General features: G+C 69.5%; 63 protein-coding genes and 2 pseudogenes (1 of these 65 cut by a window edge). 36 read left to right on the top strand and 29 right to left on the bottom strand.

Going from position 1 to position 53,206, the window contains the following annotated elements; translation table 11 throughout:
• Together SPR02S_RS49830 and SPR02S_RS66395 are read right to left on the bottom strand one after the other, a co-directional pair.
• Positions 1-357, bottom strand: partial view of an amidohydrolase family protein gene (locus SPR02S_RS49830; RefSeq protein WP_158698001.1) — the start only. Its footprint begins 1,320 nt before the window's first position; only the first 357 of its 1,677 coding nucleotides appear in the window; the start codon lies at positions 355-357; the stop codon falls past the left edge of the window.
• Positions 358-508: 151 nt separating this feature from the next.
• Complete coding sequence (locus SPR02S_RS66395) at positions 509-847, bottom strand: TetR-like C-terminal domain-containing protein (protein WP_373283446.1); 339 nt, start codon at positions 845-847, stop codon at positions 509-511.
• Between the two features lie 288 nt (positions 848-1,135).
• Here SPR02S_RS66395 and SPR02S_RS49820 point away from each other — a divergent pair, with 288 nt between their 5' ends.
• From SPR02S_RS49820 to SPR02S_RS63650, 4 genes are all read left to right on the top strand, one after another.
• Positions 1,136-1,426, top strand: a complete 291-nt coding sequence (locus SPR02S_RS49820) for a DUF6087 family protein (protein WP_019064565.1) — start codon at positions 1,136-1,138, stop codon at positions 1,424-1,426.
• Between the two features lie 135 nt (positions 1,427-1,561).
• Positions 1,562-2,257, top strand: a complete 696-nt coding sequence (locus SPR02S_RS49815; RefSeq protein ID WP_026151623.1) for a haloacid dehalogenase type II — start codon at positions 1,562-1,564, stop codon at positions 2,255-2,257.
• Positions 2,258-2,306: 49 nt separating this feature from the next.
• Positions 2,307-2,783: a hypothetical protein gene (locus SPR02S_RS63655; protein WP_019064563.1), complete on the top strand. Its 477-nt coding sequence runs from the start codon at positions 2,307-2,309 to the stop codon at positions 2,781-2,783.
• A 22-nt stretch (positions 2,784-2,805) separates the two neighbouring features.
• Positions 2,806-2,973, top strand: coding sequence for a hypothetical protein (locus tag SPR02S_RS63650; RefSeq protein ID WP_019064562.1), 168 nt, complete (start codon positions 2,806-2,808; stop codon positions 2,971-2,973).
• A gap of 28 nt (positions 2,974-3,001) precedes the next feature.
• Here the strand turns inward: SPR02S_RS63650 and SPR02S_RS61305 are convergent, their stop codons facing one another.
• From SPR02S_RS61305 to SPR02S_RS49760, 10 genes are all read right to left on the bottom strand, one after another.
• Positions 3,002-3,979 (bottom strand): ribosome-inactivating family protein, encoded by a 978-nt coding sequence (locus SPR02S_RS61305; RefSeq protein WP_078623244.1) that lies wholly within the window; start codon positions 3,977-3,979, stop codon positions 3,002-3,004.
• A complete protein-coding gene (locus SPR02S_RS49795; protein ID WP_026151622.1) occupies positions 3,909-4,295 on the bottom strand; it encodes a VOC family protein in 387 nt (128 codons plus the stop codon). Before SPR02S_RS49795 ends, SPR02S_RS61305 begins: the two co-directional genes overlap by 71 nt.
• A 55-nt stretch (positions 4,296-4,350) precedes the next feature.
• On the bottom strand, positions 4,351-4,653 hold the full coding sequence (locus SPR02S_RS49790; protein WP_373283444.1) for a DUF3099 domain-containing protein: 303 nt from the start codon (positions 4,651-4,653) through the stop codon (positions 4,351-4,353).
• A gap of 57 nt (positions 4,654-4,710) precedes the next feature.
• Positions 4,711-4,998, bottom strand: a complete 288-nt coding sequence (locus SPR02S_RS49785; RefSeq protein ID WP_019064558.1) for a DUF1416 domain-containing protein — start codon at positions 4,996-4,998, stop codon at positions 4,711-4,713.
• Positions 4,999-5,037: 39 nt separating this feature from the next.
• A complete protein-coding gene (locus SPR02S_RS49780) occupies positions 5,038-5,877 on the bottom strand; it encodes a sulfurtransferase (protein WP_019064557.1) in 840 nt (279 codons plus the stop codon).
• 118 nt (positions 5,878-5,995) lie between these two features.
• Positions 5,996-6,076 (bottom strand): putative leader peptide, encoded by an 81-nt coding sequence (locus SPR02S_RS66390; RefSeq protein WP_353963781.1) that lies wholly within the window; start codon positions 6,074-6,076, stop codon positions 5,996-5,998.
• A gap of 222 nt (positions 6,077-6,298) precedes the next feature.
• Positions 6,299-7,048, bottom strand: a complete 750-nt coding sequence (locus SPR02S_RS49775; protein WP_019064556.1) for an LmeA family phospholipid-binding protein — start codon at positions 7,046-7,048, stop codon at positions 6,299-6,301.
• 195 nt (positions 7,049-7,243) lie between these two features.
• Complete coding sequence (locus SPR02S_RS49770; protein ID WP_019064555.1) at positions 7,244-8,389, bottom strand: hypothetical protein; 1,146 nt, start codon at positions 8,387-8,389, stop codon at positions 7,244-7,246.
• A gap of 8 nt (positions 8,390-8,397) precedes the next feature.
• The gene (locus SPR02S_RS49765) at positions 8,398-8,652 is read right to left on the bottom strand and encodes a MoaD/ThiS family protein (RefSeq protein ID WP_019064554.1); all 255 of its coding nucleotides are present in this window, start codon (positions 8,650-8,652) and stop codon (positions 8,398-8,400) included.
• 56 nt (positions 8,653-8,708) lie between these two features.
• A complete protein-coding gene (locus tag SPR02S_RS49760) occupies positions 8,709-9,593 on the bottom strand; it encodes an alpha/beta hydrolase (RefSeq protein WP_026151621.1) in 885 nt (294 codons plus the stop codon).
• A gap of 203 nt (positions 9,594-9,796) precedes the next feature.
• Here SPR02S_RS49760 and SPR02S_RS49755 point away from each other — a divergent pair, with 203 nt between their 5' ends.
• Together SPR02S_RS49755 and SPR02S_RS49750 are read left to right on the top strand one after the other, a co-directional pair.
• Entirely contained in the window at positions 9,797-10,597 is an 801-nt protein-coding gene (locus tag SPR02S_RS49755) for a winged helix-turn-helix transcriptional regulator (RefSeq protein WP_019064552.1), read from the top strand.
• A gap of 106 nt (positions 10,598-10,703) precedes the next feature.
• Positions 10,704-11,729, top strand: coding sequence for a LacI family DNA-binding transcriptional regulator (locus tag SPR02S_RS49750; protein ID WP_026151620.1), 1,026 nt, complete (start codon positions 10,704-10,706; stop codon positions 11,727-11,729).
• A 79-nt stretch (positions 11,730-11,808) separates the two neighbouring features.
• Here SPR02S_RS49750 and SPR02S_RS49745 read toward each other — a convergent pair whose 3' ends face one another.
• Positions 11,809-13,605: a trypsin-like serine protease gene (locus tag SPR02S_RS49745; RefSeq protein WP_019064550.1), complete on the bottom strand. Its 1,797-nt coding sequence runs from the start codon at positions 13,603-13,605 to the stop codon at positions 11,809-11,811.
• 356 nt (positions 13,606-13,961) lie between these two features.
• Between SPR02S_RS49745 and SPR02S_RS49740 the strand changes: the two genes are divergently transcribed.
• From SPR02S_RS49740 to SPR02S_RS49720, 5 genes are all read left to right on the top strand, one after another.
• Positions 13,962-15,236 carry a S1C family serine protease gene (locus SPR02S_RS49740; RefSeq protein WP_019064549.1) on the top strand — a complete coding sequence of 425 codons (1,275 nt, stop codon included), beginning with the start codon at positions 13,962-13,964 and terminating at the stop codon, positions 15,234-15,236.
• 65 nt (positions 15,237-15,301) lie between these two features.
• Positions 15,302-15,502, top strand: a complete 201-nt coding sequence (locus tag SPR02S_RS49735) for a hypothetical protein (RefSeq protein ID WP_019064548.1) — start codon at positions 15,302-15,304, stop codon at positions 15,500-15,502.
• Between the two features lie 183 nt (positions 15,503-15,685).
• Positions 15,686-16,423, top strand: a complete 738-nt coding sequence (locus SPR02S_RS49730; RefSeq protein WP_019064547.1) for a response regulator transcription factor — start codon at positions 15,686-15,688, stop codon at positions 16,421-16,423.
• A 62-nt stretch (positions 16,424-16,485) separates the two neighbouring features.
• A complete protein-coding gene (locus SPR02S_RS49725) occupies positions 16,486-17,889 on the top strand; it encodes a sensor histidine kinase (protein WP_052347196.1) in 1,404 nt (467 codons plus the stop codon).
• Between the two features lie 113 nt (positions 17,890-18,002).
• Positions 18,003-18,587 (top strand): hypothetical protein, encoded by a 585-nt coding sequence (locus SPR02S_RS49720; protein WP_019064545.1) that lies wholly within the window; start codon positions 18,003-18,005, stop codon positions 18,585-18,587.
• A gap of 54 nt (positions 18,588-18,641) precedes the next feature.
• Here SPR02S_RS49720 and SPR02S_RS49715 read toward each other — a convergent pair whose 3' ends face one another.
• The 7 genes from SPR02S_RS49715 to SPR02S_RS66015 form a co-directional block, all read right to left on the bottom strand.
• Positions 18,642-19,241 (bottom strand): DinB family protein, encoded by a 600-nt coding sequence (locus SPR02S_RS49715; protein WP_019064544.1) that lies wholly within the window; start codon positions 19,239-19,241, stop codon positions 18,642-18,644.
• Positions 19,242-19,418: 177 nt separating this feature from the next.
• A complete protein-coding gene (locus SPR02S_RS49710; RefSeq protein ID WP_019064543.1) occupies positions 19,419-19,778 on the bottom strand; it encodes a hypothetical protein in 360 nt (119 codons plus the stop codon).
• The gene (locus SPR02S_RS49705; RefSeq protein WP_019064542.1) at positions 19,775-20,125 is read right to left on the bottom strand and encodes a hypothetical protein; all 351 of its coding nucleotides are present in this window, start codon (positions 20,123-20,125) and stop codon (positions 19,775-19,777) included. The genes SPR02S_RS49710 and SPR02S_RS49705 overlap by 4 nt, the downstream gene beginning before the upstream one ends.
• A 148-nt stretch (positions 20,126-20,273) precedes the next feature.
• Positions 20,274-20,495: a DUF397 domain-containing protein gene (locus tag SPR02S_RS49700; protein WP_019064541.1), complete on the bottom strand. Its 222-nt coding sequence runs from the start codon at positions 20,493-20,495 to the stop codon at positions 20,274-20,276.
• Positions 20,492-20,701: a DUF397 domain-containing protein gene (locus SPR02S_RS49695; RefSeq protein ID WP_019064540.1), complete on the bottom strand. Its 210-nt coding sequence runs from the start codon at positions 20,699-20,701 to the stop codon at positions 20,492-20,494. The genes SPR02S_RS49700 and SPR02S_RS49695 overlap by 4 nt, the downstream gene beginning before the upstream one ends.
• A complete protein-coding gene (locus tag SPR02S_RS58205) occupies positions 20,685-21,248 on the bottom strand; it encodes a DUF5753 domain-containing protein (RefSeq protein ID WP_306305771.1) in 564 nt (187 codons plus the stop codon). The genes SPR02S_RS49695 and SPR02S_RS58205 overlap by 17 nt, the downstream gene beginning before the upstream one ends.
• A gap of 33 nt (positions 21,249-21,281) precedes the next feature.
• A complete protein-coding gene (locus SPR02S_RS66015; RefSeq protein WP_019064538.1) occupies positions 21,282-21,524 on the bottom strand; it encodes a helix-turn-helix domain-containing protein in 243 nt (80 codons plus the stop codon).
• Positions 21,525-21,660: 136 nt separating this feature from the next.
• On the opposite strand from SPR02S_RS66015, the gene SPR02S_RS61295 reads away from it, so the two are divergent.
• The 4 genes from SPR02S_RS61295 (at position 21,661) to SPR02S_RS49675 (ending at position 23,844) form a co-directional block, all read left to right on the top strand.
• Positions 21,661-21,849, top strand: a complete 189-nt coding sequence (locus SPR02S_RS61295) for a hypothetical protein (protein ID WP_078623243.1) — start codon at positions 21,661-21,663, stop codon at positions 21,847-21,849.
• Positions 21,846-22,238, top strand: a complete 393-nt coding sequence (locus SPR02S_RS58200; protein WP_019064537.1) for a hypothetical protein — start codon at positions 21,846-21,848, stop codon at positions 22,236-22,238. The genes SPR02S_RS61295 and SPR02S_RS58200 overlap by 4 nt, the downstream gene beginning before the upstream one ends.
• 92 nt (positions 22,239-22,330) lie before the next feature.
• Complete coding sequence (locus SPR02S_RS59380) at positions 22,331-23,068, top strand: PH domain-containing protein (protein WP_019064536.1); 738 nt, start codon at positions 22,331-22,333, stop codon at positions 23,066-23,068.
• 44 nt (positions 23,069-23,112) lie between these two features.
• On the top strand, positions 23,113-23,844 hold the full coding sequence (locus SPR02S_RS49675; RefSeq protein ID WP_019064535.1) for a response regulator transcription factor: 732 nt from the start codon (positions 23,113-23,115) through the stop codon (positions 23,842-23,844).
• Positions 23,845-23,847: 3 nt separating this feature from the next.
• Here the strand turns inward: SPR02S_RS49675 and SPR02S_RS58190 are convergent, their stop codons facing one another.
• The gene (locus tag SPR02S_RS58190) at positions 23,848-25,707 is read right to left on the bottom strand and encodes an ABC transporter ATP-binding protein (RefSeq protein WP_019064534.1); all 1,860 of its coding nucleotides are present in this window, start codon (positions 25,705-25,707) and stop codon (positions 23,848-23,850) included.
• A gap of 1,398 nt (positions 25,708-27,105) precedes the next feature.
• Positions 27,106-28,911: a bifunctional metallophosphatase/5'-nucleotidase gene (locus SPR02S_RS49640; RefSeq protein ID WP_019064529.1), complete on the bottom strand. Its 1,806-nt coding sequence runs from the start codon at positions 28,909-28,911 to the stop codon at positions 27,106-27,108.
• A gap of 146 nt (positions 28,912-29,057) precedes the next feature.
• On the opposite strand from SPR02S_RS49640, the gene mshD reads away from it, so the two are divergent.
• The 6 genes and pseudogenes from mshD (at position 29,058) to SPR02S_RS49610 (ending at position 33,032) form a co-directional block, all read left to right on the top strand.
• The gene (gene mshD / locus SPR02S_RS49635; protein ID WP_019064528.1) at positions 29,058-29,987 is read left to right on the top strand and encodes a mycothiol synthase; all 930 of its coding nucleotides are present in this window, start codon (positions 29,058-29,060) and stop codon (positions 29,985-29,987) included.
• Positions 29,988-30,185: 198 nt separating this feature from the next.
• On the top strand, positions 30,186-30,377 hold the full coding sequence (locus SPR02S_RS49630) for a hypothetical protein (protein ID WP_019064527.1): 192 nt from the start codon (positions 30,186-30,188) through the stop codon (positions 30,375-30,377).
• Positions 30,361-30,885, top strand: a complete 525-nt coding sequence (locus SPR02S_RS49625; protein WP_019064526.1) for a DUF6879 family protein — start codon at positions 30,361-30,363, stop codon at positions 30,883-30,885. Before SPR02S_RS49630 ends, SPR02S_RS49625 begins: the two co-directional genes overlap by 17 nt.
• A 38-nt stretch (positions 30,886-30,923) precedes the next feature.
• Positions 30,924-31,711: pseudogene (locus SPR02S_RS58185) on the top strand (helix-turn-helix domain-containing protein).
• 539 nt (positions 31,712-32,250) lie between these two features.
• Complete coding sequence (locus SPR02S_RS49615; RefSeq protein WP_019064524.1) at positions 32,251-32,475, top strand: hypothetical protein; 225 nt, start codon at positions 32,251-32,253, stop codon at positions 32,473-32,475.
• Positions 32,476-32,564: 89 nt separating this feature from the next.
• Positions 32,565-33,032 carry a hypothetical protein gene (locus SPR02S_RS49610; protein ID WP_019064523.1) on the top strand — a complete coding sequence of 156 codons (468 nt, stop codon included), beginning with the start codon at positions 32,565-32,567 and terminating at the stop codon, positions 33,030-33,032.
• Between the two features lie 179 nt (positions 33,033-33,211).
• On the opposite strand, the gene SPR02S_RS49605 is transcribed toward SPR02S_RS49610, so the two are convergent.
• On the bottom strand, positions 33,212-33,625 hold the full coding sequence (locus SPR02S_RS49605; protein WP_019064522.1) for an ATP-binding protein: 414 nt from the start codon (positions 33,623-33,625) through the stop codon (positions 33,212-33,214).
• A gap of 266 nt (positions 33,626-33,891) precedes the next feature.
• Here SPR02S_RS49605 and SPR02S_RS49600 point away from each other — a divergent pair, with 266 nt between their 5' ends.
• The 3 genes from SPR02S_RS49600 to SPR02S_RS49590 are packed head-to-tail and all read left to right on the top strand — an operon-like array spanning position 33,892 to position 35,106.
• Entirely contained in the window at positions 33,892-34,710 is an 819-nt protein-coding gene (locus SPR02S_RS49600; RefSeq protein WP_019064521.1) for a helix-turn-helix domain-containing protein, read from the top strand.
• 4 nt (positions 34,711-34,714) lie between these two features.
• Positions 34,715-34,903 carry a DUF397 domain-containing protein gene (locus tag SPR02S_RS49595; protein WP_019064520.1) on the top strand — a complete coding sequence of 63 codons (189 nt, stop codon included), beginning with the start codon at positions 34,715-34,717 and terminating at the stop codon, positions 34,901-34,903.
• Between the two features lie 8 nt (positions 34,904-34,911).
• Entirely contained in the window at positions 34,912-35,106 is a 195-nt protein-coding gene (locus tag SPR02S_RS49590; protein WP_019064519.1) for a DUF397 domain-containing protein, read from the top strand.
• Between the two features lie 10 nt (positions 35,107-35,116).
• Here SPR02S_RS49590 and SPR02S_RS49585 read toward each other — a convergent pair whose 3' ends face one another.
• The 5 genes from SPR02S_RS49585 to SPR02S_RS49565 form a co-directional block, all read right to left on the bottom strand.
• A complete protein-coding gene (locus tag SPR02S_RS49585) occupies positions 35,117-35,749 on the bottom strand; it encodes a hypothetical protein (RefSeq protein ID WP_019064518.1) in 633 nt (210 codons plus the stop codon).
• Positions 35,750-35,808: 59 nt separating this feature from the next.
• Positions 35,809-37,341, bottom strand: coding sequence for a hypothetical protein (locus tag SPR02S_RS49580; protein ID WP_019064517.1), 1,533 nt, complete (start codon positions 37,339-37,341; stop codon positions 35,809-35,811).
• Entirely contained in the window at positions 37,338-38,198 is an 861-nt protein-coding gene (locus tag SPR02S_RS49575; protein WP_019064516.1) for an ABC transporter ATP-binding protein, read from the bottom strand. The genes SPR02S_RS49580 and SPR02S_RS49575 overlap by 4 nt, the downstream gene beginning before the upstream one ends.
• 73 nt (positions 38,199-38,271) lie before the next feature.
• The gene (locus tag SPR02S_RS49570; protein WP_019064515.1) at positions 38,272-39,111 is read right to left on the bottom strand and encodes a cupin domain-containing protein; all 840 of its coding nucleotides are present in this window, start codon (positions 39,109-39,111) and stop codon (positions 38,272-38,274) included.
• Entirely contained in the window at positions 39,108-39,650 is a 543-nt protein-coding gene (locus SPR02S_RS49565; RefSeq protein WP_019064514.1) for an RNA polymerase sigma factor, read from the bottom strand. The genes SPR02S_RS49570 and SPR02S_RS49565 overlap by 4 nt, the downstream gene beginning before the upstream one ends.
• Positions 39,651-39,804: 154 nt before the next feature.
• Between SPR02S_RS49565 and SPR02S_RS49560 the strand changes: the two genes are divergently transcribed.
• The 8 genes and pseudogenes from SPR02S_RS49560 to SPR02S_RS49525 all read left to right on the top strand — a co-directional run bounded on the left by SPR02S_RS49560 (position 39,805) and on the right by SPR02S_RS49525 (position 47,882).
• Positions 39,805-40,188 (top strand): GntR family transcriptional regulator, encoded by a 384-nt coding sequence (locus tag SPR02S_RS49560; RefSeq protein WP_019064513.1) that lies wholly within the window; start codon positions 39,805-39,807, stop codon positions 40,186-40,188.
• Positions 40,188-40,685: pseudogene (locus SPR02S_RS66520) on the top strand (ATP-binding cassette domain-containing protein); the annotation flags it as partial. The gene SPR02S_RS49560 and the pseudogene SPR02S_RS66520, both read left to right, overlap by 1 nt.
• Positions 40,686-41,074: 389 nt before the next feature.
• On the top strand, positions 41,075-42,100 hold the full coding sequence (locus tag SPR02S_RS49550) for an ABC-2 membrane transporter-related protein (protein WP_019064511.1): 1,026 nt from the start codon (positions 41,075-41,077) through the stop codon (positions 42,098-42,100).
• Positions 42,097-42,852, top strand: a complete 756-nt coding sequence (locus SPR02S_RS49545; RefSeq protein WP_019064510.1) for an ABC-2 membrane transporter-related protein — start codon at positions 42,097-42,099, stop codon at positions 42,850-42,852. Before SPR02S_RS49550 ends, SPR02S_RS49545 begins: the two co-directional genes overlap by 4 nt.
• Positions 42,849-43,808 (top strand): ABC-2 membrane transporter-related protein, encoded by a 960-nt coding sequence (locus tag SPR02S_RS49540; protein WP_019064509.1) that lies wholly within the window; start codon positions 42,849-42,851, stop codon positions 43,806-43,808. Before SPR02S_RS49545 ends, SPR02S_RS49540 begins: the two co-directional genes overlap by 4 nt.
• A 139-nt stretch (positions 43,809-43,947) precedes the next feature.
• A complete protein-coding gene (locus SPR02S_RS49535; RefSeq protein ID WP_086021732.1) occupies positions 43,948-46,308 on the top strand; it encodes an RNA degradosome polyphosphate kinase in 2,361 nt (786 codons plus the stop codon).
• Complete coding sequence (locus SPR02S_RS49530) at positions 46,289-47,401, top strand: CHAD domain-containing protein (protein WP_026151618.1); 1,113 nt, start codon at positions 46,289-46,291, stop codon at positions 47,399-47,401. The genes SPR02S_RS49535 and SPR02S_RS49530 overlap by 20 nt, the downstream gene beginning before the upstream one ends.
• Positions 47,402-47,441: 40 nt before the next feature.
• Positions 47,442-47,882: an NUDIX hydrolase gene (locus SPR02S_RS49525; RefSeq protein ID WP_019064506.1), complete on the top strand. Its 441-nt coding sequence runs from the start codon at positions 47,442-47,444 to the stop codon at positions 47,880-47,882.
• Between the two features lie 12 nt (positions 47,883-47,894).
• Here SPR02S_RS49525 and SPR02S_RS49520 read toward each other — a convergent pair whose 3' ends face one another.
• Positions 47,895-48,524, bottom strand: coding sequence for a hypothetical protein (locus SPR02S_RS49520; RefSeq protein ID WP_019064505.1), 630 nt, complete (start codon positions 48,522-48,524; stop codon positions 47,895-47,897).
• 420 nt (positions 48,525-48,944) lie between these two features.
• Between SPR02S_RS49520 and pstS the strand changes: the two genes are divergently transcribed.
• The 4 genes from pstS (at position 48,945) to pstB (ending at position 53,070) form a co-directional block, all read left to right on the top strand.
• Positions 48,945-50,069: a phosphate ABC transporter substrate-binding protein PstS gene (pstS, locus tag SPR02S_RS49515; protein WP_019064504.1), complete on the top strand. Its 1,125-nt coding sequence runs from the start codon at positions 48,945-48,947 to the stop codon at positions 50,067-50,069.
• Between the two features lie 108 nt (positions 50,070-50,177).
• Positions 50,178-51,188 (top strand): phosphate ABC transporter permease subunit PstC, encoded by a 1,011-nt coding sequence (gene pstC, locus SPR02S_RS49510; RefSeq protein ID WP_019064503.1) that lies wholly within the window; start codon positions 50,178-50,180, stop codon positions 51,186-51,188.
• Positions 51,185-52,246 (top strand): phosphate ABC transporter permease PstA, encoded by a 1,062-nt coding sequence (gene pstA / locus SPR02S_RS49505; RefSeq protein WP_019064502.1) that lies wholly within the window; start codon positions 51,185-51,187, stop codon positions 52,244-52,246. The genes pstC and pstA overlap by 4 nt, the downstream gene beginning before the upstream one ends.
• A gap of 47 nt (positions 52,247-52,293) precedes the next feature.
• On the top strand, positions 52,294-53,070 hold the full coding sequence (gene pstB, locus SPR02S_RS49500) for a phosphate ABC transporter ATP-binding protein PstB (protein ID WP_019064501.1): 777 nt from the start codon (positions 52,294-52,296) through the stop codon (positions 53,068-53,070).
• The last annotated feature ends 136 nt before the right edge of the window (positions 53,071-53,206 follow it).

The following is a 53,206-nucleotide window of genomic DNA, read 5'->3' as shown; positions in this document are numbered from 1 at the left end:
GCGGAGGCGGGTGCGAGCGGTCGGGGCGAGTGCGGTGATGCGGCCGGCTTCTACGACGACTGTCATGCCGGGGGCTGCGGGTGCGCCCGAGCCGTCGATCACGGTGACGTTGGTGAACGCCAGCGGGGCGTTGCTGGCGCCGGTGCCGGTGCTGTTTCCGGCTGCGGTCGCGGTCGTCGTCCCGGTCGCCGTCCCGGCTGTCTTCCCGGCTGTCGTCCCGGTCGCGCGTGCCGTGTCGGCGAGCGCCGTGCCTGTCAGTGCCGTGCTCGTCAGTGCCGTACCCGTCACGGCGGCGGCCCCGGCCAGGAACCCCCGTCGGCCCACGCCCCGCTGTGCCCCAACTGTCGCTTCGGACATGCTGTTTCCCCTCCCGCTCGCGAATCCGTCGGCCGTGTCCGCCGACTCCCACGACTCTGGCGGAGCCGGGGCGGCAGGACAGTGCGGCCAGACCGTGGATGTGGGGGTGTTGCTGGGACCACCGGGGGATCGGGCAAACGGTCAGCTGCGGTCAGCTGGGGGCAGGGCCCTCAAGGAGTGCGAGCCGAGTGATGATCTCGTCCTCCAGCGGGCCGGGGGGCGGCCACGGGAATCGGGGAATGCGGGCGCGGAGCAGGATGATGCCGTGCAGGGCAGCCCAGAGAGCGGTCGCAGCACCGAGAGCATCCTTCGCGCGGGACGTGCCGTCGTGCATCGCGTCGGCGACGTCGCGCAGCAGTATCGAGAACGCCTCGGCGGGAGCGAGCTGACTCGCGATGGGCTCGCCGACGATGGGCGCGAGCTGGCGTACGGCCTGGTCGACGCGTTCTTCCGTGGTGCTGCTGCCCTTGGGGCGCGGCCGGGAGAACAGCAGGGCGTAGAGCTCGGACTGCTCGGCACCGAAGACGAGATAGGCGTGGCAGTCGGCCAGCAGCCGCTCACGCGCGCCTGGGCGAGGCCGAGCGGGGTGCCGCCGCGGCCCACGAGGCGCTCGACGACGCCGCCCGCATCGACTCCACGCTCGTCGCGTCCCGTCTCAACACGCTGCTGGACGCCGCCCGCCCGTACGAGACCACCACGGTCGACGACGTACGGACCCGGGCGAAGGAACTCGCCGCCGCCAGGCCGACGACGATCGCGGCCTGAGACCATCGAGCGCATGGGCAAGCACAGTCGACCCGGACCTCCGAACCAGCCGTCGCGCGCCGTCCCGCGCGTCGATGCCGACGACCCGCTCGCGCCGTACGACAAGCGGCGCCGACCGCCGATGGACGTCTTCCGGCGCCACCGGCCCGTGCAAGGTGGCGCCGGTCACCTCCGGCCCGACGAGCCGCGCGTCCTGGAGGAGTGGGACGGCTTCACCTACCAAGTGGTAGGCACCGCCGACGACTTGGCCGCGGCGCAGGAGTGGGTGAACGAACTCCGGATCGGCGACGACCCGGCCGCGTGACGCCCCTCGGTCACGCCCCCTGCTCCTGTCGCCACAGGCAGAAGGGGTGGCCGGCGGATCATGGACGGAGCCATGATGGTCGGCGACGTCGACGCGATTGCCGCGCGGGCCGTGCGGTTCGGGAGTGAGGGTCACATGTCGGGGACAGGGACAGGGATCGATGCGGTCGTGTTCGACGTGCTCGGCACGCTCGTCGACGAACCCGCAGGCCTCCGCGCCGGTATTCGTGAACTCGCCCCGGCGCTCGACGAGTTCGGGGTCGAGCGGCTGCTGTCGCTGTGGCAGCGGCACATCGAGCGCGAGCAGCGTCGTGTCCTCGACGGGGTCCGGCCCTACCTCGCCAGCGACGTGCTCGACCTGGAGGCCGCCCGGGTCGTCGCCGACGCCGCCGGGGTCGACGACCCGGCCGCCGTAGCGGCACTGGCCCTGTCCGCGCGCAGGCTCCCGCCGTGGCACGACACCGTGGCGGGGCTCGCCCGGATCGCCGAACGGTTCCCGCTGATAGGGCTCTCCAACGCGAGCCGGACCGCGCTGCTGGGCATCAACGCGCACGCCGGGCTGCGCTGGCACCAGGCCCTGTCCGCCGAGGACGCCCGGACCTACAAGCCGGACCCTGCGGTCTACCAACTGGCCGTCACCGTCTCCGGACTGCCACCGGAACGCCTCCTGATGGTCGCCGCGCACGCCTGGGACCTGCGGGGAGCACAGGCCCTCGGGCTGCGCACCGCGTATGTCGCCCGGCCCGTCGGCGACCCGCCCACCGCCTCGGACGGGTTCGACCTGCACGCCAACGACCTGACCGGTCTGGCCGACCAGCTCGACCACGTCTGAAGATCTGAAGACCCGCGGTGTCGATTGTTCGGCCCATGAGTTCACGATCATGAGCTCTTCGCCCCCTCAACTCCTGCCCGGCCTCAAGGACGGGTCCGTAGTAGGAGCAAAGGGGATCCCCGATGAACCCGGCCACGGCCGTCATCGTCTCGACCACCACCTCGCCCGCGCCCGCGACATCGCCCGCGTCCTCGCCCTCGCCCTCGCCCTCGACACCGCCGACGCCCGCGACCTCATCGTCGAAATTCGTACCGCCGAGGTTGGCCGAGCCATCGGCCTGGCACTCCGCCGGGAGCCCCTCGTGCTCGACAAGAACTCGCTGCACACGCTCCTGGACGACTTCACCAGCACCGACCTGACCGGCATCGACCTCAGCGGCGTCCGCTGGTCCGAACACACCACGCAGTGGCCATCAGCCATCGACATCGAAGACCTCAAAGCCCGCTCGGACGAAACCCCGCCCGGCACCGGCACCTGGATCGTCCGATCCGGCACCGCCACCATCCGCGACCACGCCGAACGGTGAGACGCGGACAGAGCCCGGCCGCGTGACCACCGCGTCCCACAAGGTCGGTCAGAGTTCGTCCCTGGGGTTGGGGTTGGAGCCGTCGAGGGCGATGGCCAGCAGGGCGGCTGCCTGGCGGGCGTCGGAGATCTCGGCCCCGGCGACGCTCGTGCTGGCGCCCTCGTCCGTGCCGTTGACGTGGCCGACGTAGACGTGGCTGACGTTGGCCCAGTTCCGGATCAGGGCGATCTGCTGGGAGCTGTAATTGACCGAATCCCCGCTGTCGAAGGAGGCGCGACGCGGTCGGCCAGGGTACGGAAGCGGGCCGCCTCCGAGATGCCGAAGATGATGCTGAGCAGACCGTGGGCCTGGTTGAGCCGGGACGAGCCGGTGCCGGCCAGGTCGAACAGGGCCTGCGAGAGGGGGCCGGGGCCGATGGTGACACTGGTCAGGGACTGGTTGGCGACCCGGGAGAGGGCGTCGTAGCCCTCCCGGCCGACGAAGAAGTTGTCGTCGGTGCTCGACTCGTTGGGGACGTTCCGGATGAGGTTGAGGACGCGGTTGTGGGACGTGCCCACCGTGTAGACCCGCACCACGTACAGGTCACTGAGGCGCACCACGGCGTGCACGGTGGGCGCGGAGTGTCCCGGGGAGCTGATGACGACGCCGGCGAAGTTGTTCGTCCTCGTGTTGTCCAGTTGTCCAGGACGGTGACGGTGACGCGGTTGCCCCGCGTGTTGACCACCGGGCCGGTCAGGCGCGCGTTGGCCGTGCTGCGGGCCAGCGCTTCCAGGCCACTGAGCATGCTGCGGTAGCCCTCGGTGCCGTCGTCGATGTTCCAGTGGACCTGCGGGAAGTTGGTCTGCGCCACCTCCTGCGCGTCGATCTTCACACTGTGGGGCGCGGTGGCGGTGGCGGCCGGGGAGGACATGCCGGATACCGCGACCGCTCCCGCGAGGACGCACGGAAGGACCGCCGAGAGGCTGACACGTCGGACGACGTTGGCACGCATGAGTTGCTCCGATCAAGAGGAGTACGGGGAGGACCCAAGCCGTACACGGCTCGGTCCCACCGAGACTCACTCCGGCGGAGTTGATGAACACCCCCCTCCCACCAGGGGAATCAATCCCCCGACCATGAGCTGGGTCACGTCTCCTCTTGCTCCTGCCGCCACAGGCAGAAGGGGTGCCCGGAGGGGTCCAGCAGGACCCGTACATCGTCCTGCGGCTGGTGCGCGTGGAGCGTGGCCCCTTCGCGTACGGCCCGCTCGGCCTCGCCCTCCAGGTCGTCGACCTCGATGTCCAGGTGCAGCATCATCTGCTGCTCGCCGGGGTTGCGGGTGGGCCACACCGGCGGGACGTACTCCGGCTCGGTCTGGAAGGAGAGGCCGGTGCCGCCGTCGGGCGGGCCGATCAGGACCCAGTCCGGTTCCTCGGCCCGGATCACGTAACCGAGCAGGCGGAGGTAGAAGCCGGCCAGCTCGTGCGCGTCCCGCGCGTCGAGCACCACGGTGGACAGTCTCGTAGGCGACATTCCCGCCCTCTACCCGCTCGCCGCGTGCCTTACTGGCGGCGCTCACTGGCGGCGATCACGGGCGGCGCTTCTTGCCGTCCAGCTCGTCCCACCAGTCGTCGGACTTGGGGTCGCCGGAGGGGTCGTCCCACCAGCGGTCGTCGGGGCCGCGCCGGTTGGCGACCATCGCGGCGACCGGCGGGATCAGCATCGCGACCACGCACATCCCCACGGCCGCGGGCACCGACCAGATCCGCACGACTCCCCAGGCCAGGACGAAGAGCCCGATGCAGATGCCCATCATGACGAAGTACGTGCGACGGCGACGTGCCAGCATGTCTCCAGGGTAGGCCTGGGCACGCCAAAGGGCCGTACCCAAGAAAAGCCAAAGGGCCGCACCCGGAGCAGGTGCGGCCCTTCGACAGTAAGAAGGCGATCAGACTGCGATCGCCACCTCCGCCAGGCCGCCCGTCTGGGCGACGACCGTGCGGTCGGCGGTGGCGCCCGGAACGAGGGCGCGGACGGTCCAGGTGCCTTCGGCCGCGTAGAAGCGGAACTGGCCCGTGGCGGAGGTGGGGACCTCCGCGGTGAACTCGCCGGTCGAGTCCAGGAGACGGACGTAGCCCGTCACCGGCTCGCCGTTACGCGTCACCTGGCCCTGGATGGTGGTCTCACCGGGCTTGATCGTCGAGGCGTCGGGGCCGCCGGCCTTCGCTCCACACATGTCTTGGTTTCCTTCAGGTCGCAGCGGTAATGCGGTTACTTACTTGTTGGCGCCGAGCTCGATCGGGACGCCGACCAGGGAGCCGTACTCGGTCCAGGAACCGTCGTAGTTCTTGACGTTCTCGACACCGAGCAGCTCGTGCAGCACGAACCAGGTCAGGGCCGAGCGCTCGCCGATACGGCAGTACGCGATGGTGTCCTTGGCCAGGTCGACCTGCTCGTCGGCGTAGAGCTCCTTGAGCTCGTCGTCCGACTTGAAGGTGCCGTCGTCGTTGGCGTTCTTCGACCACGGGATGTTGCGCGCGGACGGGACGTGGCCCGGACGCTGCGACTGCTCCTGCGGAAGGTGCGCCGGCGCGAGCAGCTTGCCGCTGAACTCGTCGGGCGAACGGACGTCGACCAGGTTCTGCGCGCCGATGGCCGACACGACGTCGTCACGGAACGCGCGGATCGCGGTGTTCTGCGGCTTCGCCTTGTAGGAGGTCTCGGCGCGCGCGGGAACCTCTTCCACCAGCTCGCGGGCGTCCAGCTCCCACTTCTTGCGGCCACCGTCGAGCAGCTTGACGTTGTCGTGGCCGTAGAGCTTGAAGTACCAGTAGGCGTACGACGCGAACCAGTTGTTGTTGCCGCCGTAGAGGATCACCAGCGTGTCGTTGCCGATGCCCTTGCCGGACAGGAGCTTCTCGAAGCCCTCCTGGTCGACGAAGTCACGGCGTACCGGGTCCTGGAGGTCCTTGGTCCAGTCGATCCGGATCGCGTTCTTGATGTGGTTCTTCTCGTACGCGGACGTGTCCTCGTCGACCTCGACGATCGCCACGCTCGGGTTGTCGAGGTTGGCCTCGACCCAGTCGGCGTCGACCAGGACGTCACTGCGGCTCATGCTTTTCTCCTCCGGGGCAGTTACGGCGGTGCGGTGCGTGAGAGAAAGGGTGCGCGCTCGCGCGGGTGCCCTGATCAGGGTCAAGGGCACGGGGGAACGCGGAAGTCTGCGCTTCCGCTCAGAAAGTGCGACAGAGCATGGCGGCGACGCGGCACAGGTCCACTGCCCGCCGCTTCGTGAGATCCGCCTGTTGCCTCATAGGGTCGATCGTAGGGACGGATCGCGCGGCATGTCACCGGTGTGTCGTATTTTGAGACGCGATCGTCCGGGATGTGAGACAAGCCAGCCGACGGACGCGCCACGGCGGGGAATCCGGGGGCCGGAAGCCGTTAACAGCACTGCCGTACGGACACGGGCGTCTCGCCCCTCGGACGCCCCTCGGACGCCCGTCGTCCACCCGGAACCGGCGCCCCGACCCGTCCTACCCGGCCAGGTCGACGTTCGAACCCTTCACCTTGATGTCCACACCGCCCTGCGCGGCCCGCACACTGTCCAGCTTCACCCCGCCCGGCAGTTCGCTGATCGTCTGCTGGAAGTCGGTGATCGAGCGGACGCGGGAGTCGGCGAGGTTGACCACCAGCTTGGGCAGGTTGTCCGCGTGCACCTTCACCGTGTTGCCGTCGACGGTGACCGTGCTGAGCACCGGGTACGTGGTCGTCCCGATTCCCGTGACCGTGACCTTCATGTCGGCCTTGATCTTGCCGTCGCCGCCGTCGGAGAGGCCGACGATCTGGGCCGTGACGCCGGTGAAGACGGGCGTCGGCGCGGACTTGGCGGCCTTGAGCAACTGGTCGTAGGAGATGCTCGCGGTGCCGGTCGCGCTGGTCGCCGTGGCCGACGAGGCGGTGTTGCCGCTGAGCGACAGCTTCACGCCCTTCATATGGGCCTTGAGGTCGTCGATGCGGATCGTGGTGGCGCCGCCGGTCGTGTTGCCGGTGGGCGCCTCGTAGCTCTTGATGCCGATCTCGACCTCGTCCAGGTCCCCGAAGGCGATCTGGGTGAGGAAGGGGAAGCCCTTGATGGAGACGTCCGGGGTGGTGGCCAGGTTCTCCGACGTCTTCACCCGGTCCGCCACCTCCTGCTCGGCGAAGTGCACCGCCACCCGGTCGGCGATGACGAAGAGCCCTCCCAGAATCACGACGACGATCAGAAGTATTCGCAGCGCGCGCATGCGGTGTTCCCCACCTAGGCGGTCCTCGACGACAGCGGTACTACGACCGGGTGGCCGCTGAGCGCGAGAGTAGTCCCGTGAGACGCGTGCACCGGGAAATTGTCGATCACCTGTGACAGTGCTCTCAACTGTCTCAGACAACTGCCACGGAGCTTTTAACTACCGCCCGCGGCACGGCACTTGGCCACATGTTGGCTACACCAGCGCCCGTCCCAGCAGGTACACCGCGGGTGCCGCCGCGGCGAGCGGGAGGGCCACACCGGCCGTGAAGTGGACGAAGCGGGACGGGTAGTCGTAGCTCGCCACCCGGTGGCCGATGAGCGCGCAGACCGCCGCGCCCGCGCCGAGCAGCGCGCCCTTCGCGCCCATGCCCGTCATCCCGCCGACCGCGATCCCCGCACCGGCGGCGGCGAGCAGCGAGACGATGACGGAGGCCACGGTCGGCAGCGGCAGCGCGCGGGCCAGGATCGCCACCGCGACCGCCGCCGCGCCGACCGTCACCGCGTCCGGCTCGGCGGCGAGGTGACCGGCCGCGAGGATGGCCAGGGCCGCCGAGGCGACCGTCGCCATCAGGCTCGTGATCCGGGTGTCCGGGTCGGCGTGCGAGCGCAGTTGCATGACGAGGGAGAGCAGGACCCAGACACCCAGGGTGCCGAGGATCGCGGCGGGACCGTTCTCCCGCCCGGCCGCGAGCAGCGCCACGTCCGCGACGAGCGCCCCCGCGAAGGCCAGCGCGATGCCCTGCCGCGCGGGCCACATCCCGTTCAGCCGGAACCAGCCCGCGGCCGTCACCGCCTGGAGGACGACCAGGGGTACGACGAGGGCGTACGACCCGATCTGCGCGGTGACGGAGAGGAGCAGCGCCAGTACGGCGGTGAGGCCGGCCGGCTGCATCCCGGGTTCGATGATCGGCGAACGGCCCTCGAGCCGGGCCCGCTGGGCGTCCGTGATGCGGGCGTTGCCGGCGAGGGAGGGCGGGCCGTAGCCGTCGCCGGCGGGTGCCTGTGCCTCGGGGGCCTCGGGTCTGGGGGGCTGGGCTTGGGGGTCGTGACTCTGCGCCGCCGCTTGGTAGTTCTGCGGCGGGAAGTACGCCAGGTCGGACGCGGCGGGCCTGGTCTGCTGGACCTGGGTGTCCCAGGTCTGGCCCTGCCACTGCTGGGTGTACTGCTGGGCGCCCTGCGGATCGTCGTACGCCTGCTGGTGCCCTGGCCACGCCTGCGCGGGTGCCTGTGCGGGTGCGGGTGCCTGCGGCTGCTGGTGCTGCTGGGCGTAGGGGTCGTGGTTCCCGTCGTAGCCCTGGTACTGGCCTTCGTACGGGCCCTCATACGGTTGGTTGCTCATCGCTTCGCTCATCCTCCTGCGAACGGCGGGAGCACCTCGACCGTGCCGCCCTCGGCCAGCCGTACCGTCTCATGTCCGCGGGTGCCCACGGGGTCACCGTCGACGAGGAACGAGCATCGCAGCAGTACGCGGGCGAGTTCCCCGGGGTGTCGCTCGCGGACGGCGGTGAGGGCCTCGGCGAGGGTGGCCGCGTCGTACGGCTCCTCGGCGATGCCGGCCGCGGCCTTCGCGGCGGCCCAGTAGCGCACCGTGACCTTTGGCATGTGCTTGCTTCCTCAGTAGATCGGTGTCGACGGATCGGGCGTCAACACCCGTCAGGCTAGCCGTCCTGTGAACTGCCCCAGCGACCGATGCGGGCCAGCAGGTCGTCGGTGGCCGCGTGTTCGGCGTGGCCCATGCCCGGCTCCAGCCAGAGTTCGGCGCGGTCACCGGCGGCTTCGGCCAGCATCCGGGGGTGGTCGACGGGGAAGTAGCCGTCGCGGTCGCCGTGCACGATGAGGAGCGGGGTCGGCGCGATGCGCGGGACCGACTCCACCGGGGAAAGCGGGACCGGGTCCCAACCCCTGCGCTCGATACGGGTGTTGAGGCCGTAGCGACCGACCATGCGGCCCTCGGGGCGGGTCACCAGCCAGTGCAGCTTGCGCATCGGGGCCGTCCCTCTGTAGTACCAGCGGGCCGGCGCACTCACGGAAACCACCGCGTCCGTGTGCGCTTCCGTGCGCCCCTCGCGCCTCCGGCCGTCGGCGTGCGCCTGGGAGCCGTAGAGCGCCGCGTGCCGCAGCACCACCGAACCGCCCATCGAGAAGCCGACGGTGACCACGCGCGCGTGCCCCTGCTCGCGCGCCCAGGCGACCGCCGCGGCCAGATCGAGGACCTCGCGGTCGCCGACGGTGGACCGTCCGCCGGAGGCGCCGTGGCCCCGGAAGGAGAAGGTGACCACGGCCCCGTACTGCGCGAACGCCTCGGCAACCCGCCGTACATGTGGCTTGTCCACATCGCCCGTGAAACCGTGCGCCACGACGAACACCGGATCACCGGAAGGTGACCGGGAGGCGTCGTATACGGGCGCCCCCGGTTCGTATACGGAATCGATCGTCACCCCGTCGTCGGTGTGCAGAAACGTCCGCAAAGGTGTACGTCTGATCGTCTCAGAGTTCGGACGAACGGTGGATCGTGCCACATGACCTGCCGTACCAGCGCTCATGTGGGCTATTCTGCTCGACAGAGGACTCGGGCAGCGAAGCCCCCGGGTCCTTTTGTGCTTCCGGGAGCGTTGTATACGAAGCGGTACGCCACGGGAAACCGCAGGTGACCGTGGGCGATACAGAGCCCCCGGGATCACAGAGCATCGCCGCAATGCCGCAGTGCCGCATACGTCCTCGCAGGGACCGAGGAGGAACCAGACATATGAGTTCTCTGCTGCTCCTGACCAATGCCCTCCAGCCGTCTACGGAGGTGCTTCCGGCCCTTGGCCTGCTGCTGCACAACGTGCGCGTGGCACCGGCGGAAGGCCCCGCTCTCGTCGACACCCCAGGTGCCGACGTCATCCTGATCGACGGCCGCCGTGACCTGCCTCAGGTCCGCAGCCTGTGTCAGCTCCTCCGGTCCACCGGTCCGGGCTGTCCGCTCATCCTCGTCGTCACCGAGGGCGGCCTCGCCGCCGTCACCGCCGACTGGGGCATCGACGACGTCCTGCTCGACACGGCCGGACCGGCCGAGGTCGAGGCCCGGCTGCGCCTGGCCATGGGCCGCCAGCAGATCGTCAACGACGACTCCCCCATGGAGATCCGCAACGGCGATCTCTCCGTGGACGAGGCGACGTACTCCGCCAAGCTCAAGGGCCGGGTCCTCGACCTGACCTTCAAGGAGTTCGAGCTCCTCAAGTACCTCGCCCAGCACCCGGGCCGCGTCTTCACGCGCGCCCAGCTGCTCCAGGAGGTCTGGGGCTACGACTACTTCGGCGGTACGCGCACGGTCGACGTCCACGTACGACGGCTGCGCGCGAAGCTCGGCGTCGAGCACGAGTCGCTGATCGGGACCGTCCGCAACGTCGGTTATCGATTCGTCACCCCGGAGAAGGGCGACCGCGGCGGCGAGGAGGCGAAGCTCAAGGCGAGCACCGCTCTCGCCGAGGCAAAGCCGGAGGATGCGGACGGTACGGCCGATTCGGCCGCCCTGGACGCCGCCGAGATCCCGGCCGAGGCATAGTCCGCGTCTGGGCAGGGCAGCACTTGTGCACCGGAAGGTGTGCGGAAGCTGAGAGAAGCTTCGATACGCCCTGCCCAGAGCGGGTCCATCCGCGTAGACTCCGCGCGTGGCCAAGGTGACTCGGGATGATGTAGCGCGACTGGCAGGGACGTCGACTGCCGTCGTCAGCTATGTCATCAACAACGGACCCCGGCCGGTTGCCCCGGCCACGCGCGAGCGTGTCCTCGCCGCGATCAAGGAACTGGGGTACCGGCCCGACCGGGTGGCACAGGCCATGGCGTCGCGGCGTACGGACCTCATAGGCCTGATCGTGCCGGACGCGCGCCAGCCCTTCTTCGGGGAGATGGCGCACGCGGTCGAACAGGCCGCGTCCGAGCGCGGAAAGATGGTGCTGGTCGGGAACTCCGACTACATCGCCGAGCGTGAGGTCCACTATCTGCGTGCCTTCCTCGGTATGCGAGTCTCCGGGCTGGTCCTCGTCAGCCACGCGCTGAACGACAACGCCGCCGCGGAGATCGAGGCCTGGGACGCCCGCGTCGTGCTCCTCCATGAACGCCCCGAGGCGATCGACGACGTGGCGGTCGTCACGGACGACCTGGGCGGCGCCCAGGTCGCCGTCCGCCATCTCCTTGAGCACGGCTACGAATACGTCGCCTGTATGGGCGGTACGGCGGAGACGCCGGCCGTCGGTGACCCGGTCTCCGACCACGTCGAGGGCTGGCGGCGCGCGATGACCGAGGCCGGTCTGCCGACCGAGGGGCGCCTCTTCGAAGCGCCGTACAACCGCTACGACGCCTACCAGGTCGCCCTCGGCATCCTCGCCGGGCCCCGCCGTCCCCCCGCGATCTTCTGCTCCACCGACGACCAGGCGATCGGCCTGCTGCGGGCCGCGCGCGAGCTGCGTATCGACGTACCGCGCGAGCTGGGTGTCATCGGCTTCGACGACATCAAGGAAGCGGCCCTGGCCGACCCGAAGCTGACGACGATCGCCTCGGACCGCCCGGCCATGGCCCGCGCGGCCGTGGACCTCGTCCTGGACGACGGCCTGCGGGTCGCGGGGTCGCGGCGCGAGCGGCTCAAGGTGTTTCCGTCGCGGCTGGTGACACGGCAGTCCTGCGGCTGCGAGGGCTGAAGCCCTTGAGCTGCGAGGGCTGAGCCCTTCGGCTGGGAGGGCTGAGCAGGACCGCCGTACCACTGCTACGGGGTTCGGTTCAGAACAGCAGGTTGTACTGGTTGTAGCCCGTGCCCAGCTTGATCCGCGTCCCGAAGAGGGCCGTCGTCGCCTTGTTGGTGCCCGGATAGAGCCACAGCGTGCCGCCCGAGTCGCGGGTGATGACATCCGCGATGCCGTCTCCCGTGACGTCACCGTTGGCGACGTACGAGGTGAAGTTCCAGCCGGTGCGGGCCTGGACGCGGGTCTTCCACGGGGTGTGCTCGACCTGGGTGCCCGCGTAGAGGTAGAGGACACCGGAGGAGTTGCGGACCAGGAGGTCGGCGCGGCCGTCGCCGGTCAGGTCGCCGTGGCCGAAGATCCTGACGTTCTTCCACGCCTTGTCGACGACCTTGACCTTGCCGTAGAACTCGCCGTTGCCCTTGCCCGGGTAGAGGTAGACCGAGCCGTCGGCATCCACCGCGACCAGGTCGGGGCGGGCGTCACCGGTCAGGTCGCCGGGGATCGCGTACGACTTGTAGCCGCCCCACACCGAGGTGATCTGCTTCCACGTGTACTCGCCGGTGGCGTGGTCCACGTAGTCGCGCCACAGCTTGCCGTCCGTCGCGTCGCGGACGATCAGGTCCTGGTAGTAGTCCCGGTCCAGGTCGGCCTGAAGGACCCAACTCGCCGTCTGCCAGCCGTTGCCCTGGTAGGCGCGCTGCGCGAGCGAGGTGCCCTTGCTGTCCTGCTGGAACAGGCCGCCCGAGGGCGTACGGCCGAGCAGGTCGGCGCGGCCGTCGTAGGACAGGTCGGTGTCGTCGATGCGCGGCTGGGCGGCCCAGGCGTAGGAGCCGACCTTGGTGAAGACCGGGTAGGCGCCCTTGGCGGTGCAGCCGGCCACGCCCCAGGAGACGATGCCGATGACCTTGTTGTCGACGATCACCGGGCCGCCGGAGTCGCCGTTGCAGGGGCTGGTGGTGCCCTCGTCGGCGCCGGAGGCGGGGGTGCCCGCGCAGAACATCGAGCCCTCGATGAATTCGTCGTCCCCGAGGACCGACTTCATCGCGCTGTCGCAGGTCGCGTCGTCGACGATCGGCAGCGTGGCCTTCTTCAGGTTCGCGGAGAGCTCGGTGCCGGTGCCGGAGGTCAGGCCCCAGCCGTAGACCGTGGCCTGCGCGCCCGGGGTGACGTACCCGAGGTCGTTCAGGTAGGCCAGGCGCATCCACTGCTGGTCCAGGGGGCGGTCCAGGGTGAGGACCGCGATGTCGTTCTGGGCGGTGTCGGCGTTGAAGCGCGGGTGGTTCCACTGGTGCAGGACGCCCGTGACCGTGCCGGACGTGTCGTCGTACAGGCCGGTCGCGCCGGCCAGGACAGCGCCGTTCTTCGTCCAGTCCAGGCCCGCGACGCAGTGCGCGGCGGTGAGGACCTTGTTCGGGGCGACGAGGGTGCCGCCGCAGAAGTAGCCGTCGCCGGTCGTGTCGTCGTAGTAGGCGAGCTGGACCATCCAGGGCGCGCTGGAGATCGTCGTCTCCGTGCCGCCGATGATGTACGGGGACTTGGTCGCCGTCTTCTTGGCGGTCGCCTGGGTGCGGGCGGCGTCGACGACTCGGGAGCGCAGTTCCTTGTCGGGCGCGGTGTGCTGCGGGGTGGTGGTGAGGGCGGCTGCTGTGGCCGACGGCAGTCCGGGCGGGCTGTCGGCCGCGGTGGTGGACGCCGGTGGGGTCGGGCCGTCGGCCGCGGTGGCGGGCTGGGCCGCGAGAACGCCGGCGCAGCTCAGCGCCAGCGCGAGGGCGGCGGCCGGGAACGCCGTGGCGGGGCGTCTCAGCCGGCCGCGCAGGGCACGTATCCGTATCACTCGGGGCTCCTGGTGTGGGTGTCGTAGTGGGCCCGAGAAGGGCGTACGACGCGACCACGCAGGGCCGGTGACATGCTTTTGTCCAGTGGTGCATGGAGCGGTGCATGTACCGGCGCTGTTCGCGGAGCCCCCCTCCGGCTCGGAGAGCGTAGGCCTCACCTGTCACCGCACACACGTGCCGCACAGGGGTCACACAAGTATTCGTCCGGCGCGTGCCGTGCTCTCACTCCCCCGCAACCTCCCGTTTCCCCGAGTTTCCGGGGATCCGGCGTCTTTATATCGGGCATACGAGGTTCTGTCGGGCTTCTCAGCGGGGACTCAGGTACCTCTCATGATCGCGCGACAGGCTCTGTTCCATGACCGAGAGCTTCCGCCGCAGCGGCGAGTACGAGACCCCCCAGGGCGACCAGCCGCAGGCGTACCCCCAGCAGCAGCACGCCTCTTCTCCCGTGAACCCGGAGTGGCCGCCCCCGCCGGTCCACCAGCCGGTGCAGCAGGCACAGCCCGTTCAGCAGGCACAGCCCGTGCAGTCCGCTCAGCCGGTGCAGCAGGCCGAGCCTGTGTGGGCGGCCCAGACGCCCGCCCCCTCGCCCGCCCCGCAGGCCGCGTTCGGCGCCGACGGCGGAGCGTACGGCGGCGGCTACGGCGCCGGTGACGGCGGGGCTCTCGCCGCCGACGGCAGCGGCGGTCACGGGGGCGGCGACACCGCTCTCCTCACCCACGTACAGGGCGAGGCGCCCAAGCCGAAGAAGCGGCGGGGTCCGCTCGCGCTGCTCGCGGCGGTGGCGATCGTCGCGGCGGCCGTCGGCGGCGGCACGGCGTACGCCTTCCAGGAGTTGACCGGCAAGGACAGCGTCGCCACCTCCAGCACCACCACGGCCGTCGTGCCCTCCAGCAAGCGGGGCGACGTCGCCACGATCGCGGCGACCGTCAGCCCGAGCGTGGTCGAGGTCGAGGCCACCCTCAGCAACGGCTCCTCCACCGGCGCCGGCGTGATCATCACCGCCGGCGGCGAGGTCGTCACCAACAACCACGTCATCTCCGGCGCCACGTCCGTCAAGGTCAAGACGAGCGACGGCAAGTCGTACACCGCGAAGGTGGTCGGCACCGACAGCAAGAAGGACCTCGCGCTCCTCAAGCTGTCGGGCGCCTCCGGCCTGAAGGCGGCCACCCTCGGCAACTCCGCCGGCGTCCAGATCGGCGACACGGTCGTCGCGATCGGCTCCCCCGAGGGGCTGACCGGCACGGTCACCAGCGGCATCGTCTCCGCCCTGAACCGTGACGTGACCGTCTCGACCGACGAGAGCCAGAGCCAGGGTTCGGGTTCGGGCGGCAGCGGTGAGTGGCCGTTCCAGTTCGGCGGCCAGCAGTTCAACGGCGACACCGGTTCGTCGACCACGACGTACAAGGCCATCCAGACCGACGCGTCCCTCAACCCCGGCAACTCCGGCGGCGCCCTGATCGACGCGAACGGCAACATCATCGGCATCAACTCCGCGATGTACTCGTCCAGTTCGGACTCCTCGTCCTCGTCGACCGAGGCCGGAAGCATCGGCATCGGCTTCGCCATCCCGATCAACACCGTCAAGGCGGACCTGGCTTCGCTGCGGGCGGGCGGTTCCGACAGCTAGGTCCGTAGTCCAGCGATCGGTTGTTCAGCGATCAGTGATCAGTAGCGGTCAGTAGGGAGTACGTCATGATCAAGCAGGTTTCGCACACGGTGACCGACACCGGAGCGGCCGGTCTCGGCCTGGCCCTCGGGGTGGCGTACGAACTGCACGCGCCGGCGGCGAGGGCGCCGGAGGTGGCACCGGAACTCATGGGCCTCCGCACCACCGCGGCCCGCCCGCACCACCGCAAGGTGCCGCTGAACCGCCTCCAGACGATGCGGGGCTGAGTCGGAGACCCGGGAGGCCGACTCGAAGGCCCGAGGGAAACCGGTCTCACCACGAGGCGCGGCCGATCTCACCCTTTTTCTCACTTCCTCCCCTCTTCACGCACCGGCCGGGAAACATGCGAGGCTGATTGCGACCAGCCGATCGTTGTCTCCCCGTCCCACCGCACCCGAGGAATCCAGCCCATGAGCCCCGCCGAAGGCGACCGTGACACCCAGCGCATCCTGATCGTGGACGACGAGCCGGCTGTGCGCGAAGCACTCCAGCGCAGCCTCGCGTTCGAGGGGTACGACACCGAGGTCGCCGTCGACGGCGCGGACGCGCTGGAGAAGGCGACCGCGTACCAGCCCGACCTGGTCGTCCTCGACATCCAGATGCCGCGCATGGACGGCCTCACGGCCGCCCGCCGGATGCGGGGTGCCGGCACGACGACGCCGATCCTGATGCTGACGGCCCGTGACACGGTCGGTGACCGCGTCACGGGACTGGACGCCGGCGCCGACGACTACCTCGTCAAGCCCTTCGAACTCGACGAACTCTTCGCGCGGGTACGGGCGTTGCTGCGCCGCAGTTCGTACGCGGCGGCGGCCGCCGCCGGGAACGCGCCCGAGGACGACTCCCTGACCTTCGCCGACCTCCGGATGGACCTCGCGACCCGCGAGGTCACCCGGAACGGACGCCAAGTCGAGCTGACCCGCACGGAGTTCACGCTGCTGGAGATGTTCCTGGCGCATCCCCGCCAGGTCCTCACCCGCGAACAGATCCTGAAGGCGGTCTGGGGCTTCGACTTCGAGCCGTCCTCCAACTCCCTTGATGTGTATGTGATGTACCTGCGCCGGAAGACCGAGGCAGGGGGCGAGCCCCGGCTTGTGCACACGGTGCGGGGCGTGGGGTATGTGTTGCGACAGGGTGGAGCGGAGTGAAGAACGTCCTCAACCGGTTCCTGCACCGGTTCCGGACACTGCCGATCCGGTCGCGGCTGGCGATGCTGGTCGCGGCGGCGGTGGCGTTCGGGGTGGCGGCGGTTTCGGTGACCTGTTGGTTCATCGTGCAGGGGAAGTTGTACGACCAGTTGAACGCCGACCTGGCGAGGTCGGGGATGCGCGGACCCGGCCAGAACCAACAGGTCCAGATCGCCCTCTTCAACTGCTCGACGACTCCGCAGGACGACAACAACAACTTCGTCCGGAACGCCTACGCCCAAGTGGTCACGGAAAAGGGAAAGGTCTGCGTCCAGGACAACTCCACGGGAGTCGTCAAGGTCACCCAGGCCGACAAGGACGAGATCAAGAAGGGGGACGTGAACCGGGCCTACTACCGCAACGGCACGGACACGGACGGCAACGAGGTGCGCGTGATGACGCGCTTCGTGGCCCCCAGCACCACCACCTCCGGGGCTGTCGGACCCAACGTCGGGCTCGTCGTCGCCGTACCCCTGAAGAGCACCCAGAACACGCTCAACGAACTTGCCCTGATCCTCCTCCTCGTCTCCGGCATCGGAGTAGTCGGCGCCGGTGCAGCCGGACTCGCGGTCGCCCGCGCTGGTCTCCGCCCCGTCGACAAACTCACCGAAGCCGTCGAACACGTAGCCCGTACCGAGGACTTGACCATCCGTATCCCGGTCGAGGAGGACAGCGACGACGAGGTGGCCCGCCTCTCCCGGTCCTTCAACTCGATGACCGCGTCCCTCGCCAACTCCCGCGAGCTGCAACAACAACTCATCGCGGACGCCGGTCACGAACTCCGCACCCCCCTCACCTCCCTCCGTACGAACGTCGAACTCCTCACCCGCAGCGAGGAGACGGGCCGCCCGATCCCCCCGGCGGACCGCAAGGCGCTGCTCGCCTCGGTGAAGGCGCAGATGACCGAACTGGCGTCCCTGATCGGCGACTTGCAGGAACTGTCCCGCTCGGAGGGCCAGCGGGGTGAGCGCGTCCAGGTGGTCTCGCTCCAGGACACGGTGGAAGCGGCCCTGCGCCGAGCCCGCCTGCGCGGCCCGGAGTTGACGATCACGGCGGACGTCCAGCCGTGGTTCGTCCACTCGGAGCCGTCCGCCCTGGAACGCGCGATCGTCAACATCCTCGACAACGCGGTGAAGTTCAGCCCCGAGGGCGGCACGGTCGAGGTGCAGCTCACGCGCGGCGTCCTCACCGTCCGCGACCACGGCCCCGGCATCCCCGCCGACGAACTCCCGCACGTCTTCGACCGGTTCTGGCGTTCACCGTCGGCACGCGCGCTTCCCGGTTCCGGCCTGGGCCTGTCGATCGTCGCCCGCACGGTGGAACAGGCCGGCGGCGAGGTGACGTTGGCGCACGCGCCGGGTGGCGGGACGGTGGCGACGGTGCGGATTCCGGGGACGGCCGCGGCTCCGCCGCCGGAGATGTCGTAGCGAGCCGGCGATGCAGCGAGGCGGGTTGATCAGCGCATGCGCGCGTTCCGCTTCGGTCGGCTCAGCTGATAAACGCTGGCTCGCGCCCCGTCCCGTGCCGCAGGATTCTCGGCGTGACCGACACGGAACCCACCGAAGAAGAGACGCCGGACGGGCTGCTGGGCTGGTGCCTGGTGGCCAACGTGGCGCGAGAAACCGTGCACGGCGAGGGCGGCCTCGACATCCAGCACGGTACGAAGCACTTCCGCACAGGTGCCCTGTTGTGGCTTCCGCCCGTCCGCTGGGACCCGGGCCACCGTCGCTGGCCCGCGGTGGGCCGGCACCGAGGCAACAGCCGCCGGTACGTCAACATGATCGTGCGCGCGGACGACCTGGAGAACTTTCGGGTCAAGGGTGTCTACAGCGAAGCCCTGGTGCGCAGCCTCAACGGTTACGACCACGACCCGGCCGCCCCGCGGACCCTGCAGAACCCGCGGTCCCGTGAGCAGGCCCAGAGCTGGGCGGACGGCTGGAACCGCCACCGGGAGCCTCTCTTCATCGAAGGCCACCCCTACGCCCACCCGCGGATCTCCGTTCCCAACCCTCCGCCCGCGGAGATCCAGATCGACGGTGAGACCCTCCACCTCGCCCACTACGGCACCAGAGGAGCCCGCTACAGCCGCAAGCCCCCGCCCGTCGAATGGACCCCCGAGCCGTGATCACCGGATGGACATGTCGTTGCGGGCGCCAACGGGGTCGGCAGCGGCGCGAGATCAGCCGTCGGCTTCCCGCGCCGCGCGCTCCAGTCGGTCCCGGTGGCCCTCCCACCACGCCTGGTCACCCGGTGGCATGTTGTCCTTGCCCTGCAGGTATCCGACAGAACCGTCGATGAGCTCGCGCACGATGTCGGCGTGACCGGCGTGCCGTTGGGTGTCGGAGATCACGCGCACGAGGATGTGGTTCAGCGTCACCTCTCGGCGTTCCGTCGGCCACCAGGGGACATGACCGATCGCGTCGAGCGGCAGCGCGGCGATCGTGCTGTCGGAGTGCTCCCAGGCCTGGTGATAGAGCCCGACGATGTCTTCGCGAGACTCGTCCGCGGTGGCCCACATGTCCGAGTTGGGCTCCGACTCCTCGGTGTACCACCAGGACGGCGGCGGCTCCTCTGCGAAGAAGGGCCGCCCGAACGTGTCGCCGAGGTACCCCAGTTCCACGCTGGCGATGTGCTTGACCAGCCCCAACAGGTTCGTGCCCGTGGGAGTCAGCGGACGGCGGATGTCGTACTCCGAGAGGCCGTCGAGCTTCCACACCAGGGCGTCACGACCTTCTTGCAGATACCGGAGAAGGTCCGCTTTCGGGTTCGGTTGAATCATGCCGGGCAGCTTCCCACCCGGCACTGACAGTCCCGGCCTGACGAGGTGGTGATGCGGTGATGCCGGAGGAAAGGCTGGTGCGGCGCCCAGCGCGGGCGTCAGGTGCGCCCAGATCGATTACGGGGAGACGGTGCCGGGTCTAACGGGACACCCGGATGGTCGTGGTCTCTGCCATCGCTACTCCTCCGCCGGAGGCAGAGCAAGAGGCTCAGGTTCTTGCCAGAAGACCTCTTCGACCACGATCTGGGGATCTTCGGTTCGGCGGACGAAGGTGTACTTCAGCCAGCCGTTTCCACGGTCGAAGAAGCAGAGGTGACGGCCCTTCGGTTCGGTGGACCGGCCCGGCATGACGCTCATGCCCTCGGGTAACCCGGCGTCGGCATTGATGCCACGGAAGTACGGATCCTTCGCGGTGACCAGTTCGGCTCGCGCCGCGAGGACGATCTCACGAGCGTGGTCGGGCAGTGCCTCGAAGGTGGCGAGGGCATCGGTTCGCCAGTCCGCCTGCCAGGGCGGCCCCATGAACCCATCGGTCACTCGCCGGGCTCCAGGTCTCGGACCCGGTAGTGAATCTTCGCCGCCTCTTCGAGAAGGGCCTTGGCCTCGGCGATGTCGGTGCACTCGTACGCGGCTCGGTGTTCGAGATCGCGGACATGCGCGTCCAGCCTGGGGTCGCGGGCGAGGGCGTACTCACCCCACCAGCGGGCCATGAACGCGGGCACGGGACCTACGTCGTACGCGTCGGCGATGGCCCACTTCCAGTGGGCGTCGAAGTCCGGGAGAAGTTCGGGAGTGTGCTGCGCGATGGCCCTGCGCAGCGCCTTCGGCGTCCGCTCGGGCATCGGCGGGACGGACGGCTCGGGTTCAGCAGCGTGAGCAGTCATGGCCGGTGCCCTCCTTCGACGCGTCGTGTCTACGACCATAACCGGCTCGCCCGTTCCCTCTCAGTGGTTGCTCTCCCGGCCGTCCATTCGACCGGAAGATCCACGATGAGGGAGGCGCGGCGGCGGATGTCAGGTCTTTCGACCCAGGTCACCCGAACGTGAGCACGCCCGCCTCAGCCTTGACTCCGTCCACGAACCCGGACCATGTCGCGGCGGCGAGGATCAACGGTGGGCCGGCGGGGGTCTTACTGTCCCGGCCGGAGACGAGGCCGGGATAGCTGTCGGCGACCTCGACACAGTTGTTGGCTCCCCCGTCGCTGTACGACGACTTGCGCCAAGCAGCTGAGCTGAGGTCCAGGGTGGACGTCATGCGCCCTCCTGACCTCGGACCGACTCCACGAACGTGAACCAGGACTCGGCCGTGAAGACCAGCGGGCGGCTCGTCGGGGTCTTGCTGTCCCGGACGGGCACCAGACCGGTGCAGCCGTCAGCGACCTCGACGCAGTTGTTGTCCCCGCCTTGGCTGTAGCTCGACTTGCGCCAGGCAGCGGTGCTGAGGTCAGGGGTGTGCGTCATGACGTCGGTGCTCCTTCAGTACGGCCCGGATGAACGCCAGCGAGTCCGGTGGGGACAGCGCCAGGTCGCGAAGACGATCGTAGGACAGTCGGAGTCGCAGAACATCGCCCGGATCATCGTCGAGTTGGCTGCAGTCGTCGCCTTCCTCGTAGGCAACAGCACTGCCGTCCTTCTGCCAGAGCAGTGTCAGGGACCGCGTCATGTGGTGGTGAACACCCGCCGAGAACGGCAACACTTGGAGAGTCACGTTGGGCATCATCGCGACGGCCTCGATCTGAAGCAGCTGGTCATGCCAGGTCTTCGCGCACGCAGCGGGGCGCCGGAACGCCACCTCGTCCATGATGATCCGGACGTCGGGCGCGGGCTTCTGCCGTAGGACGTACTGTCGCCCCAGCCGTGCCGCCACCTGCTCCTCGACCATTTCGTCAGCGTCAGCTGTTGTCCAGCCGCCAGACAACACCTCCCGAGCGAAGTCCTCGGTCTGCACAAGCCCGGGCACCGCCGGTGCGAACTTCCACATCACCCGAGCCGTGGCCTCCAGCGCCATGAACCGCTTGTACGGGTCCATGAACGCGTCCAGTCATGCCACCCTCCAGTGACTGACGAGCAGGTCACCAGCCTCGTAATAGACGTCGAGGTCCTCCATCACCGTCACCTTGGACAGCCGCTCCCCCGACTCCAGTCGGCTCAGGTAGCTCTTGTCGTAGCCGGTGCCCTCCGCCAGCTGCCCGAGCGACTTCCCCGCCTTCTCGCGCAGATACCGGAGCGTCCGTCCCAGCACCGCGCGCCCCGACTCGCCCTCCGCGTCAACCTGTTCGGTCACTTCACCCCTCCCCGTTGCCTGGGCCCGCAGACAACGCCAACCCTCTTCCGCAGCGTACGCCGCACCGGTGACCATCGAGGCACGAACGGTAATCACCGCTCGTCAACGCACCGTTGGAACAGAGGAGCGCGCCGGTATGAGTGAACACATCGTAGGAATCTGGGAGTTACTGCTGATGGCACTCGTGCACGCCCTGCTCCCCTCACAGCGTCGCGCTCGACACAAACGGCGACTGCAACGGCGGCGGCGACGTGCCCTCTGGCTCGCCGTGTACGGCATCGATGTCGGACCCCGTCGCATCCACGGAGTGGTGGTGCGGGCATGAGTACCCCCAACGGCATCCCCTACAGCGGCCCCAGCTACATCCCCCACACCACCCTCGGCGAACGGCAGTTGCGGCTGCTCCCCTGGAACACCCCCGACGGCAAGCCCTGTTACCTCAGTTCCGATCACGACGACAGCCGCCTCTCCCTCCTCGCCGACGACGGCCGCCGGACGCGCCTCCCCTATTTCGACGACTGGCAACTCCCCGACTTCCACACCGAACTCGCCGACCTGCGCGCCGTATCCGCCCTGCACCGCGGCATGGACTGGGAACTCCGGCCCGACACGGAGGACCGAATACGGCGTCGCGCACGGGACCGCAAGGTATGGGGCGCGGTGTGCGTCGCAGCCGTCTTCGCCCCGCTCGCGGCGTTCGTGTTCCTGGCGTAGCCCCTGCGAACCGGACCCCGGCTCACCCCCTTCCGGCCCGGCACAGCTCCCGACCTTAGGATCGCCCCCAACACAGGCTCTGGGGAGGGTCGATGGGCGGGGACGACGAGGACGACCGCGACGACGGTCGTGGGATCGAGCGGGAGTACAGCAGGCGGAGAAAGATGTCCCGGGGGAAGTTCGCCGGCCTGTGCATCGTCGAAGGGAACTTCGCCCTTCAGATGGCGCGGCCCGACAGCATCCCCGGCCGGTACAGGCTGCTCGCGGTGGCGCTCATGGCGATGCTGGTTGTCTGGGCGATTCTCACCGTGCGACGGGGACGCACCACCGTGGGAGCCGACGGCGTAGCCACCCGCGGAGCCTTCCGCGTGCGCAGGTGGGCCTGGCACGACATCTACGACCTCCGCGTAGAGACCAATCCGGGCCAACGTAGCTCCGACGTCAAGTCGTTGACCTTCCTCTACGACAACGACGGCCGCAGGGCACACCTCCGCCAACTCGACGACTGGCAGCTCCCGGACGTCTGGGGCGAGGTGGCCGACCTGCACACCGCAGCCGCCCGGCACCGGGGTATGACCTGGGAGCGGCGCCCGGGGGTCGAGGTGCGTATCCGCGAGCGGGCCGTGTACCGCAAGGCCCGGGAGCGAGCGGCCGTCGGAGCCATCCTCGTCTTCCTCGCCGCCATCGGGTATCTGGTGTGGGCGGTGTCCGTCGACGACGGTCACCGTCTCCTGGCCTTCCTCCTGCTCCCCGGCGCTCCGCTCGCCGCCTACGCCCTCCTCGTCACGTTCTTCCGCCTGCGCTCCTCCCGAACCCCAGCCCACGCATAACCCCCTGCCAGCCCCGGCACAGCCCCCCGCCCCACCGTGTTCGGATGGCGCGGAAGATCCTGCTTGCCGACGACGACGTGGACGTACGCGAAGGGCTCGGTCGGCTGCTCAGATTCGAGGGGTACGAGACCGTCCTCGCGGGAGACGGGCGTACCGTCCTCGATCTGGTCGGCCTGGTCGGCGTACCGGACGACGCCACCGCACCCGACCTCGTGCTGATGGACGTCACCATGCCGGAGTTGGACGGGCTCGCCGCCACGCGCCGCATCCGTGCCTCCGGGTCCACCGTGCCGATCCTGATGATCACCGGGCGGGACGCGGTCGGCGACCGGATCGTCGCCCTCGACAACGGTGCCGACGACTACCTCAGCAAACCGTTCGCCATCGAGGAACTCCTTGCGCGGGTGCGGGCGTTGCTGCGCCGTAGCGCCCCGGGGCAGACCCACCTCGATCCCCCGGCCGAGCTCGAACGGCTCGTCTTCGACGATCTCGTCATGGATCTGCGTACCCGGGTCGTCACCCGGGACGGGCGGCCCCTCGATCTCACCCGGACCGAATTCCTGTTGCTGGAGTACCTGTTGAGGCATCCGGCCACCGCGCTCACCCGGTCCCGGATCCACCGGCACGTCTGGGGCTTCGACTTCGAGCCCGCGTCCAACACCCTTGATGTGTACGTCATGTATCTGCGCCGGAAACTGGAGAGCCGCGGCGAACCGCGGCTCATCCACACCGTGCGGGGGCTCGGGTACAGCCTCCGTGCAACTCCCTCTACATGATGCCTACTTGAGGGGAAGCCGCAGGATCATCGTCTCGTCCGGTGCCTGCGGCGGGACCTGGCGCAGGGTCATCGTGTCCTCCGAACGATGCGAGCGGTGCGAACGATGCCGCCCCGTTCCGGTGATCGCCATCTCGGGGAGCGGACCCGCAAGTCGCGCATACGCGCCGCCCCTTGCCACCAACTCCGCGTGCTTGCCCGTCTCCACCAGGCGTCCGCCCTCGACGACCAGGATGCGGTCCGCGTCGGGGGCGAGGCTCAGGTCGTGGGTGATCATGATGGTCGTACGGCCGGACATCAGGCGGCGCAGGGGCTGGATCACCTGGCGGGCCGCCACCGAGTCGAGGCCGGCCGTCGGTTCGTCCAGGACCAGGACCGGGGCCTCGCGGAGCATCGCCCGGGCGATCGCGATCCGTTGGAGCTGGCCGCCGGAGAGTGCCGCCGTGCCGGGGGCGATCTGCGTGTCGTAGCCCTCGGGGAGGGCGGCGATGAAGTCGTGCGCCGCCGCTGAACGCGCGGCCCGCTCGATCTCCTCGTCCGTCGCGCCGGGGCGGCCGCACTCGATGTTCTCGCGGACCGTGCCGTTGAGGATGAGGGTCTGCTGGGGGAGCAACGCGACGTTCTCCCGCAGGAATTCGAGGGGTACGTCGCGGAGGGGGACGCCGTCCAGGCAGATCACGCCCGCCGAGGGGTCGTAGAAACGCGTCAACAGCTTCGACAGGGTCGACTTGCCCGCTCCGCTCTCGCCCGTGATGATCACCAGCTCGCCCGGGTCCGCCCTGAACGTCACCTCGTTCACCGAGTCGCGGTTGGCGCCGGGGTAGCGGAACGTCACGCCGTGGAAGCTGACCCAGCCGTGGACCGGCCAGGCGGGGACGGGTTCGCTGGGGTCGCCGACGGACGGGGTGGCGTCCAGGATCTCGTTGATACGGGCGGCGCCGGCCGTGGCGGCGGTGAGGGTGAGGCCGAGTTGGCCGAGGTTGCGGACCGGCGGGTAGAGGTAGCCGATGAAGGCGGCGAAGGCGAGGAGTGCGCCGAGGGTCATGCGGTCGGCGGAGATCTCCCACACGCCGAGGCCGATCACCGCCAGGACGCAGAGCGTCTCCACGACCTCCACGAACTGCTCGTACATCTCGCTGAGGCGGGCACCGCGCACCGAGGCCTTCATCCACGCGCGGGCTTCCACGTCGAGGCGCTTCTCCTCGTCCCGGCGGCGGTTGTACGCCTGGGTGAGGACCACGTTGCCGAGGGACTCCTCGACCACGGACGTGATCGCGCCGTCCGCGATCCGCTCGTCGGTCGAGGCCTGCTTGATGCGGCCGGAGAAGCGGCGGGCGGCGATGAGGAAGAGGGGGGCGAGGACGAAGGTGGCCAGGGCCAGGTCCCAGCGGAGGTACAGGGCCGCGCAGGCGTAGAAGACCGCGGAGAACGCTGCCGAGATCGTGCCGACCACTCCGGACACGACCATCTGCTCGATGGCCTCGACGTCTCCGGTGAGGCGTTCGACCAGGTCGCCCTGGCGGTGCTTCTGGAAGAAGTGGGGTGGGAGGCCCTGGACATGCCGGAAGACGTTCGCGCGCAGGCGCAGGACGAAGCGTTCGGCGGTCCAGGTGGCCAGGGAGTTGCCGAAGTAGCCGACGAGCGCGCCGAGCGCGGCGACGCCGAGCCAGGCCGCGGCCGGGCCCCAGAAGTCGGACAGCGAACCGGACTTGAGGGCGTTGTCGGTGAGGTCCGCGAAGATCAGGATCGCGGCGGTCTCGGAGAGCGCCGACACCACGACGCACGCGATGATCACCGCGAGCCACTTGCGGTCACCGCGGGTCAGCGGCCAGAAACGGCGGAAGGCCTCACGGGCTTCCCTCATGGTCAACAACTCCCTTCAGAGCAGGCCGGGTTCAGTGGATGGCCGAGTTCAATAGGTGGCCGATGCGCGTCCATGGCCTGGACGTGGCCGAGGCGGGGCCACCGAAGCGAGTTCGCTCGCTAACCAGTGGCCCCGCCTCACGGTGTGCGGGATCAGCCCTTGTGGGCGACCGGGCGCTTCGGCGCGGGCTTCTTGGGCGCGGGCTTCTTGGGGGCCGGGGCCGGCTTGCGGTGCTTCTTGACGGGGACGATCTTGTGGAAGCTCATGACGGGGTCCCTCCCGGTAAGTGCCGCGCTGGTGCGGCGAGTTGTGGGGTACTGCGGGTGGTGCGAGTACCGCGGGTGATGCTGCGGGTGCTGCAGGTCTTCTACGGCCGACCGAGCGGCTTACTTGTGACCCACGGGGCGACGCTTCGGGGCCGGGACGTGCTTCTTCGGGGCCTTCTTGGGCGCCGGGGCGGGCTTGCGGGTCTTCTTGACCGGGGCGATCTTGTGGAAGCTCATGGTGGGGTCCCTCCCTGGAAGTGCCGCTGTGTTGCGGCTCGTTGTGGGGTACTGCGAGTGGTGCTGCGGGCGCTACGGGTCTTCTACGGCCGGGGCTGCGGGTTACTTGTGACCCACGGGGCGACGCTTCGGGGCCGCCGCCGGCTTCTTCGAAGGCTTCTTCTTCGGCGCCGGGGCGGGCTTGTGGGCCTTCTTGACCGGGGCGATCTTGTGGAAGCTCATGTCTGTGTCCCTCTCTGTCGCGGCTACTGCCGGCTCTGCTGCGGTTCTGCAACAGTTCCTCTACCGATCTGCTGCAACTGCCTTTGATTTACTTCTGAATTACGCCTGTAAATTCTTTGTCAGCCCTTGTGGGCGACCGGGCGACGCTTCGGGGCGGGCTTCTTCGGTGCGGGCTTCTTGGGGGCCGGGGCCGGCTTGCGGGTCTGCTTGATGGGGTGAATCTTGTTGAAGCTCATGATTTATTTCCCTCCCTGGGAATTCTTATCTGCGGTTTATTGCGGCTGGCCGGACGGGCTACTTGTGGCCGACCGGGCGACGCTTCGGGGCCGGGACGTGCTTCTTCGGGGCCTTCTTGGGCGCCGGAGCGGGCTTGCGGGTCTTCTTCACCGGGGCGATCTTGTGGAAGCTCATCGTGCTCTCCTTCGTCTCTTGCGTTCTCTTGCGTCTTCTTGTCGTTTGCGCTGTTCGCTTTCGACATGGAAAACACTACTGGACTTCTGACGCAGGAAAAGCCTTTTCTGCTTAGACCTTCCTGAGCAATCCCTGTGGAAGATTCTTATGGACTTTGCGGAACTGAACCCGTCCTTACACAGAATTTAAAACGGGAAAACGGAAGGGGCCCGGCGCCGACCTGCGGCTCCGGGCCCCTCGTCAGGGATGGGTCAGGGATGGGTTACTGCACGATGTTGATCCGGTTCGCCGCCGGAGGCGTGATCGGGGTCGTCGCCGACGAGTTCGCCGTCAGGTAGTCCGCCAGCGCGGTCAGGTCGTCCGTGCCGACCAGGTCACCGGTGCCCTGCCCCAGCGTCGTGAAACCGTCACCGCCGCCCGCGAGGAAGCTGTTCGTCGCGACGCGGTACGTGGCCGCCGGGTCGATGGCGGAACCGTTGAGCTTGATCGAGTCGATGACCACCCGGTCCGCGCCGGTCTTCGTCAGGTCCAGCGTGTAGGTCAGCCCGGACGACACCTGGAGCACCTTCGGCGCCGCCGTGTTCGTGCCGCTCACCTGTTCCTTGAGCGCCTGGATCACCTGGGCGCCGGTGAAGTCCTGGAGGTTCACCGTGTTCGCGAACGGCTGCACCGTGAAGCCCTCGGCGTACGTCACCACGCCGTCACCCTCACTGCCCTTGGCCGCATAGGTGAGCCCCGCCCGCACCCCGCCCGGGTTCATCAGCGCGAGGTCGGTCTCCGGGTCCAGCTTCTTGCCGTACGCGAGTTGGGCGTCCGCGATGAGGTCGCCCATCGGGGACTCGGTGCCGGTGTTGTTGACGTCCCCGGAGATGTAGCCGATCGCGCGGTTGCCGATGGGGGCCGCGAGGGTGTTCCACTTGCCGATCAGCGCGGTCAGGTCGGCGGCCTTGGGCACGGTGCGGGTGACCACGTGGTTCGCCGACTTGACCGCCGTACGCGCGATGTCGCCCGTCTTACGGTCGTACGTCAGCGTGGTGTCCGTGTAGAGGCGGCCGAAGGAGGCCGCCGAAGTGACCATACGGGGCTGGCCACTTGGGTCATTGATCGTGCAGACGTACGCGTTGTGGGTGTGGCCCGTGACGAGCGCATCGACCGCCGGGGTGACGTTCTTCGCGATGTCGACGATCGGGCCGGAGATGCCGGAGCCGCCGCCGGACGCGTCGCAGTCGTAGTTGTAGGACGCGGAGGCCGGGAAGCCGCCCTCGTGGATCAGCGCGACGATCGACTTGACGCCCTGCTTCTGCAGCTCCTTGGCGTACTTGTTGATCGTCTCGACCTCGTCCTTGAACTGGAGGCCCTTGACGCCGTCCGCGGAGACGATGCCCGGGGTGCCCTCCAGCGTGACGCCGATGAAGCCGACCTTGACGCCGTTCTTCTTCCACACCCAATAGGGCTTCAGGATCGGCTTCTTGGTCTTCTCGTCGAGGACGTTGGCCGCGAGGTAGGGGAAGTCGGCGCCCTTGAACTTCTTGTCCGTGTAGCAGCCCTCGGTGGGGTGGCAGCCGCCGTTCTGGAGGCGGGCCAGCTCCTTGGCGCCCTCGTCGAACTCGTGGTTGCCGACCGAAGTGACGTCCAGATCAAGCTTGTTGAGGGCCTCGATGGTCGGCTCGTCGTGGAACAGGCCCGAGATCAGCGGGGACGCGCCGACCATGTCGCCGCCGGCCGCGGTGATCGAGTACGGGTTGCCCTTGCGGGCGTCGCGCAGGTGCGTGGCGAGGTACTCGACACCGCCCGCGTCGATCGTCTTCGTCGTGCCGTCCGCCTGGAGCTCGGTGACCCGGCCGGAGGAACCGGACGGGGGCTCCAGGTTGCCGTGCAGGTCGTTGAAGGACAGGAGCTGTACGTCCTGGTAGCGGCTGGGCTTGTGCCCCTGGCCGCCGGGGTTGCCGTGCGCGTCGGCGGGGAGCGCGGCGGCCAGCGCACCCGCCGTGGCGAGGCTCACGGTGGCGGCGAGGAGTGCCGCGGTACGGCGTCTGCGCGGGCGGTCGGGCTGGGTTGTGGCTGGCATGAGCCCCCCTGTGTGTCGGCTGAGAAGGTCACCACGTTCCGGCGCAGCCTAGGGTCAACGCGCGTAGCGTGACAGGGGGTTCTTGGTTACATCCTGGTTTCTTCTTTGCCGCCACTTTGCGGGGAGATCGGCTTACCCTCGTACCCATGACCAGCGACGACACCGTACGGCCCGCGCCCGGCTCCCGATCCATCGAGACCTACTCCGCGCTCTCCCCGGACCAGGGCGCAGCCGTCCTCGCGCTGATCTCGGAGGCCGCGCGGACCGACGGGCAGCAGGCGGTGTCCGAGCAGGGGCGGTTGCGGATCCGGGGCGGTGAGCGCGACGGGGTCTCGCATCTGCTGCTCACCCTGGGCGAAGAGCTCGTGGGCTACGCGCAGTTGGAGGACACGGACCCGGTCGAGGCGCCGGCCGCCGAACTCGTCGTCCACCCCTCGCACCGGGGCCACGGTCACGGGCGGGCGCTCGGCGCCGCCCTGCTGGCCGCGTCCGGGAAACGGCTCCGGGTGTGGGCCCACGGTGGCCATGCCGCCGCGCGTCACCTCGCGCAGGTTCTCGGGCTCACGATGTTCCGTGAACTCCGGCAGCTGCGGCGGCCGTTGACCGACCTTGAGCTGCCGGATCCGGTGCTCGCGAAGGGGGTCACCGTACGGACCTTCGTACCCGGCGTCGACGACTCGGCGTGGCTTGCCGTCAACGCCGCGGCCTTCGCCCACCACCCCGAGCAGGGGTCCCTCACCCAGGGCGACCTGGACGACCGTAAGTCCGAGGCGTGGTTCGACCCCGAGGGGTTCTTCCTGGCGGAACGGGACGGCGAACTGGTGGGCTTCCACTGGACGAAGGTGCATGAGCAGGAGCAGCTCGGTGAGGTCTACGTCGTCGGGGTGTTGCCGGGTGCGCAGGGTGGCGGGCTCGGCAAGGCGCTGACGACGATCGGTCTACGGCACCTTGCCGCGCGGAGGTTGCCCACGGCGATGTTGTACGTCGACGCGGACAACAAGGCGGCGGTGTCCGTGTATGAGCGGCTGGGATTCACGACGTACGAGACGGACCTGATGTACCGGTCGGAGTCGTGAGGCGGGGGTCGGGCCGCTGAACTCGCTTGAGCCGCGTGTGCCGGTGATCGACGCCGGTGCGGATCGCCCTGGCTGGGGCAGGTTACGCGGTTTCCCGTTCCGTCAACCGTGATCGCTTGACCCGTCCGCCCCTCGCTCGGGAGCATCGACTCGGAAGCGGGGTACTGGCAGCGCCACGGCGGGGGGGGAACGCGGACCATGAAGGTCACCAAGCTGGTCAGCACGTGCGACATCAAGGACTGCCCGACGATCTACGCGACGGACCGCGGCACGTTCCTGGTGCAGGGCGAGACGCCGACCGATCACGGGCTTGAGATTCCCGCTCACGAAACCCTGGTCGAGATCCCGATGGAACTGATCCGGAAGGCCATCCGTGGCAACCTCGTCTAGGACTCTCGGGGACCTCTTCGACACGTTCGAGCGGGAGGCGTTCCGCCTCGAAACCCTCGACGACTACAGCAGGTCCGGAAACGTCGGGGCCTACCACGCTTTCCTGGCCGGCAAGCCACAGCCGGACGACTACAACGCGGGCTGGATCGAAGAGCTCCGATCGCACACGGCGAAGCGTAAGCGGATCTATCGGGTGCACATTCTGCGCCGCCCGCTCTCGGACTATCTCAGGTTCGAACTCGGGTGGGGATATCAGAGGAACATGTCAGGGGGCGAAGAGTTCTTCATTCTCGACATCACCGAAAGATCCAATCCTCTGGAGAACGTGCCCGACTTCTGGTTCTTCGACTCCGAGACCGTTGCCACAATGAACTACGACGGGACCGGGAAGTTCCTGGGCGCGGAAGTCCTGTCGCCCGAACGAACGGCGGAATTCACGCGGTTCCGCGACGTGGCACTCGCTCAGGCGGAGCCGTTCACCAAATGGTGGGCCAAGTACGGGGCGTGAACAGAGCACAGCTTGGAGCCGCGCTGCGGGCGCTGCGGATGGCATCCGGGAAGGAAGCCAAAGCAGTGGCCCGCAGCGCCCTCATGTCTCCCTCCAAGCTGTCCAAGATCGAGAATGCGAAGCTCGCGGCCGGCGCGACGGACGTAGAGCGCATCCTGACTGCCATCGGAGTATCTGACGAGGTCAAGGCGGAGACACCGAGGCCGCACGAGCTTCGGCGACCGAGGCGACGGCATGGCGTCTCCTCAAGCGGATGGGAGTCCACAAGGGGCAGCAGGCCGCCAAGGCTCTGGAGACTCAGATGTCGACGCTGCGGCTGTTCCAGTCGGCCCTGATTCCCGGTCTGCTCCAGACACCGGAATACATCCGGGCCGTTCTGCGACGCCACCACCTCAGCGAGGACGCACTCACCCGCACGATCAACGGCCGACTTGAACGTCAGGCAGTCCTCTACGACAGCAAGAAGTCACTGCGTTTCATCATCACAGAGCCTGTCCTGCGGTGGCGCATCGTTCCGCCGCAGATGATGGCCGCGCAGCTCGACCGCCTCGTTTCTGTTTCACGATTCCCTCACGTGGACATCCGGGTAGTTCCCCTGCGGGTGCAGCAGCTCGATATCGCGAATCACGCATTCGTCATTCGCGACGACCGAATGGTCACGATAGAGACGGTCCACGCCGAGGTGGTCGTCACGGACCCGAAGGATGTAGAACTCTACGTCGAAAAGTTCGAGGGATTCGAGCGAATAGCGTTGTCCAGTGACGGCATGCGGAGCCTCGTCGAGAGAATCCGCGACGAATTCTTGCGGGAACAGGAAACAGGCTAGAGAAGCCTCTGCGGCGCGCCGAAGATGGCGACATGGAGAGCGAAGAAAGAACGTCCGATCCTCAGACCGAGGCCACGGCGGGAACGCACCTGACCGAACTTCCGCGTGAGCCTTCGGCTGTGCCTGGCTGCCCTGACTGCCTGTCCTTGTCGACGGCCCGCGAGAACGCCCGTTCCACAGGAGACTCCAGCGCCGTGATCGACGCCAACGTGAGGATTCGCCGACACCAGGCGAAGGCACATGCGGCATGAAATCCGGCTCGGACCTCTTCGCCGACCGCCCCTTGATGACCATGCGGGTCTCGCGTGACTCCGGACGTTCCTGGGAGCCCGAGCGGGCCGTGTTCGGCGGTGACGTAGACCTGGCTCCCTTGGGCACCTCGGAATGGCCCCCGTGCCAGTGCCCGCGTTGCGCTGCGCGCGCCAAGCGCTCCGGTCGCTGAGGCGTAGGGCTTCCTCTCCCCTCAACTCCCGCCCGCGACACGGGCGGTGGCGGTCACCCATGGCCGCGATCAGCTCAACAAGAAGGTAGGTGCAGCGATGCAGAACGGAACTGACCTGTACGCGCTCGACCTCAGCGGCGCCTCGTTCGTGAAGGCGTGCGGTGGCCCTTGCACCGAGGGGTGCGTGACCCTGGCGCGGATCGGTGTGGACGCCTGGGCGTTGGGCGACAGCAAGCGGCCGGGCGTGGAGCCGTTGCGGTTCACCTCGGAGGAGTTGGACGCGGCGGGGATCGACCCGGCGCGGTTCGGCCTGAACGTCTGATCCGTCCCCTCTGCCGGCCGGGCAGCCGGGCCCGTCCCCGCCCTTGGGCCCGGCTGCCCGGTCGGCACTTCTCGAAACGGGAACAACTGGTGCACCACCACGGCTACTTGTGGACCGGCCCGAAGGAGCGTTTCGACCACGAGGCGCTACGGCGGCCCCCGCATCCGGAGCCTCCTCCCGCTGGAAGCAGGCCGGAACTGATCCAGCGTTACCGTGAAGTGGCCGCGGAGTTCCCGACGGTGGATCTTCCGCCGCTCGAAACGGCGTACTGGCTCATCAAGCCCCCCTCGCTCGTGCGCGCCACGTGGGACGAGGCGAAGGAAGCGGCGTCATGGCTCGGGGAGCAACTCGCGGAGTATGCACCCCGGTTCACGTCCGAGGCCCAGCGCGACACCACCCGACTGGCCCGGCTGGTGAACTCCGCTGCCGAGCGGCTGGAGTCGGGGGCCGATGTGTCGTTCGGCTTCTATCTCGAACGCCCCGCGTATCTGTCCCTGGCGCTGGTGACATGTTCCCCGAACCGTTCGAAGCCAGACCTGCTCTGCCCTGTGCGGTAGTTCCGGCCGGACATCGCCTCAAGCCGGGTCTTCGAATGTGAGCGGTGCGGCCCTTTGCCCGTCCCCGCCGGAGCAGACGTTGCCCGCAGAAGTGTGACACTTTCCGCTTGAGTGTCACACTTCTGCGGCTCGCCTCCTGACGCCGAGCGCCCCGCCCTTCACTCAACTTCGAAGACCCCTCAAGCCGCAGCGAGCTCACACCACACGAGCTTCCCCCGCTTGCCGTTCCGGGACAGCGGCTGCCAGCCCCACTGGTCGGCGCAGGCCCGGACCAGTGCGAGACCGCGGCCGTCCTCCGCGTCGCCGAGTTCCGCCAACGACCGTGGCGGCTCGGGAGGTTGGGGGTCGGCGTCCCAGGCCCCGAGCCGCAGTACTCCCGCCGCCCAGCCCACCCGAAGGGCGGCGGCCCCGTTCGCGTGCCGTACGGCGTTGGCGACCAGCTCCGTCGCGAGGAGTTCGGCGGTGTCGGCGAGGCGGATCAGGCCGTGCACGGTGAGGATCAGGCGCAGGGTGCGGCGGCTGACGGTGACGGCACGCAGGTCGTTGGGGATGTAGAGGCAGTACTCCCAGGGCACGGGCGGGTTTTCGGGCATGCGTCAACTCCGGTTCGGTGATGGGGGGTTCGGAGGACTGCGGGGTGTCGCGGGCGGTGGCTTGCCGCAGCCGTCCTGGCAGGACGGAGTGGTGCGCTTCCGGTGCCCCGGGATTTCCGCAGCGTGTGCGTCGCATCACCGACGGTAGACCTAGCATTTTAAGTTTCGCAAGCCGGTCGCGTAATCTGACCCCCGAACGAGTCGCGCCCACGGGCGCGTTGGGAGGAACGGTCGTGGCATTGAGACGCGAGCCAACGGCACGTCAGATGCGCCTGGCAGTCGAGTTGCGCAAACTCCGCGACGCGGCAGGTCTCGCGGCCCGCGAAGGGGCGGCGCTGCTCGGAGTGAGCGCCGCGCAGATCAGCCAGATCGAGGCGGCCCTCACCGGCGTCAGCGAAAAGCGGCTACGCCGCCTGGCGGCCAACTATGCAGCCACGGATGAGGAGTTCATCGACGCCCTCGTTGCCATGGCGACCGACCGGACCCGTGGCTGGTGGGAGGAGTACCGAGGATCCCTACCCACGCCGTTCCTCGACCTGGCCGAGCTGGAGCACCATGCCAGCTGCCGATGGGACGTGGACTTCCTGCACATCCCGGGCCTTCTGCAGACCGAGCACTACGCCCGAGCCCTCTTCTCCTACGTGAACCCGGAGTTCCCCGAGAGTGAGGTGGAGAGCTGGGTGGAACACCGGATGAAGCGCAGGATCATCATCGAGCGCCCGGATCCGATTCCGTACGAGACGGTGATCCACGAGGCAGCCCTGCGCATCCGGGTCGGCGACCAAACTGCGGCGCGGGCTCAACTCGCCCGTGTCCTGGAACTCTCCGAAGCCGACCATGTCACCGTGCGTGTCATCCCCTTCGATCTGAACGGCTTCGGCGGGGCCGGAAGTGCCATGGTGTACGCGGGCGGCGCTGTTCCGCAGTTGGACACCGTGGTGCGTGACGGCCCCAACGGCCCCGTTTTCATTGACTCCGAGGCCCAGCTCAATCGCTATCGAACCCTCTTCCGTAGGGTGGAGGCGGTGTCACTTGAACCCGAGCGTTCGCGTGACTTCATCCACAGGCTGGCGAAGGAGCTGTGACCGCATGATCACCCCTGGCATCTGGAAGAAGTCATCGTTCTCCGGGGGCGGCCAGGGCGACGCCTGCGTGGAGGTCGCCCATCGCCACCCGCACATAGCCATCAGGGACTCCAAGGTCCCAGCCCGAGCCACTCTTACCTTCCCCGCCCGCGCTTTCACCGCCTTCATCGACGGGTTGTCCAAAGAACCGTGAGGCACCCCGTGAACACCCGCGACCACTGGCAGAAGTCGTCGTACTCCGGTGCCGGGGACGGCAACTCCTGCGTGGAGATCGCACACCGCCCCACCCGCATAGCCATACGCGACTCCAAGACCCCGGCCCGAGCCACACTCACCTTCCCCGCCGAGGTCTTCACCGCCTTCGTAGAGGCACTGAAGGAGAACCCCGGCCCCTGATCACGTCCAATCAGGTCGGGATCAGCCGCCTGCGCCTCACCGGCTCCGGCCCGCAAGCCGCCCACACCGCAACCGCCCCCACCAGCACCATCGCCCAGTGATCATGCCCCACCCCCCACTGCTTCTCCGTAGGGGAGACGTACATCCCCCAGTCATTGGGCAGCGCCAGCGGGGACACCAGGGCGATGACCAGGAAACCGGCGGCCACCCGCTGGCCCGGTTCCGGTTCGGCTGTGAAGCGGAGGGCCGCTGCCGCCGCCGCGAGGGAGAGGACCGCCGCCGCTGCCGCCTCCAGGGTCATGTCGCCCACCGGAGGGCGGATCTTCGACGGGATCAGCAGGACCGCCGCTGTCCACCAGGCCGCCGCGAACGGGGCCACCAGTGCCACCCGCAGGGTCGTGCGGAGGATGCGGCGGGTCGGTACCGAGGACGTCAGGTCGCGGGCCGGGTCGTCCAGGACGAAGGCCAGGCCCAGGGCGAAGGTGAGGGCGGCGGCGCGCAGGGCGATGAGCGCGGACCACTGGTCCGGTTCGTCCGAGAGCAGGCGGGGCAGGGCGGCGATCAGCAGCGCCACCGCTGCGGTCGCGGCCAGCCCCCGTACCGGCAGGGCGCGCAGGACGGGGCGGGTCAGCTGCGCCAACACCCTTGCCGTAGAAGGGGGTTGGACTCCCGCCTGCTCAGTCTCCCCGCTCTCCCTCGTCATCACTCGCACTTGTCAGCCCCACCGGGAGCCTTGACGCCCAGCAGCTGAGCGACCTTTGCCGTCGTCACCTTCGGAGCAGTCAGTTCCGCCCAGTGCGCCTTCACCTTCGGGGTGACCGTGGACGGGCCCGCCGCGAGCAACTCCCTCACGACGCTGGTCTGTCCGGCCGTCATGGTCATTCCGTTGGTCGGCGACAGGACGATGGAGGAACCGGTCACGGTGTCGCTCAGGCGGACCGCGCGGAGCTCGGTCACCGGGTCGGACGTCCAGCCCAGGGCCAGCCACATGATGGTGACCATGCGGCCGTCGCACACGTCACCGCCGGCCTTCTCGTTCCCGAGGACCAGTACGGAGGCGACCGCGGCGGAGAACTCCGGTGTCCGGGGTCCGCCCCACATCGTGCGGACGGTGACCTGGTTCGGTGTGGTGGACGGCTCGATCGCGCCGTCGCCCTCCATGCCGTAGCGGGCCTCGACCCGTTGCTGCACGAGCAGCTTCCGGGTCTGTGCGGTGCCGCCCGCGAGGGACTGGACGTGGTCCGTGACCTCGGCCCATGTCGCCGTCCTGGGTACCCACTCGGGGAACGCGCAGTACGTCGAACGGCCGTGCCGGACGCAGGACTGGACCTTCTGCGGGTTGAGCGTGGCCACCGTGCGGGCCGCGACCGTCTCCGACGAGACGCCTGCCGCCTGGCCGACTCCGCCGACCACGCCGAGGGCGATCGCTCCGGCCAGCGAGCCCGCCAGGACCGCCGTCGACGTCTTCGTACGGCCCTTGCTGATCAGTACCGCGAGCAGGGCGAGGGTCAGGGCCAGGCCCGTCAGGTACAGGGAGTGCGAGACGGCCGGGCGGCCGATCAGTTCGGAGGGGATCGTCTTGGTGCTCCCCTCGCCGACGATCGGGGTCAGCCAGGCCGTGGCACTGCCGCCGCCGATCGAGGCCGGCGCGAGGACGGAGAACACGAGCAACAGCACCGCGGCCACCGGGATCGCGAACGGCTTCGGCACCAGCCTCGCCATCAGCAGCCCGATCGCCCCGCAGAGCAGCACGCACAGCGGGCCTACCAGCAGCTCGCCCACCGAACCGTGGCCCACCGCCGTCGACTTGACCGCCTGCCAGCCGAACTGGGCCGCCACGCCCAGCACGACGAGTCCGGTCACCGGCAGGATCGACAGCGCGTGCGCGGCCGTACGACGCCACGGTTCGAGGACCAGAACCCCGAACAGCCGCTCTGTGTCGTGCCGTTGGGAACGCAGTACGGCCTGGTTGACACAGAGCAGGACCGCGAAGCCGACCAGCAGCGGGCCGGTCTGGGTGGCGCGGTCGACGTCCTGGAGGGCCGGATAGCCGTACCAGCCGCTCTTGGTGCGCCACACGATCCAGGCGACGTAGGCCGCCAGCATGAACAGCACCGGGATACGGAGGAGGAGTTTGCGGGACTCGAAGCGGGCCAGGGCGAAGATCGCCGACCATGGCTCGCGGGCGGGTGCCGTGCTCGTCTCGGCGGGGGCCTCAGTCAGTACCGTGCTCATGCCGTCGCCTCCGCGTGCATGCCGTCGAGGGTGAGCAAGTAGCCGTCCTCCAGGGTGGGTTCGACGAGTTCGGCGCCGGGCGGCGGGTCGCCCACGTTGCGGAAGACGCCGAGGCCGGTGCGCCAGCCCGCCTTCGCGTTCGGGTCCCGTTCCGAGCTGCTCCAGACGCGGCCCGCGGCCCGTGCGGTGAGTTCGGCCGGGGTGCCGTCGAAGCGGACGCGGCCGGCGGCCATCACGACGACGCGGTGGCAGAGCATCGCCACGTCCTCGGTCTGGTGGGTGGACAGGAGAACTGTTCGCCCCTCCCCTGCGCGGGCGATCAACTCCCTGAAGCGCATGCGCTGTTCGGGGTCCAGGCCGACCGTCGGCTCGTCCAGGACCAGGAAGCCGGGGTCGCCCACCAGCGCCGCCGCGAGCGCGACCCGCTGGCGCATACCGCCGGACAGCTTCTTGATGCGCTTGCCGCGTACGTCCGACAGGTCGACCTCGGCGAGCACCCGCCGTACCTCGTTGTGGCGGGCGGTGCGGTCGGTCAACTCCTTGAGGATCGCTACGTAGTCGACGAAGTCGAAGGCCGAGAAGTCGGGGTGGAAGCCCGGCGTCTGCGGGAGGTAGCCGAGCACGCGCCGGGTCTCCTGGCGGCCCGCGGGCGTGCGGGGGTCGTGGCCGAGGACGGTGAACGTGCCCTCGTCGGCGGGGACCGCGGTGGCCAGCACCCTCAACAGGGTTGTCTTTCCGGCCCCGTTGGGGCCGAGCAGGCCGGTGACGCCTTCGGTGAGCCGCAGCGACACGTCGTCGAGGGCGGTCGTCAGGCCGTAGCGCAGGCTGAGCCCGGCCGCGGAGACGGTGGTGGTCATGACGTACTCCAGTCAGAAAATGGCATGAAGTTGCGTGAAGTGGATGAAGTGGGGCGTGAAGTCGCTTGAGGAATCAGGCTGTTGGGCCGAAGCCCGGGGTCTTGGTGTCGAAGCGGTCGCGGGCCAGGTAGAGCAGGCCCGCGGCCAGGACCGCCACCGCCGCTGCCACCGTCTGGCCGGTCGCGGTGAACGGGGCGAGCGTGCCGCCGTGGGTCGCCCGCCCGTGGGCCACCAGCAGCAGGGCGGTCCAGGCCCCGCCGACCACACCCGGCGCGAGGACCGGGCCCAGGCGCGGGGTCAGCGCGAGGCTCGTCGCGGTGAGGGCGAGCGCGGGGAGCAGCCAGGCCAGGGCGGCGAGGCCGTATCCGGGCAGGGCCAGGGTCGCCAGGCCGTTGAGGCCAAGTCCCGCCACCAGTACGGCGGTTGTGCGGATCATGAGGAGCTTGAAGCCGTGCATCGGGGCCACGACCGTCATCTCGTAGGTCGGGTCGAGCACCGGGCCGTACGCCATCGCCACACCCGCGAGCGGCAGCAGCGGGGCGAGGGCGAGGAAGACGTCGGGTGTCGCGACGTTCGACGCGTCGGTCACCAGGACCGTCATCACGAGCAGCAGGGCCACCGCGCCGAACCACGAGCGGCGCAGTACCGGCGTCGCCGCCAGCAGCCGTGCCGTGTGGTCGGCGACGCCGATCCGGACGAGCAGGGATTCCACCAACCCCCTTCTGGGGGCGTCGAGTTCGGCGTCGAGGCGTTCCCAGCCCGCGTCGAGCGCCACCGGGTCGGTGACGGACGCGAGCAGGGCCCGGCACTCGGCGCACTGGGCGAGGTGGGTGTCGGCGGACCAGAGCATGGGCGGTGCCAACTCGCCCCGCGCATAGGCGCGTACGTCGTCTTCGGCCACATGCCAGGTCATGCCAGCTCCTCCCGCAGTTGCTTACGGGCCCGCATGGCCCGTGTCTTGACCGTGCCCGCCGGGATGCCCAGCAGGACGGCGGCCTCCCGGGTGGTCAGCCCGTCGATCACGGTGGCCTGGAGGACCGCCCGCAACTCCGGCGAGAGCCGGACCAGGGCGCCCGCGAGGTCACCGTGCTCGACTCCCGCGAGCACGCGCTCCTCCGCCGACGCCTCGTCCCGGTGCCGCAGCCGCGCCAGCGCCTGCCGCATCCGGCCGCGCGCCCCGTCGCCGCGCAGCACGTCGATCAGCCGCCGCGACCCGATCCGCCACAGCCACCCGGCCACATCGCCGTCCTCGCGGTAGCGGGCGCTGCCCCGCCACACCGCGAGAAACGTCTCCTGTACGACGTCGTCGACCATCCCGGCGTCGGCGCACCGGCCGCGCAGCCGCGCGGTCAGCCAGGGCGCGTACCGCCGGTACAGCTCCTCGAACGCGCGCCGGTCGCCGTCCGCCGCGATGGCCCGCAGCAGCTCCCCGTCGCTTCCCGTATCGCTCACATCTCCTCATCGCACGAGCCCCGCCGATCGGTTCACGGACCGGCACACCGATCTCGATCGATCTCAATCAATCTCGATCGATCTCACTTGACTTTCTCAGGCCCCTTGCACCACCCTTTCACTACTCAATTAGTGAAAGGGTGGTGGAACCCCAGTGGTCGAGTACCGCATCGACCGGCACAGCGGCGTGGCCACCTACGTTCAGATCGTCCAGCAGACCAAGCAGGCGCTGCGCCTGGGCATGCTGGAGCCCGGCGACAAGCTGCCGACGGCCCGCGAGGTCGTCGAGGCCACCGCCATCAACCCGAACACCGTCCTGAAGGCCTACCGCGAGCTGGAGCGCGAAGGGCTGGTCGAGGCCCGCCGTGGACTCGGCACCTTCATCCGCAAGGGGCTGAGCATCACGCCCGCCGACTCGCCCCTGCGGTTAGAACTCGACGACTGGGCCGAGCGCGCCCGGGAGGCCGGACTCGGCCGGGACGACGTCGCCGCGCTCTTCACCGCCGTACTCGACAAGCACTTCCAAGGAGAAGACTGATGACAGGCACCGCCGCGATAGAGGCCGCCGCTCTCGGCAAGCGGTTCGGCCGGCGGGGAGGGTGGGCCCTGCGGGACTGCGCCTTCCGGCTGCCCGCCGGACGCGTCTGCGCGGTCGTGGGACCGAACGGCGCGGGCAAGTCCACGCTCCTCACGCTCGCCGCCGGACTGCTCGCGCCGACCGAGGGCGCGATATCCGTCCTCGGTACGGTGCCGGGCGCGGCCCGCGAGCGGGTGGCCTACGTCGCGCAGGACAAGCCCCTCTACCCGCAGCTCAGCGTCGCCGAGACGCTGCGCATGGGCGCCGACCTGAACACCGACCGCTGGGACGCCTCCGTCGCCCAACGCATCGTGGACGACGGGGACTTGAACCCGAAGTCCCGCATCCGCACCCTCTCCGGCGGCCAGTGCACCCGGGTCGCCCTCGCCCTCGCGCTGGCCAAGCGGCCCGAACTGCTGCTCCTGGACGAGCCGATGGCCGACCTGGACCCACTGGCCCGGCACGAGATGATGGGCCTCCTCATGGCGCAGGCCGCCGAGTCCGGCACCACGATCGTGATGTCCTCGCACGTCGTGGCCGAACTGGAGGACTCCTGCGACCACTTGCTGCTGATCGGCGGCGGCCGGGTCCGGCTCGCCGGTGAGATCGACGAGCTGCTCGCCGCGCACGTCCATGTGTCCGCGCCCGCGCACGCGGTCCTCGCCCCGCACACGGTCGTCGAGTCCCGCACCACCGGCCGCCAACTCAGCGCGCTGGTCCGCCCGTCGAGCACCCTCGACACCGACTGGCGTACCAGCACCCCGTCGTTGGAGGAGCTGGTCCTCTCCTATCTGCGCAACCCCGAGGCCGGTGCCGCCCCCGCCGCCAAGACCGAGGAGACCGCCGTATGACCGCCCTCGCCACACCGCCGGTCACCGGGCGCCCGGCCGGCTCCTCGCCGCATCTGCTCCACTGGCTGCTGCGCCTGCACCGCCCGGCCCTGCTGGCCTGGACCGTGTTCGTGCTCGTCCTCGGCGGACTCCTGCTGTGGGTGGGCGGGCCGCTCACCGAAGGGGCGGTCGAAGGCTGGAAGCAGTACCACGCCTGCGAGACGGGCGGCTGCGCGTACGACCCGAGCGCGGTCGGCCGCCACAAGGACTGGTACATGTACACGACCTTCGCCGTCATCGGCGTCCCCGTCCTGATCGCCGCCTGGTCCGGTGCCACCCTGACCAGCCGCGAACTGGAGCACGGCACGGCGCAGTTGGCCTGGACCCAGTCGGTCTCCCCGGCCCGCTGGCTCGCCGCCAAGCTCGCCGTCCCGGCCGTACTCGTCGCGGTGGGCTCCGGACTGCTCGTCGGGCTGCACCACTGGGCCTGGTCGACGGGCCAGGGCCGCCTCGACTCGGCCAAGAGCTGGTACGACGTCGGCACCTACGCGGCCAACGGCCCGGCCACCGCCGCCATGGCCCTGGCCGCCCTGGTGATCGGCGCCCTGTTCGGCCTGCTCAAGCGCAACTCCCTTGGTTCGCTGGTCGGTTCGCTGTGCGGCACGGGGCTCCTGTGGAGCGTCATGGCCATCGCCACGCCCCACCTCTGGCCCACCGTCACCAAGTTCAGCAGCCTCAAGAACGACGTCCCGCAGGGCTCCGGCATCATCGTCGACCAGGGCCTGGTCACCTCCACCGGCGCCCACGTCGCCGACCCGCACTGCGGGGGCTCCGGTTTCGCGAGCTGCCAGGCCCGCTACACCAAGCTCGACGCCGTCGGCTACTACAACGACTACCACCCCCAATCCCACTACTGGCCGCTCCAGTTGACCGCGACCGCGATCATCCTCGCCGTCACCGCGCTCCTGGCCCTGGCCGCGTTCCGACTCCTCAGGCGCCAGACCGGTCCGTCGGCGCCCGCACGTAAGGCAGCCGCCGTATGACCGCCCTGGCCCTGAGCCCCACCACCCAGCCGCAGCGCGCCGTACTGCGCCTGCACCGACCGGCGTTGACCGTCTGGGGCGCGTTCCTGCTGCTCGCCGTGGGCGCGCTGCTCTGGGTGCACCTGTTCCGGGCGCCCGCCGAACGGCACCCCGTCGACCAGTACTTCGTCCTCACCGACGTCAACAACGTCATGAACTTCCTTGGCGAGGTGCTCAGTTACGTCTCCCTGGCCGTCGCCGCCTGGGCGGGTGCCGCCCTCGTCGGCCGCGAGCTGGAGACCGGCACCGCCCGCCTCGCCTGGACCCAGTCCGTCACCCCGGCCCGCTGGCTCACCGCCCAACTCGGCGCGGCGGCCCTGCCGTTGACCGCCGGCACCACCCTGCTGGGCCTGGTCTACGCCTGGGTCTGGACCGGCGACCAGGACGTCCTGGTCACCAACTGGTCCTACGACCGCGTCCTCGTCCCGGCCGGCCCGCTCTCCGTCGCCCTGGTCCTCTTCGCCCTGGCCGCCGGCACCCTCGCCGGAGTCGCCCTCGGCCGCGCGCTGCCCGCCCTCGCGGTGGCCGCCGGGGTCACCTTCGCGGCGCGCCACTTCTTCGGCGCCGAGTGGGACAACATCTGGCCCGACCGCCGCTTCTGGCCCGTCCAGCTCACAGCGACCGCCGTGCTCCTCGCCCTCACCGCCCTCGCCCTCGTGGCCGCGTACGCGCTGCTCGGCCGCCGTACGAACAGCAAAGGGACCGCCGTATGACCGCCCAGGCCGTCGCCGCCACGGCCCGCCCGAGACCGGCCCGCGCCTGGCGTGCCGTCCTGCGCCTGCACCAGCCCGCCCTGTTCCTCTGGGGGGTCTTCGTCACCCTGGTCTCGGCGGTGCTCCTGTGGGCGTACGGCCCGGGAGGGAACGCGGCCGGTGCCGCGTGGCGGCGGAAGTGCACCGTCGACCTCTGCGACCTGGAGGACTACTCCGTCGACAGGTACCACCTCGCCTTCCGGTTCAGCGAGGCCGCGATCGACTTCCTGCCGATCCTCGTCGCCCTCTGGGCGGGCGGCATGCTGATCGGCCGCGAACTGGAGAACGGCACCGCGGAACTCGCCTGGACCCAGTCGGTCAGCCCGGTCCGCTGGCTGGCCACCAAGCTCGCCGCCCCGGCCGCACTGCTCACCGCGGGCACCACCCTGCTCGTCGGGCTGCACCGCCTGCTGTTCGACGCGCACCAGGTGCCGAAGGGCTGGAACTGGACCGACAACGGCACCTTCGAGACCAACGGACCGATCGCCATCGCGTTCCCGCTGCTCGGCCTCGCCCTCGGCGCCCTCGCGGGTCTGGTCGTGCGCCGCGCCGCGGTCGGCCTCATGGTCGCCGTCCTGGCGACCGGGGTCGCGCGGAGCCTCGTCCTGTGGGCGAGCCCCCACCTCTGGCCGTGGCGGACCGACGTCAGCGCCCTGCCCGACGGCTACCCGCCGATGAAGGCGGCCTTCCACGGCGGCGAAGGCGCCGTCACCTCCACCGGCGCCCACATCCCCGACCCGTGCGGCACAGCCGAGAAGGCGTGCCTGGCCGCCCATGACATCGTCGGCCACTACCGGGAGTACCACCCCTCCTCCCAGTTCTGGCCCCTCCAGCTCACCGAAACCGCCCTGATCCTCACCGTCACCGCCCTGGCCGTCGCCGCCGCCTTCACCCTGCTGCGCCGCCGCACGGCCTGACCTGATCCCCCCTGCCCACGGCTCCCCGGCATCCGATACGTTCGTTTCCGTGCCGTAGACGTCCGGGAGCCGCCCTCCGATATCCCGCACGCCATGTCGCCGTAACCATTGGTTCAGACGGGCTTGCGACGCTCGGCGAATGACGCCCGTCGTGCCAGAGCCTTCGCCACCTCCCGGGGTGAACGGGAGGAACGGGGACGCCCTCCCGCTCCTTCCGGCGCTGTCCGACGCGCCCGTATCGCCGGTGGCGCGGAACAATGGGCACATGAGCAGCCAGCCCAACGCCCAGGCCCAGGTCCAGCACGCGCAGCCCTCCGTGGGCTCCATAGCCGCCCACCGCCCGCACACCGTGTCGGCGGCGGTCTCCGATCTGGAACCCGACATCGACGCCGACCTCGACGAGTACGAGGAGTCGCCGTACGACGGGCCCCAGCTTCCGCAGGGCCGCTTCCTGGACCGGGAGCGCAGCTGGCTCGCGTTCAACGAGCGGGTCCTGGAGCTGGCCGAGGACCCGAACACGCCCCTGCTGGAGCGGGCGAACTTCCTCGCGATCTTCGCCAGCAACCTGGACGAGTTCTTCATGGTCCGGGTGGCCGGCCTCAAGCGCCGTATCGCCACCGGTGTCGCCACCCGCTCCGCGTCCGGCCTCCAGCCGCGCGAGGTGCTGGAGATGATCTGGGCCCGCTCGCGCGAGCTGATGGCCCGGCACGCCGCCTGCTACCACGAGGACATCGCCCCGGCGCTGGCGGAGGAGGGCATCCACCTGGTCCGCTGGAACGAGCTGACGGAGAAGGAGCAGGCCCGCCTCTTCACGCTGTTCCGGCACCAGATCTTCCCGGTGCTGACCCCGCTGGCGGTCGACCCCGCGCACCCCTTCCCGTACATCTCGGGCCTCTCGCTGAACCTCGCGGTCGTCGTACGGAACCCGGTCACCGGCCATCGCCACTTCGCGCGCGTCAAGGTGCCGCCGCTGCTCTCCCGCTTCCTGGAGTCCTCGCCGGGCCGGTACGTCCCGCTGGAGGACGTGATCGCCGCCCATCTGGAAGAACTCTTCCCGGGCATGGAGATCCTGGAGCACCACGCGTTCCGGCTGACCCGCAACGAGGACCTCGAGGTCGAGGAGGACGACGCGGAGAACCTGCTCCAGGCGCTGGAGAAGGAGCTCATGCGGCGCCGCTTCGGGCCGCCGGTGCGCCTGGAGGTCGAGGAGTCCATCGACCGCGAGGTGCTCGACCTGCTGGTGCGCGAGCTGAAGATCAGCGAGGCCGAGGTGTACCCGCTGCCGGGCCCGCTCGACCTGACCGGACTGTTCCGGATCGGCGGCCTGGACCGGCCCGAGCTGAAGTACGCCAAGTTCATCGCGGGCACCCAGCGCGACCTCGCCGAGGTCGAAACCGCGTCCGCGCCCGACATCTTCGGCGCCCTGCGCAACCGGGACGTGCTGCTGCACCACCCGTACGACTCGTTCTCCACGTCCGTGCAGCGGTTCCTGGAGCAGGCGGCGAACGACGACGACGTCCTCGCGATCAAGCAGACCCTGTACCGCACCTCGGGCGACTCCCCGATCGTCGACGCGCTGATAGAGGCGGCCGAGGCCGGCAAGCAGGTCCTCGTCCTGGTCGAGATCAAGGCCCGCTTCGACGAGCACGCCAACATCAAGTGGGCGCGCAAGCTGGAAGAGGCGGGCTGCCATGTCGTCTACGGCCTGGTCGGACTCAAGACCCACTGCAAGCTGTCGCTCGTGGTCCGCCAGGAAGGCGACACGCTCCGCCGCTACAGCCACGTCGGCACCGGCAACTACCACCCGAAGACGGCCCGCCTCTACGAGGACCTGGGCCTGCTGACCGCGGACCCGCAGGTCGGCGCCGACCTCTCGGACCTCTTCAACCGGCTGTCCGGCTACTCACGCCGCGAGACCTACCGCCGCCTGCTGGTCGCCCCCAAGTCCCTGCGCGACGGCCTGATCGCCCGGATCAACAAGGAGGTCCAGCACCACCGTGCCGGACGCCCCGCGTTCATCCGCATCAAGGTCAACTCGATGGTGGACGAGGCGATCATCGACTCGCTCTACCGCGCGTCCCAGGCGGGCGTCACGGTCGACGTGTGGGTCCGCGGCATCTGCGCGGTACGGCCCGGCGTCCCCGGCCTGTCCGAGAACATCCGCGTACGGTCCATCCTCGGCCGCTTCCTCGAACACTCCCGCGTCTTCGGCTTCGGCAACGGAGGCGAGCCCGAGGTGTGGATCGGCAGCGCCGACATGATGCACCGCAACCTCGACCGACGGATCGAGGCCCTCGTCAGGGTCACCGACCCGGCCCACCGCGCCACGATCAGCCGGCTGCTGGAAACCGGCATGTCGGACACCACGTCCTCCTGGCACCTGGGCCCGGACGGCGAGTGGACCCGGCACGCGACCGACGCGGAAGGCCAACCCCTGCGCAACGTCCAGGAGATGCTCATAGACGCCCGGAGGCGCCGGCGTGGCACAGCAACACCTTGACCCGACGGATCCCACGGCCCGAGCCGTGCCAGGTGACGCCCTCGCGGGCTACCTGCGCGGACAGGCCACGGAGTTCCTCCGCGCCCTGCGGCTGCACCGGGAGACCGGCAGTGGCAGCGGCCAGAACGGCACGGAGGATTCCGTCGACGCGGCGCGCGCCCTGCGCCACTCGGCCCGCCGGATCAGCGGCAGCCTGCACACCTTCCGTCCACTGCTGGACGCCGACTGGTCCGAGGAGATGCGCCCCGAACTGGCGTGGCTGTCCGGCACGTTGGCCCTGGAACACGCCTGCGCGGCCCGGCTCGAACGGCTGCTGCTCGCCCTGCACCGGCTGTCGGGCTCGGCGGCGTTCCCCGCCCAGTCGGCGGCCTCGGCGGTGGGCGGCCGGGTCACCGGCGCGGGCCGGGGCGTCCCGGGACCCGGCACGGCCGTCGGCACCCGCGGACCGGCCACCCCCACCGCCGATCGCGGCAACCTCACCGTGGGCGCGGCCAAGGCGGGCGCCCTGCTGGAGCGCCAGCTCACCCTGGCCCGGACCCGGGCCCACTCCACCGCCCTCCAGGCCCTCGGCTCCTCCCGCTTCCACGCCGTAGCCGACAAGGTCGCCGTACTGGCCAGCGAGGTCCCGCTGACCCCGGCCGCCGCCATGTCCGACCTGCGCCCGCTGGCCGCCGCCGCCGGGGAGCGCCTCACCGACGCGGTCACCGCACTGCCGCTGATCACCGCCGGGCACCCCTATAACGCGGAGGCGCTGATCCACGGCCTCTCCCCCGACCCCGCCCCGCACCCCCAGGACGGCCCCTGGCACCAGGTCCGCCTGCTGCTGCGCCTGCACCGCTACGCCGGCGAGGTCCTGCACGGGAACGGCGCCCCCTTGGACGTACGACTCCTCACGGCCGGCCAGGCCCTCAACCTCCACCGGGACGCCTCCGAGGCAGCGGCGGCGGCGGCCTCGGCGGCCCGCACCCCCCGCATCGCCCCGGCGACCGCGTACGCACTCGGAGTCCTGCACGCCGACCAGCGCCACGAGGTGGAGGCGGCCCGCTTCGCCTTCCAGCAGTCCTGGCAGAAACAGGCGGTGGGCACGCTCTGACGCCCCGCGCCACCCACGCAGAGGAGACGGTGAACGACCAGTGACTTCCTCCACGCACGACACCACCGTCCAGGCAGCGGGCTGCGTCCTGTGGCGCCACCGGCCCGCCGGAGGGCTCGAACTGGCGCTGGTCCACCGGCCCAAGTGGGACGACTGGTCGTGGCCCAAGGGCAAGCTCAAGCGCGGCGAGACCTTCGAGGACGCGGCCCGCCGCGAGGTCCTGGAGGAAACCGGCTACACGTGCCGGCTGGGGACGAGACTCCCGTCCGCCCATTACGTCGACCATCACGGGCGGCCCAAAGAGGTCCGCTACTGGGCGGCCGAGGCGACCGGCGGAGCCTTCGCGCCCAACGACGAGGTGAACACGCTGCGCTGGCTCCGGCCGGCCGAGGCCCACCGCCGACTCACCCACGAGCGGGACCGCGACCTGATCTCCCTCGTCCTCATCGCGGTCGGCACGGACGAGGACCCTCTCGACTGAGGCTCGGCTCGGCTAGGGGGTGTCCTCGCGGCTTTCGGCCTTGCCGACGACGACGAGCTCTCCGCTCGCCAGCAGCTCCGCGAGTATCCGCGGCGCGCGCTCGAAGTGGCAGTGGTCCCGCTGTGCGCGGGCGCTCACCTGGCCCGGGTGTCCGAGCGCCGCCAGCACGTCCCAGTGCAGGTCCTGCGCCCAGACGTACCCCGGCTCCCCGTCGACGTCCATGTCCCTCTCGTCGAGCGGGGTGTCCGCGAGCGCGCAGGCCAGCCCGTACCCGTCCACGGGACCGGCGGCGAAGTCCAGGAACGCGGCGGGGTCCGCGTCCGTGGGTCTGCCGTCGGCGGGCTTGTCGTCCCGGTCGTACGGCGAGGAGTCGTAGCGGTAGGCACGGACTCCGTCCCGCCAGACCTCCAGCTCCAGCCGGTCGCCGTCGTACTGGAAGGCGGCCAGCACCGGAACGCCCAAGGCGGCGCTGACCGGCCCGGCGAGCGAGAAGACACCGTTGCCGTCGAGGAACCGGTCCGGATGGACGAGGCAGAACCCCGGCCCGGCGGGCGCCGCGTAGGCGGCCGCACAGACCTCGCGCAGAACGGGGACCGCCCGGTCGAGCGGCAGCGGAATCAACAGCGTGCCGTACGTGGCCACGGCCTCACCTCCTGGGACGCCGTGAACCTACGTGCCCATGACACCGCGAGGCCACCGAAATACGCCCGCCGTCCCGCGGGTGCCGTGCCGCCCACCTCGCGTTACGTTGCGAACGGGGGGCCGGAGCAGGTCCCTCACCCGGCCGGGGTAACGCCCCCTCGTGGACCCGCTGAAGACCGCTCTACGCCTGGCATAGTCCGGGATCAGCCCGTGTCCTCGACGTGAGCGTTCCGTGACCTAACCGCACCGCCCACAGGGGTTCACCCTCCGTTCACTTATGCCCATAGGCGCCTTCACCTGATCTGCCTACTTTCGGCCTTACGCGATGCGAGCCGCGACCTGGGGGTCGCACCCGCGTCACCCACGTCTTCGCACGCCGCCGTAATTCAGGACGGCGGCTCTCGGAAGGAACACTTTCAAGTGAAGCTTCAGCGCATGAACCGGCGGGCCCTCACCCTCGGTGCTCTCGCCGTCTCCGGCGCCCTGGCCCTCACGGCGTGCGGCTCGGACGACAACGGCGGCACGGCGACCGGCACCAGCTCCTCGTCGGCCAACGCCAGCTCGATCAAGTGCGACAACGCCAAGGGTCAGCTGCTCGCCGACGGCTCGTCCGCGCAGAAGAACGCGATCGACGCGTGGGTCAAGGCGTTCAGCCAGGCCTGTGGCGTCCAGATCAACTACAAGGGTGGCGGCTCCGGCGCAGGTGTCACCTCCTTCAACCAGGGTCAGCTGGCCTTCGCCGGTTCCGACTCCGCGCTGAAGCCCGAAGAGGTCACCGCCTCCAAGCAGGTCTGCTCCGGCGGCCAGGGCATCGACCTCCCGATGGTCGGCGGCCCGATCGCGCTCGGCTACAACGTCCCGGGTGTCGACAACCTGGTCCTGGACGCCCCGACGCTCGCCAAGATCTTCGACAGCAAGATCACCAAGTGGAACGACGCGGCGATCAAGAAGCTGAACCCGTCCGCCACGCTGCCCGACCTCAAGATCCAGGCGTTCCACCGCTCGGACGAGTCCGGCACCACGGACAACTTCACCAAGTACCTGATCGCCACCACCCCGGACAACTGGAAGTACTCCGGCGGCAAGGCCTGGCAGGGCAAGGGCGGCCAGTCGGCGGCCGGCTCCGCGGGCGTGGCCGCGGGGGTCAAGCAGACCTCCGGCGCCATCGGCTACTTCGAGCTCTCCTACGTCGGTGACGGCGTCAAGGCCGTCAGCATCAACACCGGTGCCGCCGCCCCGGTCGCGCCCAGCACCGAGAGCGCCACCAAGGACATCGCCGCCGCCCAGGTCGTCGGCACCGGCTCGGACCTGACGCTGAAGCTGGACTACAAGACCAAGGCCGAGGGCGCGTACCCGATCACCCTGGTGACGTACGAGATCGTCTGCGACAAGGGCAACAAGGCCGCCACGCTGCCCGCCACGAAGGCGTTCCTCACCTACATCGCCAGCGAGGACGGCCAGAAGCTGCTCAGCACCATCGACTACGCGCCGATCCCCGACGCGATCATCACCAAGGTCCGCAGCACCATCGCGGGCCTGAGCTAATCCGAGTGTGCGGCCGGGTCCCGGACCAGGGACCCGGCCGCACCGTCCGGTGCACCGCCGCCACGGACCGCACACAGCACGTGTGGACCCGCAGACCGGAGAATCCTGATGGACATATCGACCAAGAACCCCGAAGAGGCACCGCCTCCCACCCCCGAGCCCTTCGCCGCCGCGCAGCAGCGCACCGCACGCGGCGCCACCCGACCCGGTGACCGGATCTTCCTCGGTCTCTCCCGCGGGTCGGGCATCCTGCTGTTGGTGATCATGGCCGCGATCGCGGTCTTCCTCACCTATCGCGCCTCGCTCGCGATCAGCAAGGACCACGCGAACTTCCTCACCACCTTCGAGTGGAACACCAACCTGCTGCCGCCCAAGTTCGGCATCGCCGTCCTGGCGTTCGGCACGGTGGTGTCCTCGATCATCGCCATGGTCATCGCGGTCCCGATCGCGGTCGCCATCGCCCTCTTCACCACGCACTACGCCCCGCGCAAGCTCCGCGGCCCGGTCTCGTACGTCATCGACCTGCTGGCCGCCGTACCGTCCATCGTGTACGGCCTGTGGGGCGCCCTGATCCTCGTGCCGCACATGGTCGGGCTCTTCGGCTGGCTGAACGACTTCTTCGGCTGGACCGGGATCTTCTCCTGGGACGAGGGTGCCCCCCGCTCGATGCTCACCGTCGGCATCCTGCTCGCGATCATGATCCTGCCGATCATCACCAACGTGAGCCGCGAGGTCTTCCGCCAGGCCCCGCAGATGATCGAAGAGGCGGCCCTCGCCCTCGGCGCCACCCGCTGGGAGGTCATCCGCATGGCGGTGATCCCCTTCGGCCGCTCCGGCGTGATCTCCGCCTCGATGCTCGGCCTCGGCCGCGCGCTCGGCGAGACGATGGCCGTCGCCACCGTGCTCTCCCCGGACTTCATCATCCACGCCAGCCTGCTCAACCCGGGCGGCGGCACCTTCGCCCAGAACATCGCCAGCAAGTTCAGCGAGGCGACCCCGGACGGCCGGGACGCGCTGATCGCCTCCGGTCTGGTCCTGTTCGTCATCACCTTGCTGGTCAACGGCGCGGCCCGGCTCATCATCGCCCGCCGCGCGGAGTACTCGGGGGCCAACGCATGAGCAACGCAGTCGCAGCCGAGAAGCCCACGAGCACCCTCCAGGGCGCCACGCTCCCCAACTGGTCGCCGTACGCGATCGCCGGCGGCTCCATCGTCCTGGCCGTCCTCATCGGCCTGGTCGGCAGCCTCGACAGCAAGATCCAGTGGGGCCTGATCGCGGCGATCCTCTTCGTCGTCGGTACGTACGTCATCGCAGCGCGCGTCGAGGGCTCCCGCCAGGCCAAGGACCGCATCGCGACCAGCCTGGTCTGGGTCGCCTTCCTCCTCGCCGTCGTCCCGCTCGTCTCGCTCCTGTGGACGACGATCTCGCGCGGCGTGAAGGTCCTCGACGTCTACTTCCTGAGCCACTCGATGGGCGTGGTCGGCGACACCGAGCCCGGCGGCGGTATCTACCACGCGATCATCGGCAGCCTGGAGCAGGTCGGCCTCGCCACCCTGATCGGCGCCCCGATCGGTGTGCTCACCGCGATCTACCTCGTCGAGTACGGATCAGGCGCCCTCTCCAAGTCGGTCACGTTCTTCGTCGACGTCATGACCGGCATCCCGTCGATCGTCGCGGGTCTGTTCATCCTGTCCCTGATGCTCATGTGGGACCTGGGACCCTCCGGCTTCGCCGGTTCCTGCGCCCTGGCCATCCTGATGATGCCGGTCGTGGTCCGCTCCACCGAGGAGATGCTGAAACTCGTCCCGAACGAGCTGCGCGAGGCCTCCCTCGCCCTCGGCATCCCGAAGTGGCGCACGATCCTGAAGGTGGTCCTCCCGACCGCGATCGGCGGCATCACCACCGGCATCATGCTGTCGGTGGCCCGTATCGCCGGTGAGACCGCGCCCGTACTGCTGCTGGTGTTCGGCAACCCGTTCATCAACAACGACCCGTTCTCGGGTGCGCAGGCGTCGCTGCCGCTGTACATCTACCAGCAGTTCGCGCAGAGCGCGGGTTCCGGTGCGGCCTACGACCGTGCCTGGGCCGCGTCCCTCACGCTGATCGCCTTCGTGATGATCCTCAACCTGGTGGCCCGCGGCATCGCCCGCTGGAAGGCCCCCAAGACCGGTCGCTGACGCGACCTACTCAGCGACCGATCTGAATCTCTGGAAGTGAAGCAATCATGTCCAAGCGAATCGACGTAAGCGGGCTGACCGCCTACTACGGCTCACACAAGGCAATCGAAGACATCTCGATGACGGTCGAGCCCCGCTCGGTGACGGCCTTCATCGGCCCCTCCGGCTGCGGCAAGTCGACGTTCCTGCGCACGCTCAACCGTATGCACGAGGTGACGACCGGCGGCCGGGTCGAGGGCAAGGTGCTCCTGGACGACGAGGACCTCTACGGCCACGGCATCGACCCGGTGTCGGTACGCCGCGAGATCGGCATGGTCTTCCAGCGCCCGAACCCGTTCCCCACGATGTCGATCTTCGACAACGTGGCGGCGGGGCTGCGGCTGGCCGGCTCGTACAAGAAGAGCGAGCTGAACGACGTCGTGGAGAAGTCCCTCAAGGGCGCGAACCTCTGGAACGAGGTCAAGGACCGCCTGAACAAGCCCGGTTCGGGTCTGTCGGGTGGTCAGCAGCAGCGGCTGTGCATCGCGCGGGCGATCGCGGTGGAACCGAAGGTCCTGCTGATGGACGAGCCCTGCTCGGCCCTCGACCCCATCTCGACCCTGGCCATCGAGGACCTGATCGGCGAGCTGAAGGAACGGTTCACGATCGTCATCGTGACGCACAACATGCAGCAGGCGGCGCGCGTCTCGGACCGTACGGCCTTCTTCAACCTCGCGGCGGTCGGCCAGCCCGGCCGGCTGATCGAGATCGACGACACGGAACGCATCTTCTCCAACCCGTCGGTCCAGGCCACCGAGGACTACATCTCGGGCCGCTTCGGCTAGACCCCGGCCGCCTCAAGAACCCCTCGCGGTGCTGCATGGCGGTGCCACCGCGAGGACGAAAAGGGCCCGCCCCCGGCTCCCGGGGGCGGGCCCGTTCGTTTGTTTGTTTGCCCACCCGCCCACCCGACTCGGTTGG

It is taken from the genome of Streptomyces prunicolor NBRC 13075, assembly GCF_000367365.1.
Classification (GTDB): domain Bacteria; phylum Actinomycetota; class Actinomycetes; order Streptomycetales; family Streptomycetaceae; genus Streptomyces; species Streptomyces prunicolor.
The sequence above is the reverse complement of the archived record's forward strand: the minus strand, read 5'-3'. Positions and strand labels throughout refer to the sequence as shown.

Excerpts from the sequence above, each read along its gene's own strand:
- SPR02S_RS49820 (WP_019064565.1), top strand. The coding sequence starts at position 1,136 with ATGGGCAAGCACAGTCGACCCGGACCTCCGAACCAGCCGTCGCGCGCC.
- SPR02S_RS49815 (WP_026151623.1), top strand. The coding sequence starts at position 1,562 with ATGTCGGGGACAGGGACAGGGATCGATGCGGTCGTGTTCGACGTGCTC.
- SPR02S_RS63655 (WP_019064563.1), top strand. The coding sequence starts at position 2,307 with ATGAGCTCTTCGCCCCCTCAACTCCTGCCCGGCCTCAAGGACGGGTCC.
- SPR02S_RS61305 (WP_078623244.1), bottom strand. The coding sequence starts at position 3,979 with ATGTACGGGTCCTGCTGGACCCCTCCGGGCACCCCTTCTGCCTGTGGC.
- SPR02S_RS49795 (WP_026151622.1), bottom strand. The coding sequence starts at position 4,295 with ATGTCGCCTACGAGACTGTCCACCGTGGTGCTCGACGCGCGGGACGCG.
- SPR02S_RS49785 (WP_019064558.1), bottom strand. The coding sequence starts at position 4,998 with ATGTGTGGAGCGAAGGCCGGCGGCCCCGACGCCTCGACGATCAAGCCC.
- SPR02S_RS49780 (WP_019064557.1), bottom strand. The coding sequence starts at position 5,877 with ATGAGCCGCAGTGACGTCCTGGTCGACGCCGACTGGGTCGAGGCCAAC.
- SPR02S_RS66390 (WP_353963781.1), bottom strand. The coding sequence starts at position 6,076 with ATGAGGCAACAGGCGGATCTCACGAAGCGGCGGGCAGTGGACCTGTGC.
- SPR02S_RS49775 (WP_019064556.1), bottom strand. The coding sequence starts at position 7,048 with ATGCGCGCGCTGCGAATACTTCTGATCGTCGTCGTGATTCTGGGAGGG.
- SPR02S_RS49770 (WP_019064555.1), bottom strand. The coding sequence starts at position 8,389 with ATGAGCAACCAACCGTATGAGGGCCCGTACGAAGGCCAGTACCAGGGC.
- SPR02S_RS49765 (WP_019064554.1), bottom strand. The coding sequence starts at position 8,652 with ATGCCAAAGGTCACGGTGCGCTACTGGGCCGCCGCGAAGGCCGCGGCC.
- SPR02S_RS49760 (WP_026151621.1), bottom strand. The coding sequence starts at position 9,593 with ATGAGCGCTGGTACGGCAGGTCATGTGGCACGATCCACCGTTCGTCCG.
- SPR02S_RS49755 (WP_019064552.1), top strand. The coding sequence starts at position 9,797 with ATGAGTTCTCTGCTGCTCCTGACCAATGCCCTCCAGCCGTCTACGGAG.
- SPR02S_RS49740 (WP_019064549.1), top strand. The coding sequence starts at position 13,962 with ATGACCGAGAGCTTCCGCCGCAGCGGCGAGTACGAGACCCCCCAGGGC.
- SPR02S_RS49735 (WP_019064548.1), top strand. The coding sequence starts at position 15,302 with ATGATCAAGCAGGTTTCGCACACGGTGACCGACACCGGAGCGGCCGGT.
- SPR02S_RS49730 (WP_019064547.1), top strand. The coding sequence starts at position 15,686 with ATGAGCCCCGCCGAAGGCGACCGTGACACCCAGCGCATCCTGATCGTG.
- SPR02S_RS49725 (WP_052347196.1), top strand. The coding sequence starts at position 16,486 with ATGCTGGTCGCGGCGGCGGTGGCGTTCGGGGTGGCGGCGGTTTCGGTG.
- SPR02S_RS49715 (WP_019064544.1), bottom strand. The coding sequence starts at position 19,241 with ATGATTCAACCGAACCCGAAAGCGGACCTTCTCCGGTATCTGCAAGAA.
- SPR02S_RS49705 (WP_019064542.1), bottom strand. The coding sequence starts at position 20,125 with ATGACTGCTCACGCTGCTGAACCCGAGCCGTCCGTCCCGCCGATGCCC.
- SPR02S_RS49700 (WP_019064541.1), bottom strand. The coding sequence starts at position 20,495 with ATGACGTCCACCCTGGACCTCAGCTCAGCTGCTTGGCGCAAGTCGTCG.
- SPR02S_RS49695 (WP_019064540.1), bottom strand. The coding sequence starts at position 20,701 with ATGACGCACACCCCTGACCTCAGCACCGCTGCCTGGCGCAAGTCGAGC.
- SPR02S_RS58205 (WP_306305771.1), bottom strand. The coding sequence starts at position 21,248 with ATGGCGCTGGAGGCCACGGCTCGGGTGATGTGGAAGTTCGCACCGGCG.
- SPR02S_RS61295 (WP_078623243.1), top strand. The coding sequence starts at position 21,661 with ATGAGTGAACACATCGTAGGAATCTGGGAGTTACTGCTGATGGCACTC.
- SPR02S_RS58200 (WP_019064537.1), top strand. The coding sequence starts at position 21,846 with ATGAGTACCCCCAACGGCATCCCCTACAGCGGCCCCAGCTACATCCCC.
- SPR02S_RS59380 (WP_019064536.1), top strand. The coding sequence starts at position 22,331 with ATGGGCGGGGACGACGAGGACGACCGCGACGACGGTCGTGGGATCGAG.
- SPR02S_RS49675 (WP_019064535.1), top strand. The coding sequence starts at position 23,113 with ATGGCGCGGAAGATCCTGCTTGCCGACGACGACGTGGACGTACGCGAA.
- SPR02S_RS58190 (WP_019064534.1), bottom strand. The coding sequence starts at position 25,707 with ATGAGGGAAGCCCGTGAGGCCTTCCGCCGTTTCTGGCCGCTGACCCGC.
- SPR02S_RS49640 (WP_019064529.1), bottom strand. The coding sequence starts at position 28,911 with ATGCCAGCCACAACCCAGCCCGACCGCCCGCGCAGACGCCGTACCGCG.
- mshD (WP_019064528.1), top strand. The coding sequence starts at position 29,058 with ATGACCAGCGACGACACCGTACGGCCCGCGCCCGGCTCCCGATCCATC.
- SPR02S_RS49630 (WP_019064527.1), top strand. The coding sequence starts at position 30,186 with ATGAAGGTCACCAAGCTGGTCAGCACGTGCGACATCAAGGACTGCCCG.
- SPR02S_RS49615 (WP_019064524.1), top strand. The coding sequence starts at position 32,251 with ATGCAGAACGGAACTGACCTGTACGCGCTCGACCTCAGCGGCGCCTCG.
- SPR02S_RS49605 (WP_019064522.1), bottom strand. The coding sequence starts at position 33,625 with ATGCCCGAAAACCCGCCCGTGCCCTGGGAGTACTGCCTCTACATCCCC.
- SPR02S_RS49600 (WP_019064521.1), top strand. The coding sequence starts at position 33,892 with ATGCGCCTGGCAGTCGAGTTGCGCAAACTCCGCGACGCGGCAGGTCTC.
- SPR02S_RS49595 (WP_019064520.1), top strand. The coding sequence starts at position 34,715 with ATGATCACCCCTGGCATCTGGAAGAAGTCATCGTTCTCCGGGGGCGGC.
- SPR02S_RS49580 (WP_019064517.1), bottom strand. The coding sequence starts at position 37,341 with ATGAGCACGGTACTGACTGAGGCCCCCGCCGAGACGAGCACGGCACCC.
- SPR02S_RS49575 (WP_019064516.1), bottom strand. The coding sequence starts at position 38,198 with ATGACCACCACCGTCTCCGCGGCCGGGCTCAGCCTGCGCTACGGCCTG.
- SPR02S_RS49570 (WP_019064515.1), bottom strand. The coding sequence starts at position 39,111 with ATGACCTGGCATGTGGCCGAAGACGACGTACGCGCCTATGCGCGGGGC.
- SPR02S_RS49550 (WP_019064511.1), top strand. The coding sequence starts at position 41,075 with ATGACCGCCCTCGCCACACCGCCGGTCACCGGGCGCCCGGCCGGCTCC.
- SPR02S_RS49545 (WP_019064510.1), top strand. The coding sequence starts at position 42,097 with ATGACCGCCCTGGCCCTGAGCCCCACCACCCAGCCGCAGCGCGCCGTA.
- SPR02S_RS49540 (WP_019064509.1), top strand. The coding sequence starts at position 42,849 with ATGACCGCCCAGGCCGTCGCCGCCACGGCCCGCCCGAGACCGGCCCGC.
- SPR02S_RS49535 (WP_086021732.1), top strand. The coding sequence starts at position 43,948 with ATGACGCCCGTCGTGCCAGAGCCTTCGCCACCTCCCGGGGTGAACGGG.
- pstC (WP_019064503.1), top strand. The coding sequence starts at position 50,178 with ATGGACATATCGACCAAGAACCCCGAAGAGGCACCGCCTCCCACCCCC.
- pstA (WP_019064502.1), top strand. The coding sequence starts at position 51,185 with ATGAGCAACGCAGTCGCAGCCGAGAAGCCCACGAGCACCCTCCAGGGC.
- pstB (WP_019064501.1), top strand. The coding sequence starts at position 52,294 with ATGTCCAAGCGAATCGACGTAAGCGGGCTGACCGCCTACTACGGCTCA.